Below are 53,678 nucleotides of genomic sequence, written 5' to 3' on the forward strand. Positions count from 1 at the left end.
AGACGCCAGGGATGAGAACGACCCCATGGGGGTGTCCGGAGTCTGTGGCTTGAGGCCTGCCAGGGGGTGGTCTTTTCTTTTCCCATGGCCTGCCAGGTGTGGATTCGGCAGGCTTGTTGAGAATGGTCCGGTGCTGGCTGACAACAGTGGACACCGAGAGGCATTGGGGCCACTGACTGGTGTCTCTTTTGTGGACTCTTGCTTTTTCGACAGAACCGAGCGTGACTGGCAACAATGGATGGAGACAGGCCTGGATGCACTGACCGGCGCTGTTGTCGCCTTGAGGAAGAAAGGGAAGGAAGAGCCACCTCGCGATCCCGAGGACGCAGCCAGGCTCACCCCCAAATCTTCACCACACGGTGCCGACGACACCTCACCACGGTGCACGAGGCAAACCAGAAGCAATGCCGAAATGGCAGCCAATGACACTTGACCCGCAATGAGGTCTGGTTACACCGAGGAGGTTGGTAGGAGATCTGATGGAGATTCACCTTCACCACGCCCAATCACTCGGCGAACTCATCCTGGATGGACGACACACGCCATTTCGCGCATTGGCTTGCCCGTTGAAGCCTTCGGTGGTGAGAAGCGGAAGAGAGGCAAAGCGTCACAAGTAGTTCGGATGTAGGCCTGACCTCGGTATGCCGATCCTGCATATCGGTTTGATTTGTCCCATCACCTCTGCCTGAGCTCATCAAGATGAGTTCGGTCTCAGGGGGGTGTGCTTTGCAGAGCGGTCACCCCTTTGTTTCCACCTCGTTGGCCAATTCAGGTCCATCCACGTAGCAAACCGCTTGGTTTGGCCACATCGCATGGACGATCCGATAGGTAGCCAAGGTTGAAATTGCCTTGCGTCGAGCACCGATCAAGGCCTTGAACTCAGTCTTAAAGTTCAATTCCCTGATCCATTGATGATCAGGACCTCGGCGTTCGATGAAGTACATGCCGAGAATGGCTCTCAGAGTGAAGCCAGAAGGTAGATGCGTTCAGCAGCTGTGCATCTCTGTTTCCTGGATTCAGGACACCCTTCTGCTGATTGGTGTCAGGTGATGCGTTCTGCCCTGTCGAAGCAGGGTTACGACAAAAGTGCTCCGTTGGACGACTGACCTTGGGGCGGCGAGGCCACCTCTACGAGGGCAGTGGCTTCGCTTGCATAAAAAAAGAGCCCCCCAGCTCTGAATAAAGGGGCTCGTGTTTGTTGACTTGCTCAGAGTGGCGACAAATCGACCCGGTGTGAAGTTGGGTCAGAGAGCCCTCATCCAAGGCTGAGAACTGTGGATCACTCCGTGGAACAAACAGTGGACAAAAGAGAATCTCTTAGCCCCCGAAATCCCTGTATTGCCAACGGTTCTCTGATTCTTTGCTTGAGAAACTGTTTCCTCGAAGCAAGCTCAGGTCCCCGTTCCATGGCCTGAGTCGAACTGCGCCTCGCCGAAGACGAGGTGAACGTGATTGGGCAGCAGTTGCTACAGCTCCTTTGTAAGGGTGGCGTCAATCCACGTGTCGTTCGTGCTGTTACAGAACAGGAAATCTGTTCAGCTCCGATGGGTTGATTCAAGCCTTTAAGTGCCTCAAGCGCGTTTGGGTGGTGTGTGCACCGGGCGTGGCTTGAGTTGAGGTGCTTTCCGGGTCATCACGGCTGAAGGTGAATTGTTCGATTCTGTCGCCGCTTGAATGGTCGGAATGATGGATCGGCTACCGATCACGAGGTTCAGGTCCTTATCGCTCTGGCTTGGACTCAAAGCTTCCATTAATTCGTTGTTCTGCCGAACAGTTCGGCTGCGATTGAGTGATCCTTGATGCTTACTCAGTGTGAAGCTCATGGCGCCGAAGGACGCCATCCGTACGGTGTGGGCAGGTCAGTTTTCGCGGTCATGAACAGCTCTCAGAGCAAGGATGATTGGGTGAAGGCACAGCAGCACAAGTTCCAAAAACCGATTGATGTGGATACCTTGATGTGGGTGCGCAATCGCCTGATGCGTTTGGAAGTGGAGGCCCGTTGGGCCGACCGCATCTGTGTGTTTGAAGAGTTCTTCCCCAACGACGCGATCATTCCGCGCATCTGAACCTCAGCCATGCTTTTGACTGTCTTTGGCCAGAAGGGTGGTGTGGCAAAAACCTGCACCAGCATTCATTTGGCTTGTGTCTGGGCCCAGCAGGACCTGTCGGTGTGTGTTGTTGATGCGGATCGCAACCGCTCGGCAACCGCCTACGCAGCCCGGGGGATGCTTCCGTTTGAAGTGGTGCCTGTGGAGGCTGCAGCAAAGGCCACCCGCCATGCCCAAGTGATCATCACCGACGGGCAGGCCAGCAGCCACGAAGATGAACTCAAGAATCTTTCGGCCGGAGCAGATCTTGTTTTGCTGCCCACTACGCCGCAGGCGAGATCGGTTGAGCTCACTGTTGAACTCTCCTCAATCCTCAGGCAGATGGACACCATGCATGCCGCATTGTTGGTGAAGGTGGACAGCCGAAAACAACGGCTTGCGCAGGAAGCACGCCAAATTTTGGAGGGTTTTGATGTGGATGTAATGCAGGCGGAAATCCCCTTGTTGGCGGCGTTTGAAAAAGCAGAAGTGGAGGGTGTTTGTGTGTCGAATGCCGTCGATGACCGTGGCCGTGCCGATCTGAGGCGCATGGGGGGATGGGCGGCCTATTGCCAGGCTGCTGTTCAGATCCGTGATCGCTTGTCGGCAGCAACGCCTGACGCCATTAGTGCTTGATCAAGAAACAGCTCACTTTTGGCGTTGGTCGCCAATCAGACAGATCTTCTGAGCTTCAGCCGCAATCCTTACCTCAGTTGATTAATGGTTGATGGGTCGCAGTTCTTGGTTGAAGAATCCCACCCGTTGCTCAGCAGCATCCACCTGGCAGCCCCAGGCTCAATCCCCTTCCTCTGGACAGGCGACGGTTACTGCATCCGCTGCGGCGGTTCTGCTCAAGACGCCGAGCATCTCCACCAAGGCCGCATGATTGAAGCCGTTGTGATGCTTGCCATTGGTTTGTCGATGGCAGGCGTGGTTCTTGGCAATTTGAACAACGACGAGCCTGTTTAAGTTCAGAAGCAGTTGCTGCTTTTGATGGTCACCTCCTTTGCCTTCATGCTCGGGCAGCTTGAAATCAGCAATCTCACAGCGGCCTTCCTCGCTCTGGTGGCGGTGGTCTTTGTGGGCAGCTTTGCTGTGGTGTCGTTGCAGACCGGTGAGCTGATCAAACCTCCAAAAAATGAGTGACACGTTTGAGCTGAATGGCCGGCAGGTTGTTCTGAAGGCATCCAGCGATCGTGTCGTCGCAGAACGGGTGTTGCGCCACATCCAACTGCGGATGCATGAAGACGAATGGCGGCCCTACACCAGCAAGGCCGATGCCGTTCAAGCTTGGTTTCGTCTCGGCGGGATTCGAGCTCAAGTGCTTGAGGCCTTGAATTTGGTCTGATCGCGCCCTGAAGCTCAGAACGATCCAAGCAACTGGGTCATCGCTGCTGCGGCACCGATGCCACCAAAGAACAGCACCAATGGCAGAAAAACAGGCCAGCGGACGGCTGAATCTGAAGCCATAAAACGGTTTCATCTCCAGACAACGCTATTCGTTCCCTCTTCTCTTTGGCGATGGCGACCTTTTTCGTGCCATGGCTGCATGATGTGAAGCCTCTCCCAGCATCTCTGTTTGGTCGATGCCTGAGCTTTCCAAGGCCGCTAACGCTGATGCCTCCCATGTGGTGGTGATCGGTGGAGGCTGGGCCGGCTGGGGTGCAGCCAAAACCCTCTGTGAAGCCGGTGTTCGCGTCACCCTGGTTGACGGGATGCCGGATCCCACGGGCCGGACGCCGATGCGCACCGCCAGCGGTAAACCCTTGGAAGCGGGCACCCGGGGCTTTTGGAGGGATTACCCCAACATCAATGCGCTGACCGATGAGCTTGGGCTCACCGACGTGTTCACTGCATTCACCACAAGCGCCTTCTGGTCTCCCGCCGGTCTGGAGGCCACGGCCCCGGTGTTCGGTGACGGGTTGCAGTTGCCCAGCCCCCTGGGGCAGGCCTTGGCAACGATCAAGAACTTCAAGCGCCTGCCTGTTGCCGATCGCCTGAGCATTGCCGGCCTTTTGGTGGCGATGCTTGATCTGAACCGCAACGAGGAGACCTTCCGGCGCTACGACGCCATCGATGCGTTGACCCTGTTCCGCCAACTGGGAATCACGGAGCGGATGATCGACGAATTTTTGCGTCCGATTCTTTTGGTGGGTCTGTTCAAGCCACCGGAGGAATTGTCGGCAGCCGTCACCATGGAGCTGCTCTACTACTACGCCCTGGCGCATCAAGATTCCTTTGATGTGCGCTGGATTCGTTCCGGCAGCATCGCCGAGCAGCTGATCGCTCCCATGGCGGAACGCCTGCTGGACTCCGGTTTGCTCACTGTTCTGGGAGGCACGTTGGCCACGCGCCTGAATCTTGATCAGCCAGGCGAAGCGATTCGCTCGGTTGAGGTCTGCTGCAAAGCAACAGGCCGCTCCAGCGTTGTTGATGACGTTGATGCGGTTGTGCTGGCGGTGGGTGCCAAGGGCATGCATGCCCTGATGGCGGAGTCGCCGCGTTGCAGTGATGTGCTGCCGGAGCTGGCCGCTGCCGGCGGTTTGGGGGCGATTGATGTGGTGTCGGTGCGGTTGTGGCTGGATCGCACCATTGCGGTCGCCGATCCCGCCAATGTCTTCTCGCGCTTCGACGCTTTACAGGGTGCGGGCGCCACATTTTTCATGCTCGACCAGCTGCAGGAAGCGGATCTTGATGCGCTCTGGGGCGGCAGCGAGCCCCAGGGATCCGTGGTGGCCAGCGACTTCTACAACGCCACGGCAATCGCAGCCTTGAGTGATCAGGAGATCGTCGACACCCTGCTGAAGGAGCTGTTGCCCCAGGCGGTGCCGGCCTTCCGGCTTGCCCAGGTGCTGGAGTTTGAGGTGCGGCGTTACCCGGGCTCGGTGTCGTTGTTCTCCCCCGGCAGTTTCAGCCAGAGGCCCCCGCTGCAGACGGCACTTCCTTCTGTGGTCTGCGCTGGCGACTGGGTGCGGATGGGCGAACGCGAGCACGGTGCCAAGGGCCTGTGCCAGGAACGGGCCTACGTCTGCGGTCTTGAGGCGGCCAACGCCTTGATGCGCAGTGGGGTGGTGCGAGGGGCGAATGCTGCGACCCGCCCAGAACATCCGGTGCGGCCGATCCGTCCGGAAGAACCCCAGGTGCTTTTGGGCCGGGCCCTCAACAAGCTCGTGATGGATCCCCTGGAGGCGTTCGGGATCCGTTGGCCTTGGCTGGCCTGAGCTCAGAAATTCAGTTGACCTGAAAGCCAGAGTTCCTGCCAAGACCCTGCGGCTGAGGCATTCAGCGCCATCAGGATGGTCATGCTGATGCCACCCAGGGTGAGCCCCACCCCCATCATGATCAGGGCGGTCAGTCCTTCCGCTTCGGTGAGCGGTTGCTTTTCGAGAAAGCGACGCTTGGCCATGGCTGCTGATCCGATGCACCCGTTCTGCATCGGCCTTAGGCCACTTGGCAACAGGCCGTATCACTCATTCACGCAGAGCTGCGGGGGAATGACTCGGCGTTGCTTAGGTTGCTGGCCTGCGCTTGACGCCGCCCCGATGGGTTTCATCATGCAGCCATGACTGGTTTGATCTGTGGCATGACCGCCCTGTGGCTCCACGCTTGGTGGTGTTGCAGAACAACCAATTCGCCTGCGGTCAAACGCAGCTGGCCTTATCCGCGCTCGTGGAAAAACAGCGCCGATCTGTACGAAAGGCCCTGTCGCCGTCACCGTCATCTCAGGGCGCGCACGCAACTCAGCGCACGCAGCCGCCGCAGCATCGCCGGTAGAACACCTGTTTTGGTAGCGCAAGTTACTGAAAACGCTTAAGTTGGCGCGTCTGGATTTTTCTGTTGAACGGCAGCCAATCGGTCGAGGCCAGGAGTGAGAAGCGCCGTCAGCAGCTGATGGGAGTGTCGTTTGTGGCTGCAGCGCTCGGCGTTCTGGCGTTGTTGACGATCCGTCTTGGCACCTGTTGCTCCTGGTTCGGTTCGCACTGACCTTTTCGGTTTGGCAGCTGGAGCTCATTGGTGTTCATTGCCATGGCAAGGCTGCGCCAGCCACCAGATGTGGTGTCCTCAGCCCTTGATTGTGGGTGCAGGGCCGGTATGTTTCATGTGTTCCCCATCACCTGGCTTCAGCCCATGCGGCTGAGGCTTTTTTATTGTCTCTTTGCACGACATTGTATCAAGACAAACCAACTTCCGATTGTCTTAAGTGACATCACTTGGTGGCAACGGCCACATCGATATCACGTTCCTTAAGTTGAAAAGCCACGTGTTCCCTTGATGTCTCCTGCTGAATTGTCGAGCATCAAATGGGAGAAAGATGGCGAAATGTCTGCGCAAGACACCTGGACTCTGGTGAAAAAGCTCACCAAGGTGGAAGAGCAAGACAAGGCATCCAACCTGTTGCATTTGTCGTCGAAACACAGTCACTCCAAGCCCTCCAATCGCCGCTGAATTCGACCCCTTCCTTTTGCAGGCGGTCTGGTTGTTGTTGGAAACGTAGGTGAGGTTGTTCGTTCTGACTCCCACCTTTGAGGGAGGGCGCCGCCTTGAACACTCCCTCATCTGAGGGATGGACCGATGGTGCTGGTGGGTGACTTGAGGTGTCTTCAGCTGATCTAGGATTTCGCGCTCTCTCGATAAGGACCCACAGCGGCCTTGACCAACAAACTCATCGTCGGCAGTGAGGAGTGGTGCTCCCTGCCAGGGCTTGGATTGCCGGCGATTAAGGCACGCGTCGATTCCGGCGCGGCGACGTCGTCGTTGCATGCCTTCAACATCGTCCCCTTCCAGAGGGATGGTGAGCTGTGGATCAGTTTTGAGGTGCATCCGCTCCAGAACGACCGCAGTGTGGTGGTGCGCCATGAGGCGCCGGTGCTGGAGCAACGCAGCGTGCGCAACACCAGCGGCATCTCGGAAAACCGCTATGTGATTCGGGAAGAGTTGGTGCTCGGCGAGCAGCGTTGGCCGATTGAACTCACCCTCACCAACAGGGATGCGATGGGTTACCGGATGCTGCTTGGGCGTGAGGCGATGGTGGGGCGCGTGCTTGTGGATCCTGAGGGGAGCCATCAACTGGGTGATGTTGAACCGGCCCAGCTGGAAGCGATGTATGCGGCCTTGCGCACCGAACGCACGGGGCTCCGCATTGCACTGTTGGCTTCTGATCCAGAGCTCTACAGCAACCGCCGATTGCTTGAGGCGGGTGAGGAGCGCGGTCACCGGATGGAATTTCTCAACGTCAAGCAGTGCTACATGCGGCTCGATCCGCAAAACCCCGAGATGCATTACCGGGGCGGCAATGTGCTCGAGCGAATCGATGCGGTGATTCCTCGCATCCGTCCGAGCGTCACCTTCTACGGATGCGCGATCACGCGTCAGTTTGAGTCGATGGGCATTCGTGTTCTCAATGCCGCTGAGCCGATCAAACGATCCCGCGACAAGCTTCTGGCGTCACAGCTGTTTGTGCGTCATGGGCTGAGCATGCCGGTCACCGGTTTTGCCAGTTCTCCGCTCGACACCAAAGATCTGATCAAGATGGTGGGCGGTGCACCGTTGATCCTCAAGCTTCTGGAGGGGGCTCAGGGACGTGGCGTGGTTTTGGCGGAAACCCAGAAGGCTGCAGAGAGTGTGATCAATGCCATGAAGAGCCTGAACGCCAACCTGCTGGTGCAGGAATTCATCAAGGAAGCTGGCGGCAAGGACCTGCGTTGTTTCGTGATTGGTAACAAGGTGGTGTCGGCCATTGAGCGAACGGCTGCTGTGGGCGACTTCCGCTCCAACATTCACCAGGGCGGTTCTGCTCAGGCGGTGCGCATCCGGCCTGAGGAGCGCAAGCTGGCTGTTGCAGCAACGCGTGCTCTCGGCCTTGATGTGGCCGGGGTGGACATCATCCGCTCAGAGCGGGGGCCCTTGCTGTTGGAGGTGAATTCCAGCCCTGGCCTCGAGGGAATTGAAACGGCGACTGGTAAGGATCTTGCCGGCCAAATGATTCAGGAAGTGGAGCGAAAACTGGGTTGGGTTCGCTCCTGTTCGACTCCCGCTCTGGTCGCTTCTTGATCGGGTTCTTGGGCAGAGACTTTGGTTTTCTGCTCATCCAAAGTTCACTTTTTCCTCTTGGTTGTTTCGATGCTGGCTCTGCTGGTGTTGGTGATTTGGCTGGCTTCAATCTCCTGGCGATTGTCGAGGCGACGTTGAGATCAATGGTTGGGGAGGCTTATTCGTGTCTTTGAACAGTGTTATTTAGGTGCTGCTTGAGCTGGTGCTTTTCTGCGCTGGAGTGGGTGGCTTGAGCCTGGCCTGATCCATTCCTCTGCAGAATCACTGCATTGATGGGGAGTTTGGTGGGAGTCACGGGAACACCTTTCTTGATGCTCTCAGCCGGCGTAAGCCAAGGTTTGCCGCCATCCCGGAGTGTCATGGAAAGACGGAAACCTCAGCGTTGAACCACAGGTAAAGAGAAACCCCCCGCCAAGAGCAGGGGGAGAAGAGCGCAAATGACTTTTGCGTTCAGCTGTCGTTTTTGTAGAGCTTGCAAGCCTCGCTATCAGCCAAAGCCGGATCGGTAGAGCACAGATGCCTCATTAAGCCGTCTTGGTCGTGGGGAGACAGGGTTCCGTCTGCGCCCCACTTCATGCAGGTGTTCAGGGTGCAATCAACAGGCTTCTTGGGACCTTCGGACATGCGTCCCTCCTGATTGGGGCAACTGACCTTGGGATCCTTTTTCTGTCGCGGGATCAAAAACACACAAATCTTGTCAGGGTCTCAACACAAGTCCTGGGTCAGGTCTGGCCGTCCGAACACAACTTGTGCATCGCATTGGTCCCAGCACAAAGCACGCCGCCTCCACAATCGACTGATTCGCCCCAGAAGGCAATGAGCACGACAGCTGATTGCCTGATGCCCCACCGCTTCCGAGAGTGTGTGCATCGAGATCGGAGGAGCCCATGACGGCCGACACTCCACCTGAGCAAATTGAAGAAGCAGCCTGACTTTTCTGGCCCCTGCTCCAACTTTTCAACCCAACCGTGAGCGCCTCGTCTGTGACGACACTGATGTGCGTCTGATCAGTCGACACTCCTCTGCACCGTCCGTCTAGGTGCCCCGCAGGAGTCCCGCTTCACACCTGGTCCAAATGGCCCCAGGGTTGCCACAAGCCAGACGCTTCGACCTTCCTCTTTCAGTCCCATTGCCAAGGAGATCCCCAAAGGCAACACGTACTGACTAGGTCGACTGCCATGCATAAACGAGCGAGTTAGGCCGTCTCTTCCATCTGGGAGGGGCGGCCTCCTCTTTTGTTGAAGTGCAGGTGATCAGTTCCCTAGGACGCTTTGCTGTTTTTGCAGGGGCGTTCACCTCGCTTCAACTTGAGCCACATCGCCTTCTCTAGCGCCGTCAGCTTTGGATCAGTCTCATGCAATGCAGCTTCCGCACGTCGCCTGGCGGCAATGATGAAGCGGTCTGTCTTATCGACTCCGTCGAATCCCATGTCCCTAAAGAGGACGACAGTTGCAACGTAGACATACGAATCGTGCGTGCATCGAATGCCAGTGAGCCCTCACTTCAAGCGATGGCCAGAGCTGACTTGGGCTTCAATCGCTCGACCAAATCTTGGCCGTTGCGAATGATTTCTTTCACGCCGATGCCTGTTCAGTCGTGTCATCGAGGACATCTTGCTGAAGCTGCTGAACGGCGCAGAGGGCTTCATGCGCAGGCCATCCATGGACGTCCATCAACTCTTTAACCAGAGCATCAGGGGCCTGAGTGATCGAGGAGCGAATGGCATTGATGACTTTGTTGTCCCTTGCGAGTGCAGACAGCCGTAGAGCCCTAAGTCGTTGCGTGTTCGGCTGTTTCATAACAGCACTCTGGACTACCGCTGGTTTTGCTCCAGTTGCCAACGACTCGTAAGTACTGGGTTGCCCCGTTCACTGCCCTACCGAAGTGGAGCGGCGCATCTCCTCCAGCCCATTGACTTGAGTGCATTCCATTTTTCCAGCGCCTCTTGTCGCGTCATCAGTTGACTCCCCTGAGGAATCGGGTCGTCAGGTGGTCTCCAATGGAAGCTGCGCATGACGATCGACTCGCCTTGCGAGCCATCCTTGGAAGCGGTGAATTGGTAGTAAAGCTGCTGTGGTTCATTGACAAGCCACGCGCCAACTGACTTGTAGGAGAGTTCTTCAGTGATGAGCTCGCCCCATGGGAGAGGAGCCTGATCGATCGCTCAGACGGTTTTTTTCGTAAGTGAGCTGGCGGAGCCTTTCGATGTGCTGTTCATGCTCTCCGCTGCTCCAGTGCTGTGGGTAGGCAACCCGGGCTTGAAGCTCCGAGATTTGGTTGTTGAGTTCTCTCGCTGGGTCCTCGGACCGAAGGTCCTCTCCACAGTGGACCATCACCTCCCGCTTCTGGTGAGGGAAAAGTGAATCTCTTGAATCACTACTGATACTCCGCTCGGGAGAGGCCGTTGACCGATCAGGAAGGTCGGCCCATCCCTTTGGTGGCGTTTGTTCAATTGATGAGTTGGCGGCAATCGGCCTGGCGAGGCCCGCGTCCCAGGTGTTGGTGTAATTCCCTTGGGACATCAACCCCGGCGTCGCCGGGGTTGAGCGCACAGCTCAGGCACCCGGCTCAGTGGCTGGCGTTGCAAGGGGTGGGCAGGCCCGTGACCCTGGTTCGAGTCCTACCTCAACCAGACGAACCATGCCCAAGATGGATTGTGGCGCCTCTGCACTGGCGCCGCTACTGGATGGCAGCAGCGCCGGGGAGCTGATCCCCGAACTGGTGCGTCACGGCCTGCAGCAGCTGATCGAGCTGGAGGTCGCCGCCGTGCTCGCTGCCGATCGCCATGAACGCAGCGAAGAGCGTCCTGGTTACCGCAACGGCTACCGCCCTCGCGTGCTCACCACCCAGGTGGGCGTCATCGATCTACGGATCCCCAAGCTGCGCAGCGGCAGCGTCCTGCCCTCGATCCTCGAGCCCCGCCGGCGTGTGGATCAGGCCCTCTACGCCGTGGTGATGGAGGCCTATGTCGCCGGCGTCTCCACCCGCAAGGTCGACGCCCTTGTTGCGGCTCTGGGCAGCCAAAGCGGGATCTCCAAATCCCAGGTCAGCCGCATCTGCGCCGACATCGACCTGCAGGAAGCAAGCGCCTAAACCAAGGCCCCAGCAGAGCGGTGGCGCAGCGCCCGGGGGCCGGCAGCTGAAACCGCACGACCGAGATCAACGCCATAGCCAACAAACAATCCGTCATCCAGGCGAACGACTTGACAAGTCAATCGGCTGGATTCACCTTGAAACAACGAGGTGCACATGCGCCTCGCGAATGACAGCCCGTCATTCATCCCTGTTCACCCTCAGATTAGGGCAATCGGGCCTCGGGATTGACACCTCGCAAAGGGACGCGGCCTGTCAAGAGATCAAGCCCCTAATTGTGTTTTCTCATCAGGTCATTCAGTAGCCCGTAACCAGCCGAGCTGCTGAATGGGAGTGCGGCCCGCCAAGGCCATGTGGCACCTGCGGCCGTTCTAGATCGCCAGATAGCGCGGCAACCACTGGTTCCGTTCCCCCTGAGGTCTGGAATGGCATGGAGTAAGCCCATTCAGCCAGCAGGGTCTTGATGAACCGCTCCGCCTTTCCGTTGGTTCTGGGTGTGTAGGGCCGAGTGCGTTTGGGCGTCAGGCTCAGGGCTATGCACGCCTCTCTCCAGGGCTTGGAGCGGAAGGCGCTGCCGTTATCGGAGAGCACACGCTTGCAAGTCATCCCTTGGGTATCGAACCAGGCCACAGCCCGCAGGAGGAATCCGACGGTCGTGGCCTGCTTCTCATCCGGCAGCACTTCGGCGTCGGCAAGGCGAGTGGCATCGTCGATGGCCACATGGGCTTTCTCATAGCCCGCGCCACGGCTGGATCCCAGACGCCGATCACCCGTGATCCGGTGCCCGATGCGTTCAAAACGGGCTAGCTGTTTGGTGTCGACATGAATCATGCGAGACCCAAGGCCTTAAGCACCCTCCCCACGGTGGAGAGGGGTGCCGATAAAACCCGGGCGACGCGACGGAGGGTGCAGCGCTCATGGCGGAGGGCAACAGCGTGCTGCAGTTGCTGTGGATTGAGCGTCCGCCGCTGAGTGCGGCGAACACGACGTCGATCCACCAAAGCCGCTGCACCGCCTGAGCGGTAGCGGGCCAGCCACGTGTAGGCCGTTCGCAGGCTGATCCCAGCCTCCGCTGCGAGAACGGAGAGAGTGCACCGATCGTGAATGTGTCGACGCAACAACCGTTCACGGCCGAGAGGTGTCAGCCGAGCATTCGGGTGGGTATGCATGGGGTGTGGGGTCTGTGGGTCGGAGGTGACACCCGGACCATGACGACCTCACACCCCTTTGTCAGCTGAACAACCTGGTGGGACTACACACCTAATCCCCGGCAGCTGGGCTGGTTTTTCAGAGTCCACTTGAAGATGATGTGTGTGCGCCTTGAGAACCGCACACACATCAATTGACTACCTTTTAAATGACTCTTTTATTTAGTGATATCCATCTCAATCATGAAAAGTGAGTTTATTTCCATAAGTTTGAATAAACTTCCAATACTCGGTGTAGGTTTCTTTGCAGTACTTACTCCAGTACTTGCTCAACAAGTTGATTCGGGTCGGATTAATTATCTGGGCGGAGTAGTTCAAGATATCTGCAATATTGAGACTCAGGATGGAACGCTTGCTTCTTCAGTAGACAAAACTACTTTATCTTCTGATTCCAATCAGGTTAATAGTTTAACTATTGGCCCTATCTCTTGCCTTGGAACTCCTCAAGCTGGAGCGATAACAGTCGTCAGCAATATGAAGTCTGGAGCCTTAATTACCTTGGACGAGCCAAAACTTAACGGGCCAAGTGCAGCAGAACAATCATTTATCAGCGTAAATAATTCTGCTTACGATAACACAATTGTATTGAATTCTAACGAGAGCGGAAGTGTAGATACTTCATCAGTGGATGTGCTGTTTACGAATAATAGTGGTTTTGAAAATGGAGAGTATACAGCATATGTAACTGTAACCTGTTCGCCAGCCCCATGAAATTACAAACTAAACTGTGTCTTCTAGGCGCGCTTGCCTTATCTTCATTAAGCGGACTCAATGCATACGCTCATGGTATGGGACCAATGATTTTAAGAGAAAGATCTGGATCATTGCTAATCAGTAATCAGTCTGATGAATCCATACGCGTTTTCGTTGATGCTTATCCGGTGAATCCAAATGATGGAGTCAGATCACCTGCTGACAAACCCTACAAAGCAAGAAAACAAAGAAAGCTTGTGTATATTCAAAAAAGCTTATTCAGGGTAAGAAAACGCGGATTTAAATCTATTAAATATCGAATTAAGTCCCCAAACTCAACTCCTTTCTACCTATGTTCTCTTTCAACTCAAGGATCATTCTCAACTCGTGTATGCTCTCTATGGGAGGGTTAATTCTTCTTCAATTTTTGATCCCAAAATCTGTTTATTCTCAAGTTTATTTGAATAATAATAATTCAAGGATGACTCGATCTAAGGCTTCACTCGATATGGGTAACGGTATTAGATGTTCATCTGATGGTGGATCTGTTCCAACTCTATCGATGTCTGTTGGTGCACTTCCTGACCGTCTTTATAATGTTTATGATGATCCTTACAGGAACGGGCCTAGTCCTCTTTCAGCTATGGTTAGTGTTAATGTACCTCTTCTTCAAACATCACAGGATTTTCGATGCAACGACCTCTTTGAGCAAGCTCTTGTGAGATCTAAAATTGAGAATCTTCGAGAGATGTATGATGAAGGAATCCTTACAGACAGACAGTTTCATTCTATGTCTCTAAAATTAAACGAGAAATTGTTTACGTCTGCTGAATTCAAAGATGTCAAGAAATCACTTGATTACAGTAGTGAATCTAGCCAAGGACAATTTTCTCTTTCACTGAGGGATGAATCTCCCGCTGTAGATGATCATCCGGGGGATGAATCCCCAGTTGTAGATTATCCTGAAAACAATCTCAATCCTACCTTTGCTGATCGTACAAAGCAACCTGATTTATTATCACAAGAGGTTTTAAAGTCCAATTTTCAAAATGTGAAAGTTAGTCGCCCATACATTCAGCCACTTCCACCATTGCCAAGCTCTTCTGAGCCAATAGACAAGGAACAATATTTACAAAATATTGCATATCAATAATATCTCCGGGATGAATCCATGTACTTTTGTGTTGATTTAAAACATTCAGACTATATTTTTTGTCTAATTCTTATTTTTTTATCGTTTGAATTCAATTAACTATTGCGTGTTTAGCAACAATTGTTTTCTTGAATTGTCAGGCATTATCTTTGTTGTTTATCGGTTTAAACAGTCTAAATGTGCTCAGAATATGATGCTAAAACAATTTTGGATGATCATTCATTGCTTTACTAAATGGAATTTTCTTGGGTTGTAATCTGTACAATTGCATATTGAAGAGTTATTTTAAACAGAATCATTAGAATCTCTGCATCACTATATTTGCATTGTTTGAATTAAAATAATCAATGATTAGCTGGATTTTCTTGCTCTTGCTAGATAACGCTTATATTTTTAGCAAATTGGCTTAATCTGGCTATCGGCTTTGTGATGCTATTAGCTGAAATATTTTTCGAGCATTTATATTCCGATGCGATGAGAAATGGTATTTCAGAAAGTCCGTCAATCGTTGCAATTCTAGGTTTGCCTATCTTTCTGTATATAAGTGGTAGTTAAGTCAGGCAAGGGTTCGTTTCCGAATATAGCAAGGCTTTGGTTCAATATGGTATCTGTTGTATTTGTGGGAGTAAGCTCTTAATGAGCGAAAATTGTGCAGTCTTCAATGCAGTACATTTGGCCTTCGTGATTTCTCAAAAATTGACCGAAAGTATCCCTGTTAACGATTAATCTCCTTTTATGGATTTAATTTATTTCTGCCTATATAAACAGCAGATGTATCTGCTTTCCACCTTGTTCGTTTAAAGTAATAGCTTACGGAAGGCGCAGCAATTTTATAGGTAAATCCTTTGCAGAATCTTCCATATTAGAGCCCCGTATTTTTCTTTTGTTTAGCTTTTAGCTGTTATTGAATATACCGATAAACCAAAAAAGACTTAATGTGTCGACAAATCCGTCTTTGAGTGTAAAGGCTTAATTTATTCAGGCTGTCCGACAGCATGGCTTCTGGTATCAACAGCAGAGGATCTGAAGGATTCACGATCAAAAATCTGTATTGACGACCCTCTCTGAGTCGATTTCATGGGAGTCCATCGACCACCACCTGAACAAGGCTGTAAACAAGAGCGGATGGGCAACACTTGCGACAGCGGATTGATCCGCTGATTCTCTTTAAGATGCTGATACTTAAGCAGTTATTCAATCTCAGCGATGACAATCTTGAAATTCTAATCAATGACAGGCGATCCTTTGAGAGGCAGGCGTCATCGAGGAGCTCTTCGAGATGATCGAGACTTCCCTGTGTTCGCAGGGCCTGCAAGCTGGCGGCGGTTAGAACATCGATCCAATTCTTGTTCCTGTTCCCAGGCAACGCAATACCCGCGAGGAGAACGCAGAGATCAAAGCAGGGAGACTGCCGAATGGTTGGGATGAATACCAGGATCGCTTCAAGATCAACGTGCTGGCGGCAATGTCGAATCTGTAAAAATCACAATGGTGGTTACTTGCCGCAGGTTGAGATCTGGAATGGCGTATTTCAATGCCGCGATTCAGCCACAACAATCAGCCATTCATGGCTGCAAACCAGCTCAAAGAACCGTAAAACGTTCTCTGAATGGTTCATCGGGCCTAAATGCGGCATTGCCAGTCTCGTCGTGCGATAAAATTACTGCTAACCTTGACATTCCTTAAGTAAACTTTTTATATCAACATCAGTGCGCCTAGTGAATTCAATGTTAGGGATTCAACAAGACGGGATTAGAATAGTAATAGTTGTTACTTTTTGGTGTATCCATAAGGTATTAGTCTAGCGTTGGTTGACTTTAGGTTCTATAATAAATTATTTTTCAAAGCTTCATGAACCTCCCAAATTTTTTTGCTTTTTTCCTGCTCGGCTCTTCACAATTTTTTTTAGCACAACCAGTTGCTGTACGAGCTCAAACTGCTGCGGTTGAATTCCTTGGAACTTTAGACAGTACGACCGAATCTTGTAGCTTTTCTGGAGCCGATGCTGGTGTTTTAGGCTTCCAGTCTACTTTAAAATTGGTATCTTCAACTGAGGCAGCACAGATCAGGGCTGTTATACAAACAACAGATGAGACTCCGCTCAGTAAATTTTCCATCAAGGCTGAATCTCCTTCCCTTGCTTATAAATCAGGAGATGATGTGTCAGGAGAATATCAGAATGTTCAGGTAAATAACCTGGGTATTGGGCTTGATGTTGAGGATGTAGATGCCGACTTGGGAGTTGATACTATTACCTTCAATCCTACATCCCTGACTTCAGATTTGTATGTCGGTGTTATATTTGAAACTGAATCTGATTTGTTGGACGGTGATTATCGTGCTGTTTCATCATTGACATGTTTCATTGCGGCTAGCTGACCCAATTGACTGTTGTGATGACTCCTATAACGCCAATTTTTGAGATGCCCGCGTCCCAGGTGTTGGTGTAATTCCCTTGGGACATCAACCCCGGCGACGCCGGGGTTGAGCGCACAGCTCAGGCACCCGGCTCAGTGGCTGGCGTTGCAAGGGGTGGGCAGGCCCGTGACCCTGGTTCGAGTCCTACCTCAACCAGACGAACATGCCCTCGAAACAGTCTGACGCGTCTGCACTGGCGCCGCTACTGGATGGCAGCAGCGCCGGGGAGCTGATTCCCGAACTGGTGCGTCACGGCCTGCAGCAGCTATCTGATGCTTCAGCTGCACACTTCGACTCTCTTAACTGCCGTCATTGACCAGGAGAAGGCATAGCACGGCCGAAAAAGGACAAAAAGAAGCTCCAGCAGATTCTCAAGGTTCATCGCCAGAACATTGAGTGCAGCGCCAATCTGTAATTTATAGCGAGTTTCTCTTGGATCAGACCCAACCCAAGCAGACGTTTGCTCTGACAGATCCTGCCATCGGCGGCGTTACGCTGCGTTGCCGCTGATCATCCAGGTACAGGTGTTTTTCTTTAGCCAATAACTCTCGATCACTCTTGGGGCGTCCGAGCCTTGAACCCCTCAACCGAATGCCATGGCGTCAGCAAAAGCCCCATTGGCACGATTTCGATGGGCCGGCGGTCGATCAGGTGTTGAGAAATCAAACGCAGCCGGCCCTTCTGCGTCAAACAGGCATTGGTGTGTTGACGCATGAGTCGTGAGGTCTCGGTTGGGCGGGTGACACCTCAACAGTTTGCGACCTCACACCTCATTGGCTACTGATCTACATGCTGAGACACAACAACTTGGATCGGAGCAGAGATCAAGGTGGCATCGATGATGATGCCTTGTTTCATTGCTATACCCCGTTGCTTGAGGTGAGCTTTGACGTCACAACGATCTGCTTGCTCAACTCGTGCTGCCCAACTACGTTGTGAAAAGCCAGGATCGTTGTCTCATCAGAGATCCAGCCACCAATCAGATCGATGACGGCAAAGCGACGCATAGTAGGCAAATCAATCAGAATGTCTTCAACTGCTGAATCGCTGAGATTGTATTAGCAGCCCCTTAGGTGAAAGCACAGCACAAGGATCAGGAGCTATCGCGTGCGGAATGGGTTTCCCCCGGTTTGGTGGGCACCGATCAGGGATCCGCATAAGTGAGTGTACGAGCAGCAATGAACTGCTGCTCGTCATCAATCGGGCTGAGGTAGCTCAGCGTTGAGTGGCGACGTTCGCGGTTGTAATAGCCATCGATTCAGAAAGCCAGATCACGCTGTAGTCGCTTGGGTGCGATGCGGTCTACGGCGTCATCGTCGAGGCCCAGTTCGTGTTTGAGGGTGGAGAACAGGCTCTCCACCACCGCGTTATCCCAACAGCAGCCCTTCGCAGACATGCTGCAGGTGATGCCATGGGCCTCCAGAAGCTCGCGGTAAGCGGTGGCTCTGTACTGGCTGCCTTGATCGGTGTGGATCAGCAGCTGGTCAGGTTCCACCTGGCGCTGACCCAGGGCCCGGTTGAGGGCCTCCAGCACCAGCGACGCCTCCATGGAGGTGCCCAGGCTCCAGCCGACGACACGGCGACTGAACAGATCCATCCAGACAGCCAGATAACACCAGCCTGAGGTGGTGCGGATTTAAGTGATCTCGCCGGCCCAGCAGCGGTTGGGCGCTGGTGGGGTGAAGTCCTGCTCAAGTAGGTTCTCAGCCACACCCGTTGCACCGCTCGCTTTGCTGCAGGGCCGGAAGGACCGGCGGGTCTTGGCCCGCAGGCCGGCACGCTGCATCAAGCGGGCGACACGATGACGCCCGATGGACCGGCCAGTCGCACGCAGTTCCTGGTGGATCCGCGGCGAGCCGTAGAAGCCACGGTGCTCCTGGAACACCGCCTGGATTTCAGCGGTGATCGCGGCATTCTCTGCCTGCCGCTGTCCCAGCGGCGCCTGCTGCCTGCGCTTCCAGCCGTCGTAACCGCTGCGGGTCACAGCCAACCGGCGACACAGCCAGGCAATGGGGTGCTGATCAGCCAGTTGATCGATCAAGCGAAACCTCTCGGCGGCAGCTGCTCCTTGGCAAAGTGCGCTGCCGCCAGCCTGAAAAAATCCTTTTCCCTCCTGAGCTCGCGGTTTTCACGGCGGAGCTGCACCAGTTCAGCGCGTTCCTCGCTGGTCAATGGGCCCTGGCCGGAACCACTGAGCTCACCGCGATCGATGCGGGCCTGACGGACCCACTTGGCCAGGCTGCTCACTGGAATGCCGAGGCGCTGGGCCACAGCCGTGCAGGTCAGACCCTCAGCCAGGCAAAGGGCAACAGCTTCCTCCTTTTGCTGCGGCGTGAACCGCCGGCGTGCACAGTTTGTTTGGGTTGGTCATCAATCAACAGTCTGGTGGTCATGGCGTTTCTCCTGTCGACCTGTCCACCAAACCGGGGGAAGCCCACCGCATTGATGGGGAGTGTGGTGGTTGGAGCTGGTGTGAATCCTGCGGATCAGCGCTGGGGTTTCTGCCCGCTGCTGCCAACTAGAAATCAGTTGCAGGAAAAGGTCTGAAGGTTTTGTCCCTGATTTGTCCCTGGGATTTTGTGCAACTGGGATCAATGGTGTGCAACTCCCAGGGAGCTGAACTCGCTTGAATCCTGCTCTACAGGAGATGGTCCAAGACCACCTGCCCGTAGGCATCCAAGTCGGGCACGTCAACCCCATGAACCTTGGCCCGGTCGTCCCAGCGCCGCAGGGCCATGGCATCGTCCATTCCCTCCAAGGCCAACAGCCGCATTGCTTCTGAACGACTCAGTTCTCCGCCTTGCACGGCAAAGCTGCGTTTCGATGCATCCGACAGCCCCGCGTAATACGTCTCATCCAGGGAGCACAGCAGCCGTTTGGCCGAGACATGCCGCTGTACGGGGGCAACAACCTGCGTGGGGAAGAACACCGAGAGTGCTCGGGCTGCGACGGCCTCATGGGCACAGTCTTGATCGAGGAAATCCCTTTGCTCATCGTGTTCATCGATCATCAGATGGCCGATGTCGTGAAGCAGTGATGCCACCACCAGATGGGGTTGCTGCGACTCCTGGTGGGCCAGATGCGCTGTCTGCAGAGCATGTTCCAGCTGCGTCACCGATGGGTCGTAGCTGGAATGCCCATGGGTGTTGAGATAGGCGAAGAGCAGGTCAACGCGCTCTTCGCGACTCCCCGCTTGCATGGATTTCATCCATTCCATGGCGTGGTCGGCCAGTGCAGTCATGAGACGTCCTCTCCGAGAAAGTGGTTGATCAAGCTGACGCGTCCTTCCTCCAGCGCCTGCTTTTTGTGGTCGTAGTACTCCGATCGCAAATCGCCTTCGGAGCTGGCGTTGTAGGTGACGTACAGCGCGCGGCGGGAACGATCGGAGCGGTTGGTGCCGCTGCGGTGCGGTGCAAAGGAGTTGAAGAACACCGCGTCTCCAGCCGCCACAGGCATCGGCGTCCATTCGAGTTGAGCTGCCCGCTCAATCGGGAGGCATCCATCAGCATTCACATCGATCACCCCGTTGTGATGGGCCCCTTTGGCGAATTCCAAGCAGCCATTGTTTGTATCCGCTGAATCCAAGGCCAGCAGCATCGTGATGTGCAGCGAGCCAAACGGGTAGGCCGGGGCATCCTGATGGGGGGCGTACCCGGCGGCACCGGGGTGCTTGTAGTTGATCTTCTCCTTGAACAGCACCGGCGGCTCGCCAAACAAGGCTTCGAGCACATCGTGCACCCGCCCTTGGGTCAGGAACTGATGCAGTGGAGGGTGATCCTTGGCGAAGTCTTCGGTTCGCGCTTTGACCCGACCACGGTCCGTGCTTTCGAAGTAGTGGCGCCCCAATGTCGATGCGCTGGAGATGTCGTCAATCCAAGCCAGCAGCTCAGCCATGGCGTCGCTGGCCACCAAGCCAGGCACATGCACGACGCCGTCCTGTTGATGACGCCCTTTGAATTCAAGGAGATCCTTCGGATCCCAGTGCGTTGTGGTTGTGGTGTTGCTCATCTGATCGGCATCAGGGTGGACTCAACAAGTGCTTTGAGATTGCGGGCCGCCGTCATGGCGATGTCTTCGCGGATGGATTGAACGGCTGACCCGATGTGCGGTGTAAGCACGGTGCGATCGCGCTGATCGAGCAAGCCCTGGGGAATGGAAGAGGGGTGGTCCTCGCGGGCCCAGTCCTCCATCTCAAAAACATCGGCTCCGTAGCCCCCCAGCTGGCCTGATTGCAGCGCGCGCACAACAGCCTGTTCATCCACCACCGAGCCACGGCATGGATTCACCAGCACTGCTCCTGGCTTGCACCGGGCCAACACATCCGCATTGATTAGATGCAGCGTGTCGTTCGTGAGCGGCACCATCAGCACCAGGTGATCACTGCGTTCAATCACGTCGTTGAACTCCACATGCTGCAGTTCAAGACGTTGCTCGGATGGGCGATCAAGACGAACGGGATCGCTGTACAGCAGCGTTGCGCCGAAGCCCCGCATGCGCTCGGCGAATTCAATGCCGAGTTGCCCCATCCCCACGATGCCAACCGTGCTGTTGATCACTCCCTTGGAGTAGAAATTGGGCCGCCATCCAGGGAACTGGCCTGTGCGCACGAAGGCATCCCCTGCCGGGATGGATCGCGCCAGGCTGATCAGCATCGCAACGGTGAGTTCTGCTGTTGGTGCCGCCAACAAATTGGGGATGAATTGATAGCGAATGCCCCGGGCATCACAGGCGGAGAGATCGAAGTTGTCGAACCCACGCAGGGCGCCGGCAATCGAGCGCAGCCGCGGGCAGTGATCCAGAAAGTCGGCATCGACGCAATCCGGCATGAACATCAGCAGGCCGTCGGCGTCTGCTGCTGCTTCCAACAGGGCGGGACGGCTCCAGGGCTCCCGGCTGCGATTGGCGGTGACCCGTGCGAATTCGGAGAGGAAGTCGATCACCTCCTCCTGCACATGGTTCGTGACCACGAGATGGGGCCGCTGTTGATGGCTCATGAGGGTTGTCATTGCACCATCCAATGCCGCAGGGCATTGCTCATCGAATCGAGCGCTGTGACCACCACAAGCACCACCAGCAGAAGAGCCGAAACCTGCTGGTATTCCATGATCCGCAGGGCACTGATGATTTCCAAACCGATGCCGCCGGCGCCCACGGCGCCCACCACCATCGAAGCCCGGAAGTTGTATTCCCAGCGGTAGAAGGTGACATCGGCCATGGCTGGAAACACCTGAGGAAGGATGCTGTGAACGATCACCTGCAGTTCAGACGCCCCCGATGAGCGGGCGGCTTCGATCGGCTCCTGATCGCAGAGTTCGATCGCCTCGGCGTAGAACTTGCCGAGCATGCCCACGGAGTGAAGGCCAAGCGCCAGGGTTCCGGGCAGTGCTCCGAAGCCAACAGCAGCCACAAGAATCATGCCGAGAATCAACTCGGGAACGGCTCGGGTCACGTTGAGCACTGCCGTGGCGATCACGTAGAGCGCCGGGCTGGGGCTGGTGTTACGGGCGGCAAAGAAACAAAGAAGGAGCGAGAAGAACACCGCGATGGAGGTGCCTGCGATGCTCATCGCCATCGAGTCGATCAAAGGCTTGATCCAGAACGGCCACCGAGCGAAATCCGGTGGAAACATCTCTGGTAGCAAGTTGAGTATCGCCGGCACCCCAGTGGCGATCCGATTCGGATCAAACAGACCAACAACGGCCAAGGAACCAACAACCGCCGTGAGAATCACCAGCACACGGAGGAATTGCTGCCGCCATCGCAGCTCATGGCGCCGAAGAATGGCGCGATGGGTATCAACGGAAGCACTCATAACGGAAGACCAAGAAGGTCCCGATGGTGGGAACCACCGGGACAGAGGAACGGCTTCAGTTGACGAACTTGCCGAGGTCGAGGCCCAGCAGATCACCCGCCTTGCGGATGCCGTCGTAGTCCTGATCAGTGATCACGGCGAATCCATCGGCCTTGAACGGCTTCAGGACGCTGTCGTCGTTCAGTTCAATGAAGGTGGTGCTGATGGTGTCCTTCAGCTCGGGCTTCAACGACGAGCGCATCGTCCAGGGGTACTGCGGGATCGGCGCTGATTTGGCGATCAAGGTCACCTTGGTGGCGTCGATCTTGCCCTTCTCCTTCAGGGATTCGAAAATCGGGCACGCCACGCCACCGGCCTGAGCATTGCCGTTCTGAACGGCCAGGGCCACGGCGTCATGGGCGCCGAGGAACACACCTTCGTAGTCCTCACCCTTGGTGAGGCCATTTTCTTTGAGGGTCAGTTCCGGGAACAGACGGCTGGAGGTTGAGGCTGGATCTCCAAAGGCAAAGGTTTTGCCTTTGATCGCCTCAAAGTCGGTCACACCGGCTTCGGTGTTACCAATCAGGCAGGACTGGTAGGTCTTGGTGCCCCCCTTGATCCGAGCGGCGAACGGCTCGATCTCGCTCTTGGTTTTGGCCAAAACGTAGGACAGCGGTCCGAAATAGGCCAGGTCGAGGCGATCGTTGCGAGCAGCTTCGATCATGGAGGAGTAATCGGTGGTGACCACCAGTTCGATCTCCTTGCCGAGCTTCTGGTTGAGGTAATCCTTCAGCCCTTGGTTGTCCTGAATCACCGTTGCGGCATTTTCATCCGGGATCAGGGCAACAATCAGCTTGTCGGGATCACTGGAGTCAGCAGACTTGCCAGTTGTTGTTTGGCTGGAGCAACCAGTCAGAACAATCGCAGCAGAGGCAAAAGCAACGGCTGAAAAACGCGCAGCTTGGGACAACATGGGGATGAAATGAAGAGCAAGCCTGAAGTCGAGACGGCGGGTCTTTAGGTGACCGCTGCCTCGAGCTTGTGGCGATACAGGGCGTGAATCTCGCTATCTTCCAAGGTCACGGAGTGTTGGTCGCAAATGATGCGACCAGCGGCCATGCCAATGATTCGATCAGCAAACTGGCGTGCGAATTCCACCTGGTGAAGGCTCACCAGAACAGCAATTCGGTCGCGCTGGCAGATGTCTTTCAACAGTGAAAGAATCTGCACTGAACTTTCTGGATCCAGGCTGGCGATCGGCTCGTCCGCGAGAATCAGACGGGGTTCTTGCACAAGGGCCCGCGCGATGCCGACGCGTTGCTGTTGGCCTCCGCTGAGGTCTTTAACGCGGGCCAGTGCTTTATCGATCAAACCCACGCGCTCGAGGGCTGAGAGGGCTTTTTGGCGATCGCTCTCCGGCAGTGGAAGCAGTGAACGCAGGAAGGAGTGGTATCCCAAGCGACCCATCAGCACGTTGTCGAGCACGGACAAGCGGTCAATCAGCTGGTGCTGCTGGAACACCATGCCCGTGTCCCGACGGTGGGCGCGGAGCTGCCGCTTCGTGCTTGCGCTGATCTCTCCGTGGTGGCGTGATCGGATGCTTCCCGAACAGGGTTGAACCAGGCCATTCAGGGAGCGCAGCAGCGTTGATTTTCCAGCCCCGGAGGAGCCCAGAAGAACAACAAATTCCCCGTCTTGGAGTGAAAAACTGATATCACGGACGGCGAAGTTATCTTCCTCAAACGACACAGACAGTTGCTGGATGCTTAACAGCTCGTCCATTGCTCTTCTCTGCCAAGCATTCGCAGGTTCAACCTAAACCCAGTGAAGCTGTGCCGATTAACAAATGAATAAGGATTGATAGAGGCTTGCTTATCGCCCGCTAATTTAAAAATTTCTTGGCCTGATCTTATTGCATTCATAATCTCTGGGTTCATTGGTTGCATCGCTTCTGAATGTGGCGATGTCGCGCTGGTGGCATTTGGTCAGATGGGTACGGAAAGCCGAATCGCGGTTGAAAATGTGTTGCTGATGGACCCCCTCGGTGTTGCTGAGTACGTCGATCGTTGATTTTTATCGATAACTTTTAAACATCGTTGGCCTGCCTTTTGCAGGTGCAGTTCGATCCGGCGTCATGCAACGGGGACCCGGACACTGTGGAGACGTTCATGTCACCTCTCGACCTCGTCAAGCGCGCAACCCTTCGCAAGCAACGCCTCACTGAGGCTCAACTGGCCCATTTGCGTGCCACCGCTTATCGCGGTGTCGACACTTCAGCCCACCTCTCTCCGACCATTGCCCGTGCTTCTGCGGCTTGTACCTATCGGGGAGTTGCTTACACCAGCTGAACTGGTGCCACTGATCGACAAGCAAGCGCCCCCTTGAGGGGCGCTTTTTTGCGCGCTTCAAGCTTTCTCGATGGTTCATTTCAACACAGTTCTCACCCCTGCAGGAGCCTTACAACGGAACAACGATTGAAGGAGCTTTCATGAGTCGATCGAGGTCGTTCAACCGCTTTCATCGCTATCTGGCAAGGCAGAAACGCCGTGGTCTGCTCTCTGTTCTGCCGCAGTTCCAGATGGACTTCCAGGTCTACGGATCGCCCATCGATCACAGCCGCGGCATGCTCAACAGGCTGAAAGGCCGTGAAGTGGAGCTTGAGTTGCTTGACGCCGAAACCTGACCGAGTAGCCCTCTCCCTGAGCCCAGCCCATCTCCCTCGTGGTGTCGCGCCTACGGCGTTGACTACGTAGCCAATAACGGCTCACATGCCAATTCTCCGTAGCCCTCGCTACAGGCTTATAAGACTTTCATGGAGGAATCCTTGATCCCAAAGGTCTCCGAAAAATGGTACGCAGTGGCACGGGAGACCCCCTATGAAGGAGATCTGTGGAGACTTCTCTAACGGCAGAGTGAGTCATCGCGGCAGCACGGGAGAGCGACCCGTTGGCTGGCAGATCATCCAGTCCTCATTGACGGCAACTTGATGGGGATTGGTTTCTGCGCTTTAGGTGGTGTTCCGATAACGAAATATATTCAGAGCATTGCCTCTATCGAGGATTCGGCCAGGCATTATGAATGCGCGGAGCTAATCGCTCTAAGCACCGCTAGGCATGAGAATGAGAAACCACCTCCCCCTCAGTGGGAGGTTTTCTTGTATGAGCCTTTTGCTTGCTGCGGGAGCTCATACAGCTCGATCAAATGCGAGGTCAAGCGCCTGAGGAAGTCTTTCTCGGCTGTTTTTGAAGCCAGTGCATGGACGTTGTCGCCAAGGCGATCCTTGTATGTATAGACCTCTAACCCTTTGGCGCTGATGTCAGCGGCGATACTTCGACCGTTTCTGAGGATGAATCGCATGACAGCCTCCATGGATCAAGGGCAAAGATCTCGCGCACGCCAAACTTGTGCAAAGCACGATGGTGTATCCAATACGAGACGAATAATCTATTGAACTCAACCTCCATGTTGCGGTTAAGCAGAATTTAGAGCCAAGGAAGCATATGATTAATGGCTGATTTCGTGGCTATTATTTTTTAGTTATGGTTCTAGGTTTTTCTCCTTTGACACGAAGATTCATCTTTTCCAGAAGAGGTGATAGGCGTGGTCCGCGCTCCTTGCTGAGGAGAATCTTTCAGTTCCTCTTTCAATAGGGAGCCCAGCCCATCTCCCTCTGCTGCGTTGGTGTTTGATCTTGCCTCTGGAGTTGGGTCAAGGGTGTTCGTTGTTCTTGCCACTGATCAGAGCCAGGTGCGAGGGTCTGGATCCATTTGGTGAGATTCGTGGAGTTAACTCTTCCCTGCCCTCTTGACGCTGGGTGGGAGGTCGTTCGCACGGTGGATTTACCGAAGCGAGGGGTAGATGGATCTCCTCTGGGCGGTTTCTCCGCAGCCGCATACCAGCCTGAGCTGGATCGACTTTGGTTGCTTAGTGATGCTCCTCGCGGTCATCTCATTCCATGGACTGGGTTGTCCCAGTTGCTCAACGGCCAAACCACGTCGCTGAATCCAGGGTCAAGACTGCTGATTAGGGATGAGTTTGGCCACCCACTGCCTGAGGGGTTCGATGGTGAGGGGCTGGTTCTGATCGGCAGCAGTGCCTGGATCGCGAGTGAGGGGCGCCGCACGCCGGATCGCGTCGCACGACTGATCCGCATCAACATCAACACGGGCCGGCAGCAACAAGTGCTGCAGCTACCATCGACCTGGAGGGAGCTTTCAGGACGCGGTCTGGCGATAAATCAAGGGCCGGAATCCCTCACGGCGTTGGCTCCTGCTGAGCTTTTGTTCGCCGCAGAACGGCCTCTGCTGCAGACCAAAGATCCACTGTTGGTACCAATAGCTCGAGTCAATCAAGGCACGGAGGTGCGACCTGAAAGCACCTTGCAGATTCAATTACTAAAAAATGGGGCTGGTCTAACCGAACTGCTGGCTCTACCAGCGCAACGAAAACTTTTAGCACTCGTTCGTGGATTTCAACCACCACTGACATGGTCTGCTCAGCTGCTGCTATTTCCGTATCCCAGCGGTACTGACTCGACTCCACCGCTGCAACCATTGCACGGTTGGAATTTGCTCACAGCTGGTCTTCCGGCAGACAATTGGGAGGCCCTGGCCATTGGCCCAAAACTGCGTGACGGTCGCACCACGATGATTTTGGGGAGTGACGACAATTTCAACCCACGCCAGTCAAGCTGGCTTGCAGTTATGGCTCCTCGCCGTTCCGAAGCTTGCTCTGACTAGCTTGCACCTCTCGGGCTCATCCCATTCTCTTGACATCAACGGTGAAGAAAGAACGCCAAGGCGTACCCGATCACTAAGCCCTTGCCAAAGGTGATCCAGAGCATCTGATACTTGCTCAAACCAAAGCGCAGCCGAATCCGCTTGATACATGTCTTGTGCCAGATCAAGATCGAACTGGGCATCTGATGGGCTGATTCCTGCTCGCAAAGGATGAACCGCCTACGTTGCGCCGATTCAAGGTCAGTCAGATCTTTTGCTCCTTTCAGTTTGTTGGCTTTCTTGCTCATCTTGCTAAGTCTGCGAACAGATTTAAGCTACTCAAGTAGTTTAGATCACATCCTTTCTTCTTGGATGTCTTGGTAAGTGGATATTCAAAGGATTTCCTGGCGATCCAGTTCCACCATTTATCGGGGAGTGGTTGAATTGCTCAGGTCCACTAATTCTGGGCCATGGGTGCCTTCCTTGAAATGTCCTATGGTGGCTGAAAATAATCACTTGCCTTCATGGGGCAATGAGTTGCTCAAGCTCCTCTCTATTGCCTGTCCCTCTCTAAGAGCTGAAGCGATTAGGACTAGCCCGATCGAGAAAAAACTGATCGATTTGAAGTTGAGTAAGTAAAAATTCATCTTAAAACTATATGGCTTTTATTCGATAGTTCCTGCGACTTATGCTTTCTTCGGCCAGCATCAAGAGCCCAGCCCGTCTCCATGACGCCTCCAGTGGCTGGTTTTGAGCTTCCACGCCACGATGGGGCTGGGGCCTCGGCTGAGAACGGAGCCAACCCCAAATTCCAGAGCTGTGAAGGCCCTGCATGAGGAGATGACTTCACTGCATCAAGTCCGTTGCCCACTGTGAACTGATCCATGTCCTCTTTGGGGATTCGGTATCGAGGGAACCATCTGATGGAACACATGCTGCCGAATCTTTGACAGGGCGATCCGCTTGCGAGACAGACAGATCACCCGAGCCGGACCCCCTCGTCATAGGTCGTCTCATTGACGTCATAACCGTCCGCCTTTCTTTTCACCTGTCTCCTGCGTCACACAAAAAAGTTCCTGACAAGGCGATCCGAGGTGCAGGCAGATCGCCCGAGCTAAGACCGCCACCCTCTCGTGGGTCCCGCTCACGAAAGTCATAACCGTTTGTCATTCCTAAATCGTGTCTTGCGCGACACATTGATGAATCTCGTCTGCGTCGGCTGGTTGGAGGTGCCGTCATGCCACCGCAAACCATGGGAGTTCCCTCTCTGGAGTGGTGGCTGGGCGCCGCTTCTCGAGCGGATTGATATGTGCATGACAAGTGGATCTCTCATGCCTTGAGTCAGCATGATCAAGGCTTAATCAGATGTTTGCTTCGTCTTGGTTGCAGGGTCTTTGTGTTCGCCTATATGAGGTTTACGGACATCGAGGCCATCGATGACGGAGAAAAATTCCACTTGCCCGGTCACGGATCTGAGCAATGAGTGGTCAGCGTTTGGTGCGACGCGCTGGTTGTATTCGAAGGCTTTGGCTGAGGCAAAACTGAAGCTTATGTATTCCATAGACCCTGCGGACAGGGAGACGTCAGCAAACGGGCAATCACAGATATCCGATAGTAATAGCGACGAGCCTTTGGATGTGACATCCTTCGGCAAAATCAAGGTCTAGCCATGCGTCACGCGTCGTATAGCGTTGAATTGATGTCTTCACTCTCCAAGCGACGCTCGGATCATCGTCGTGCGCGACGACTCGTCGCTCTGTCGCTTTCAACCTTCGGGACAGTTCTTCTTTTCGGTTTGATAAGCCACGGTCTTGATGTGTTGGGTACGGAGTTGACAACGAGCTGGCCGCAGGGTTAGGGCCTGGTTAAAACTGAGTTTTTGGACGTTTATCTCCTTCAATATAAAGCCGAAGAGGGCTGTCATCAACGCTTTTTGTGTAGCGCCTCCCTGGTGTCCTCGGTCACCACGGCGGCCGAATCCAGCTGGTTAGGTTTGCGCCGAACACCAGCTCATCGATTGAGTTATGGCGTCGTCTGCTCATGCCAACAAAAGCCCCTACACCAAAGACCAACTTGAGCGATTCCTCAAGCAATGGGATGAGGCGGCCATGAAGCGACCTCCATACGTCCCTCCCCGTCGCAGGGGCGGGGCACTGAGTGAGTAATCAGAACTCTTCCTCCTCAGTATTGTTTTTCAATAGGAAATTTATTAACTGTGGCTTGGTTGTGATGAAATTAGCTTCTATAGGGTTTCTTTTGCCGGATCAAAGGAGAAATGCCATATCTAGGTATCTGAGGACATCTATCGTTTGTGTTAAGACAAAAGTTCTGTAATCCGCATGAGCCATGTACTGCATCCATCGCGAGGAAGCTCCTGATCGTTGGATTCAGGACTTCTGCTTCAAGACAGAGCTAAGAGCTTTTGTTCGATCGAGAGTGATGTCTAAGGTGAACAATTGCAATTACAGGGTTGTCGACCAGGGATCCAGCAACGTGATTGCTGTTGTTCGTCAAGGAAAAGGCCTGGTTATGTGACCGCTGCTGATGAAAAGCGTTAAGGAGCATAAGTTCCAGCTTCGTGACTTACGAATCACCCTTGCAAGTCGAGCAACACTGTTGTTTTGAGCACGCTAATCCTTGATCGGTCTCGATAACCTTGATCAATCGTTGGCCTGGCGTTTGCAGGTGCAGTCAAATCCGGGGTCATGCAACGGGGAACCAGGCACGATCGAGACGTTTATCGATGGGTTGCCTACAAGAGCTGAACCGGTGTTACACATCGGCAAGCAAGCGACACGTCGAGGGGCTTTTTCTTGGATGAACATCGTGGTTGCCCAGCCCATCTCCTTTGGCATGCCACCCATGTGGCGCTGGGTCGTGGTTGGCTCCTAGAGCAGCTCAGTGATTCTGCGACGAGCCACCTTGGTATCTGAGGGCTGAACGTACCAGCCAAGAACTTGCTCAATCACCTCGCTGCGACTTTTCAGCGACCACTGCTTGAGCTTGCGGTCAATCATGGCTGCCGTCTCGTCTGAAAGTTGGACCGTTACGGTCTTGTTGCCCTTGTTCTTTCCCATCAGAGCCATAGAGCTCTTTCAAGGATGGCAACAATTCAGAGCCTTGGAACGATGTGGGTGACGAGGTCAGCCTTGACCCAGTTGGTGATATGGGTGTCCACATAGGTCACCTGGAAGAACAATGGGACCTTTGGGCTTTTGGCGCTGCCAATAACGTGAATCACGTCAGCCATATGCCAGGTCTCGTCTGTGTTCTTGATGATCACGGACATTCCCGCTTTGACGTGGTGAAAGATCGGATCTGGGTTGGGTGGGGCAATTGGTCTCACCGGGCCAGTGGGCATATCCCTTCGGGTCGTACCTTTTTATTCAAAGCCGATCCAGGTCGCTGAGCCAACCAAGAGATCTTCAACGGCTCTTTAAGGGCTGGTCTCGGCTTGACCCGGCATAAGCCTTGCGAGGCGGTGTCGCTTCAGAGTTCATCTAGATCCACTTCATGTGACAGAAGCCTGAAGGGGTGCGGATAAGCCTTCTTAACGATCCTCCTCAGCAGAGGTGCGGCAATTTCCATCAGGAGCAGCAAAAGAGCTTCCACAACAACAGTGTGGCCTCAGCCAGCTTGTGGAACTCAACCGATTTTTTCCATGTCGGTCCCTAGAGCTTGTGCTTCTGCTTGCGCTGCTGGTCGTGTCACAACGTCTGTCCTGGTGATCCATCAGGCAGGTGACACCTACAGGGCGCAAGACCGACCAGTGCTCATAGGTCGAGCTTGAACGGAAAGACGGGAAACGCTTTGTTGAGCGGATGTTGAGACGCGCGAGATTAATGCTTCGATGCTTAATGGATGTTTAAGGGGATGAAGGATGTGGGACATCGGCTTATCTGTTTTCCTGGCGCTGTCCGGTGTGAGTGTTGTCGACAGTCCCCGTGACTGCCGCGATCAACCGGGCCTGATGGGTGGCTACATCACGGGAACGAATCTGATTGAGCTCTGTCATGCCAACGTTCATCGTGCTGATCAGGACCTCGAACGGGTGCTGCGTCACGAGATGGTGCATGCCATTCAGGAAAATTTCGATCTTCGGGAGTCGCTGATTCCAGAGCCACTGCTCACTTGGTTGGTCCGCTGGACCATGGATGACCGTGAGGTGATGACGGTGCTGCTTTACGACGAGCATGAGACGGTCCAGGAATTCGAGGCCCGGCTTCTCGCCAACCTCCCCAACTGGGTTGTGGGCTCTTTGCTTTGGATCAGTGAGCATCGGCACCGTGCGGTTCATGCTGGTCTTCAGCTTCCTCAGCCCTGGGAGGTGCTCCCTGTGGAGGCGATCCTGTGGAGGGATCAGTACGCCCTGGCCCGTCGTTGAATTGGTTAGACCTTTGACATCGGTCGCTTGGGGTGACATCCAATCATTCGATGCATTGAGTTGTCACCCCTGCTTCTCCAGCAAGTGCTTGGCTTATTGCATTGCTCTCTAAAACCAGCCTTCAGAGCCGAATGCTGGGCCTGGCGTTCATGCACCGCTGTGGTGTAGTTGTTGATACATAGTTTGAGTTACGCATTCGATGTTCAGTTGGCATAAAAGCGCCACAAAGCGGTTCAGGAAGTCGATTGGCCTGAGCAAATACCAGTTCCTCTGGCTCACCTTCGGCAATGGCCTACTGATTGGTTATGTCCTGGCTTTTCTGGCTCACCGTTAACGCTTGATCAGAGGGGATCGGCATGACGCCGTTGTGCTGCAGGTGAAGTGCGACCGCCCCTGGGCCCCACACGATGCCCGCTGCCAGCAGCCAAGACCAGAACGGTGATCTCAAGAGTGGGTCTTGCAAGGGATCCAGCCCAGATCACTGCTATCTACGGCCTGAAGGTCAAGGCTTGATTTCAGCGTGGTTAAGAAACCCCCAGTAGGTATATACCCCCTGGCACCATGCCGTGGTAGAGGTTAATGATTGGTTAACAGGAGGTTGTCATGAATCCGCTGAAGCAATTCCTCAAGCTGCATCGCCTTGAGCTCCAGGCTCGAGCGTGCGTTGATCGCTCTTGCGCGCAGAAGCTGATCAGAAAAGCCGAGAAGGCCAAGCAGAAGCTTGCCGGTGGCCACTGCCGCTAAGGCCTTGCTCCTTAAGAAGAAGTTCTGATTTCGCAGCGCCTGTCCAAATTAAAATGTATCCAGTGACACAGTTTTGTGCAGGTGAGCCCCGCTGATCAGGCTCGAAAAGAAATTCGGGACATGATTGATGCGATCTCGTCGGTCGTCGTCCGCGAGCATGCTGTGGATGAGAGTTTTGTGATCAGTGAAATCAAGGCATACATTTCCGGTCGTGATTTTGCAGCACAGAATGACGGTGATTTGAAAGTGATTCAAGACACGCGCAAGCAAAAACTGGGTGCTGGCAACCTTGGCGCCGTTCTGAATGGGCTCCGATCCAAAGTGCAATGGATCAGTTCGATTCGTTTTGCTTCTTTCCCGCCTGAGGGGGCGAACTAGCCAGGCAGGGTTTGTCCTCGCTGCATCGCTCCTTCCATGCGCTGGGGTTCTGGGCCTCCACGCTGATCCCCCCTTGCTGTTGATCAGAACAACAGGTTGGGCGATCTCAAAGTAGGCTTCGCCACGTTGTTTTGGCGTTCCTCACTCAGTTCCTGAATGGAGTTGCTTGCTTTTCTGCTGGCTGTCCTGGCGACTGCTTTTGTTCTCTCCAAGGCGATAGGCAGGCGCATAGCTCGAAGGCGCAAGAAGGCTAGGCCCATCAGGGTGTCTGGCTTTCGAGGTTCGCGATCCGCTGAGCTCCGAGCACAAGCTTCTGAGGTATCACCGTCTTCAGCATTGATGGGTTTGGAGGACCCGCCAGCACCGCCTCACGCACCTCTGGTGGAGGCTGTTGATTCTGAACTTGACTGGTCGTTAGGAGGCGAGGGCGCGGGCAAAACCCCTTCTGAGGTCTTGGCGCAAATGTTTCCACAAGTGCATGGCGTTGAGAAGCAAGATTGGACAGCTTTGAAGAATTCTCCAGAGAACAAAAACAATCTTGATTTGATGCTGGCTTGTTGTAAGGCTGAGATCGAGTCATCTCAGAGCAAGCACATTTTCCCTACGCCCGACTGCTTTAAGCGGGTTGCAAGCCTTTTGCGCAAGCAGAAGGACTATGCCCGCGAATTAGGAATTGTTGAGCTCTATTGGTTGCTGTGTGATTCTGTTTTTGAGGAGGTGAAGCGACGGGATGGCCTCCGTGCCCAGCTGATGGCCCAGCATTCGGCTCTAAAAGCTGGTTTCAAAAAACGCTACGATAAGGCCCAGCTTTTGCTGCAGTTGAAGAGAGAAGATGCTTCATTACCTCAATAGCTGTAAAGATGCAATAGCTTTCTGCTCGAAATGGGCTGTGCTGAAGTCGTGTAACCGAATCATTGATTGTCGTTTGGCATCGCTTGGCTTGTGCAACGGCTTTTGCTCTTATGCCTTCTTTTACGTGTCATTAACCAGGGCATGCCACGGTTTCAAGATTGATTTCAGGGTGATTTGCCCTGTTCGCCAATGGCGTCAAACCTGAGCGATCAAGCCCTTCAGGATTCTTTCGCGATGCGATTGGCGAGCATTCGCCGCAGCCGTTACTGGATGAACGTCACGGATATCGGCGAGGCGCTCCATGATTTGCGCCCGGCGGTGATTGACTTGATTGAACTTTTGGAGGAAATGCAGCATCAAAAGCCAGAGGATGTTCCCTACGACCCCGGCCGAGATCCTGATGTTGCCCTGCTGGACGACACCATTCCTCTGCTTAACCGCTTGGCCATCTTGCTGAAACAGCAAGACGACAGTCACTCCGCTGCTTGATGCCCAGGCGCGGGCTGAGAGCTAATCCATCAGCCAGTCAAAGTCATCGTCGCTGTTCCAACCTCTGCTCTGTACTGGCCTTCGTTTCCTTGGCTGGGCCTCTTCAGTGATCATTGGCGGTGGAGCAAGCAAGGCCGGCAAAACAGGCAAGGCTTGCTTGTTCACTTGATAGGGAATCACCTGCAACCGTACGGGGGTTGCTGCTTGTGCGGGCAGCACGGACCACAGCATCAACGCCAGCACGACCCTTCGCACGACTGCCTGTTTTGATCGTTTCCCATCTTCCGTCGTATTGCCCTGGGCTCGACAGTCATGAAATTCTTTGTCGCGTGTGTTCCGTGACACGTTCATTTCTCTGTGTCTCGTCTCACCATTGATTCTGGTGGAGTTGTGAAATGAGTCTTAAAGCCTTCCTGGGTGGATTGCGATTTTCGATTGCAATCAGTTTGCTGGGTTGGACGATCTGGTTGTTTGTGGAACATCAGCGTCTCCATGGCCGAGGTTGCTTAACCGAATCCGCATGGACCACCCAGAATGATGAGATTTACGATCGCGAGTTGAAGGTGGAGTGATGTTCAAACACTTTTCGTTTTCCAGTCCGGTTTGGCTGATTCCTGCTGTGTTCGTCTCCATTGTGTGCGTCATTCAGACCATGCACGTTGTTGAGCACGGGCGCTACTGCAAAACCAGTGATGAATGGCGCCAGATCTATGACCAGAAGGCTTCAACCATGCAGGCGGCCGAATCTGAGGATTAGGCGTTCAGGGTTTCTGGAATGGTGTGTTCCAAGGCACGTGTATTTCGTGCGGATTGAACTAAAGGTGGTTGATGTTTTGTGGCCCAATGCCTTCAGCTTCACCCCCGCTTGAACATCCTTCCAGCGCCCCTGCTGATCTGCATGTTAAGCAGTTGGTTCGTGAAGCTTTAGGCGAACTGGCTGATTCACCACTGGATGGTGAGGATTACAACCGCGTTGTTGATGCCTTCGTGCGTCGGGGTCTGATCTAGATCCGTGGCAGTGATCGTTGCACCACCACTCAACCGCTGATCGCTTATTTCACGCAAAGCCGATGACGTTGCGCCGCCGTTCTGTTCTTTCTCTGCTCGGACTTGGCACGGCCGGCATGGTGACAGCACGCGTGTTCTCTGAGGGCTCTCTAGTTCCATTGGCGGAACGTGGAGGACTGCGGAGTCGACCATTTGACCCCGTTCCCGTTCCGCTCCCCGTCGAGGGCGATGGTTTAAGGGCGTCCGAGCAGCGCAACGTTTATCGCGACATCTCCCTTGAAGATCGGCTCACGCTGCCAGAGGGATTTCGCGCTGACTTGCTGGCGGCCTGGGGCGATCCCCTAGGAGGCAGCCGTTTCGGCTTCAACAACGACCATCTGGGTTTCGTTCAGCACGGGCCTGATCACGCCTCGATGACGGTCAATTTCGAATACATCAGTGCCTTGCCTTGGGCTGAGGGTTTCGAGGATGTGATCGGTCAAGCCATTCCGTTGTCACGCCTGGTGGAGCAGTTGGCACCGGCCGATGGGGAGATCGACTGCACACCACTCATGGCTGGGGATCCCCTTCTGGGCCTGATTCGGGGTGTGGCCGATCAGGCCATGACCGATCTGGGCTTCGGGGTGATGAGTTTGCGACGTGACCCCCAGGGGCATTGGATTCGTGCTGACGCCGACAGTGATCGGCGCATCACCGGGATCACGGGGTTGAGCGATCCCTCTAAGCGGTTGGTCAGCACCGGACCCGCTGCGGTGGTGTTCAGGGCCGAACAGCGCCTCGGTTACGACGATGGCCTCGGTGATGGCATCGTTGGCAGCTTCGCCAACTGCGGTGGTGGCACCACCCCCTGGGGCACGGTGCTGAGCGCCGAAGAAAACATCCAGTCGCAGGTGCCGGAAGCGGTGTTTGCCGATGGCAGCTCTGTGCCTCCATCGGCATGCCCCTTTCTCTGCCGTGAAGGGAAGCTGGCCGGTCTGGGCAATGTTTACGGCCTGGCGGGCAACAAATACGGCTGGATGGTTGAGGTTGATCCGCAGCGCCCAGGCCATGCGGTTCGTAAACACACAGCCCTTGGACGCTTCCGCCATGAGGCCGTCGCGGTAAGGGCCGAGGCAGGTCGGCCGCTGCAGGTGTATTCGGGTTGCGATCGGCGTGGCGGGCACCTTTACAGATTTGTCAGCAGCGACAAACTCACCGACGTGGCCGACAAAGCGAATTCAAGGCTGCTGGAGGCCGGTGAGCTTCAAGTGGCCCGCTTCCATGCCGATGGCTCCGGCGAGTGGTTGTCCTTGACGCCGGATGCTGTGGTGGATCCCTTCCGGCCGAGCCGTTTCAGCGAAGCGAACCTCACCTGCCCCGTGGAGCTGCCCCACCGCGACCGCGGCCGCGCCGGTGCAGAGCTGTTTCGCGACGACGCCTCCGTTGCGGCCTATGCCCAGCAGTTCCGAACGCTGGCCGATCTGTATCGCGGAGAGGGTGAAGCCCTCCAGGGAGCCATCCTGATCGACGCGCATCTGGCCGCCAGCGCCATCGGTGCCACCCCAACGGCTCGACCGGAAGACACCAAGATTGATCCGATCAGCGGGGACCTGCTGATCGCTTTCACGTCGGGTTCTCCCGGCGGAAAGGGTGGTGCCGATCCGGCTGTGTTCCGTGGTCCGCAGGGCCAGAGCAGCTGGGGCCATGGCTGGGTGATGCGGCTGACGGAGCGTGGGGAGCGTGGCTTCCGCTGGACCATGGCTGTGACTGGCGGTGAGCCCTGGGCTGGCGGCCTTGGGCTGACCAATCCCGACAACCTGGCCCTGGATCAACAGGGCAATCTCTGGATCGTGACCGATCGCTCGATGAAGTCTGCCGCAGGCGATGTTTTCGGCAACAACAGCTGCTGGTGGGTGCCGCGGGATGGGGGCTCAGCCCTTTGCTTCGCCACCGGGCCCATGGAATGCGAACTGACTGGGGTTTGTCTGGATCAAGAGGAAAGCAGCCTTTTCCTGGCGGTGCAGCACCCCGGTGAAGTCCATGGTGCTCGGGTCTCCGGCGGCATTGAGTTCCAGTCGCACCAGCTCGTGGATCGTGAGGGCGCATCCTTCCAGCAGTTGCGTCAGGTGCCGCTGGGTTCCAATTGGCCGGCTCAGGCCCCCGGCCGGCCGCCCCGTCCCGGTGTGGTCGCCATCCATCGGGTCAATGGCGAACCCCTTCTGCCGGGTTGAGCCGGCTTGGTGAGCATGCACCGTTTCAGGCCTTGATCACCCAGTTGCTCTGCACTCAATCTGTTTGAGCTCTTGCTCAGAAGCCCAGGTGCTCCACAGCACATGAAGCTGATGAAGTCGCTGCAACGCTGAGCTGCCTTGAATGAAGCGTGCAGGTGCCGTTGTTGACGTCCCGTCGCGTCCTCATTGCTGCTGGTTTGTTCGCCGTGATCTGCCTGGGCCTGCAGGCCTGGCGTTCTTGGGTCCTGTTGGCCAGCTACGACCAGGGCATTTTTCAGCAGGTGCTTTGGAACAGCCTGCACGGCCATTGGTTTGAGAGCACCCTCTCCTCGCAACTCTCCACCAACGTGGAGCATGCCGGAGAGCTGCCTTCGGTGGATTACGAACGGCTTGGCCAGCACTTCACACCAACCCTGCTGATCTTCGCTCCATTGCTGGGGCTGCTCGGGGGAGCCGCCCTCCCGTTGGCTCAGGTGGGCCTCATCACTGCTGCGGGTCTTGTGCTGCATCGCCTTGCCAGTGGTTGTTTGCCGGAACGCACTGCCAACTGGATCGCCTACGGCTATTTCGGCGGCAACGCCTTAATCGGTCCCACCCTCGGCAACTTCACGGATCTCTGTCAGCTGCCTTTGGCCGTGTTTGTGCTGGTGCTGGGCCTGGTGGAACGGCGCACCGGGCTGATCCTGTTGGCCGCCGGCCTGATGCCCCTGATCAGAGAAGACACGGGGGTGCTTCTGGTGGCAGTTGGCTTCTGGTTGTTGGTTCGCGATCGCCAACGCTGGCCCCTGGCTTTGGCATTGATCAGCTGGGGAGGGGGATGGGTGTTGCTGTGCACCAACGTTCTGATGCCGCTGTTCTCAGACGACAACGCCAAGCGCTTCATGGTGGAGAACTTCGGTCAGTACCTCAGCGATGGGAACAGTGGAGGAGGCAGCAGCCTTGCGGTTCTCCAACGAATGTTGTCTCAGCCATTCCTGCTGTTTCAGCAACTGGTGGACCCCCCCGGAGGGACCATTCGCTACCTCCTTGGCCACAGCCTGCCGTTTCTGTTCCTACCCCTGATCAGCCTCGATGCCTGGCTGCTGGCGGGCCCAAGCCTGCTGGGTCTGTTTCTGGCGCAAGGCGCGAACAATCCCCTCGCGATCACCATTCGCTACACCCTGCTGGTGGTGCCTGGCTTCGCCCTTGGCACCCTGTTCTGGTGGCAGCGGCGCCCCCACCTACAGCTGGGGCCTCGCCTCAGGCTGGCTTGGGGCGCAGCCATCAGCCTCTCTCTGCTGCTCACGTTGACCAGCAATCCCCATCGCAGCCTCTCCTTTCTTGTTCCTGCCAGCGTGCAGCCATGGGTGCACAGCAGCCCGGCTGAGCAATGGAGCCATGGTGCAGCGGCTCGGCGTGCTTTGGCTGTGATTCCTCCGCAGGCCAGCGTTGCCGCGAACACGCCTCTGGTGCCTCTGCTTGCCCGCCGCGAGGTGTTGGTGCGCTTTCCCTTCAACACCGACTATCTGCACCGCAAGGGCCGGCCTCAAAGCGTGGACTGGGTTGCTGTGGACCTCGATTTGCTTCAGCGTTACGGCCGGGCGTTCGCAGGAGATTGGCGCCAGCTCCGCAACAGCAAGCGCTGGATTGAGCAGCATCGCCAGGCCTATCGCGTTCAATCTCTGGAGGATGGCGTTGTGGTGCTTCAAAAAGAAGGCCCGATTCACGCTCCACTGGAATTGGCTCTGGACCAGACCTTGCAGCAACCGCTTCCAGCCAATCCGCGCCTGCGGCGCTCCTGAACCACGGCTCCGCCTCAAAAAGGGATGAATGTCAAGCCGATTGAGTTCCACTTCACTGCCAACAGTTCGCTGATATCCGATCACTGCACAGTGACGCGGTGACGTCTCACTCATTAAAAATCAAGAGATGTGATTCTAAGAATTCATCCACGGTTGTTGACGTTAACCAAGTGGCCTCAGTGGGTTTGAATCTTGGTATTCACAGGTGTCAGAGATGCCTCACTGGCGGCTTGAGCATTGTTCCGATGTCACGCTTTGTTCAGCGAATGCCCGCTCCGACGCCAGTTTCCAAGGGTTCGGTACAACCAGCGCAAAGATCAAGATGGCCCAAGGAAACAGGCCTATGGGTTTTTCAGTCATCGATATTCAGGCACCACCTTGAAATTGTGAGTCAGGTGGTTTAAGTGAGATTTGTGGATGGCTTTAGGAACAATTAAGCCATGATGGGCGTGTATTCCAAAGCACATCCTTTGGTGAGTGGAACCTGCTGGAGGTAGGGTTCTCCCATCAAGAATTCTTGATGAATTGATGGGTCTGTTCGAGCGCTATCTCTCCATCTGGATTGGCATGGCGATCGTGGTTGGGGTTGGCCTTGGTGCTTGGTTCCCTGCTGCGGCGGTAAGCATTGCGGTCCTGGAGGCTGCGGGGATCAACCTGCCGATCGCGGTGCTGATCTGGGGAATGATTTTCCCGATGATGCTGGCGGTCGACTTCTCCTCCATCGGAGCGATTCGCCATCAGCCGCGGGGGCTGTTGGTGACGGCAGTTGTGAACTGGCTGATCAAGCCCTTCACCATGACGGCTCTTGCCTGGCTGTTCATCCGTGGCGTGTTTTCCGCCTGGATCCCGGCAGCCATCGGCCAGGAGTATGTGGCCGGGATGATTCTTCTTGGCGTCGCTCCCTGCACGGCGATGGTGTTCGTGTGGAGTCGTCTCAGCGACGGTGATCCCAACTACACCCTGGTGCAGGTCGCGTTGAACGACCTGATCATGGTCTTCGCCTTTGCCCCGATTGCTGCGCTCCTGCTGGGGGTTTCGGATGTGTTGGTGCCTTGGGACACGATGCTCACGGCAGTGGGGCTGTTCGTTGTTGTTCCCCTGGTGGCCGGATGGTTCACGCGGCTGAGCCTGCGCAGTGTTCGCCGGATTGAGCGGTTGGAGACTCGGCTCAAGCCCCTGTCGATTGGCGCGTTGATCGCCACCGTGTTGCTGCTGTTCATGGTGCAGGCCCAGGCGATCCTGGCCAATCCGCTGGCCATCGCTTTGATTGCCATCCCTTTAATCCTTCAGACCTATCTGATCTTCTGGATCACGGCGTTTTGGATGCGCTCAGCAGGGCAGCCACGATCGATTGCGGCACCCGGGGCGATGATCGGCGCGTCCAACTTTTTTGAGTTGGCAGTTGCGGTGGCCATCAGCCTGTTCGGTTTGAACTCCGGGGCTGCCTTGGCCACGGTTGTGGGCGTGCTGGTGGAGGTTCCGGTGATGCTGTCGCTGGTGGCGATGGCCAACCGGAACCGACGCCTGTTCCCCGCCTGAGAGGCGCAGCACGATGCCCGCTCCGCTGCTGGTGTTTGTTCAGTTCTTCGTGTTGGGGTTGACCTCGTTCGGTGGCCCCGTGGCGCACCTCGGTTACTTCCACGAGAGGTTTGTGCAGCGGGAGCGTTGGATCACCGCTGAGGCCTACGCCGATCTCGTTGGGCTCTGTCAGCTGTTGCCGGGCCCTTCGAGTTCCCAGGTGGGCATGGGCCTGGGGCTGATCCGGGCCGGTTGGCTTGGCGGCCTGGCGGCCTGGGCAGGGTTCACCTTGCCTTCGGCTGTGTTGATGGTGCTGGCGGCGTTGCTGCTTTCAGCCCATCCCCGTTGGATCGATGGGGGCTGGGTGCATGGCTTGATGGTGGCGGCTGTGGCCGTCGTGGCCCAGGCCGTTCTGGGCCTGCAGCGCAAGCTGGCTCCCGATCGGCAGCGGGCCAGCCTGATGGTGGCTGCTGCTGTGCTGGTGCTGTTGGTGCCTCGCGTTTGGGCCCAGCTGTTGGCCCTGTTGCTTGGCGGATTGGTGGGTTGGTGCGCTCTGACGCCACCTGAGCTGGAGCCATCGGCACCTGAACGTCTCGTGGTTCCGGTGCGGCGCTCGGTGGCGGTGGTTTTGCTCGGTTCCGCTGTGCTGCTCTTCGTGTCTCTGCCCTGGTTGTCTGCTGAGGCCAGGCCGCTGCTGGTGCAGCAGCTCACTGGTTTCCTGCGCACCGGTGCTTTGGTGTTCGGCGGTGGCCATGTGGTGCTCCCCTTGCTGGAGCAAGCCTTGGTGCCGAGCGGGTGGATCGACCTGCAGCAGTTTCTGGCGGGGTATGGCGCAGCCCAGGCGGTGCCAGGGCCGATGTTCAGTTTCGCGGCCTTTCTTGGCTTTGATCTGCAGCCTGGGCTTCAGGGCATCGCCGGTTCTGTGATGGCGCTTGTTGCCCTCTTTTTCCCTTCGTTCTTGTTGATTGGCGGGCTCTTGCCCTTCTGGAGTGACCTGGGCCGTTTGGCTCCGATGCGTCGAGCCTTGATGGGCATCAATGCATCGGTGGTGGGCATCCTGCTGGCGGCGTTGTTTCAGCCCGTCTGGCAGACAGGCATCCGCGGAGGTGCTGAGTTCAGCCTGGCGTTGGTGGCGTTTGTGCTGTTGGTGGGTTGGCGGCAACCGGCGTGGCGGGTGGTGCTGTTCTGCGCGGGAGTGGGTGGTTTGACCCTGGCCTGATCCTGTTCTTTGCCGAATCACCGCTTGAAGGGGAGCGTGCTGGCTGGCTTTGATGTTGTGCAACTGAGCTTTCAATCCACTGAGGTGATCTCAGGCGTTGAGCGTCTTCAATTTGTCTTCGAGGGTCTGTCGCAGCCGCTGGCTCACCAATGAGCAAAGGTCGTCCACCAATGGATCGTCGGCATGAAAGATGAGCCGTTGGCCTTGGCGTTCGCTTCGTACCAGACCGGCCTGACTCAGTTGGCTCAATTGCCTGCTGATGTGTGACTGAGAAAAGCCGGTCTTGTTGATCAACGTCTGAACGTCACTGGGTGATGAGCGCAGTTCGCAGATCAGCTGCAGACGGGCGGGTTCACTCAGCAGCCTGAAAAATCGGCTGATTTCAGCGAGCTGGTCAGGGGTCGGCGTGGATGCAGGCAATCGCGGAAGAATTTTTCCAATTATGGCCCGATGCGGTTATGCGTGTATGGTCATAAAAGAGTTTGGCTTGGGGATGGGGGTATCGATTGCTTTCGATGCAGCGGGTGCGAGTTCTCTGCTGTTCCGGCAGTTGTGGGATTCAGGCACCGGAACGTTCACGTACCTCCTGGCCGATCCGCTGTCGTCAGAAGCGGTGTTGATCGATCCGGTGTTCGAGCGCCACAGCCGTGATCTGGCGCTGATCAACGAACTGGGCCTTCGTCTGGTGGCCTCCATCGACACCCACGTTCATGCCGACCACGTCACCGGAAGTTGGTGCCTGCATGCAGCCACCGGTTGCTCTATTGCTCTGGCAGCCGTAGCTGGTGCTGATTTCGTCAGCCAACCTCTTGCCCATGGCGACAGCATTGTGTTCGGGAGGCGTTCGCTCTCCGTTCGCGCCACCCCGGGGCATACCGATGGCTGTCTCACCTATGTGCTGGATGACGCCTCGATGGCCTTCACCGGCGATGCCTTGTTGATCCGCGGCTGTGGACGTTGTGATTTCCAGCAGGGCAGTGCCGAGGCTCTGTGGAACTCGATCAACAAGCAGATTCTCTCGCTGCCGCAGCACTGTTTGCTGTACCCGGGGCACGACTACGAGGGCCGCTCCGTCACAAGTGTGGCGGAGGAAGCCCGCTTCAATCCGCGGTTTGGTGGTGCAGCGCGCGAGCAGGATTTCATCGGCACCATGGACAACCTTCAGTTGCCCCACCCGCGCCGCATCGATGTGGCCTTGCCCGGAAATCTGCGCAGTGGACGTCCGCTGGAGGAGTCCGAATCCAGGAGCGACTGGGCACCCTTGCAGCGCAGTTATGCCGGACTTGATGAGATCACCCCTGACTGGGTCGCCGGCCATCTCGATGTGATCACCCTGTTGGATGTGCGCTCCAACGAGGAGTGGCTGGGGCCTGATGGGCGTGTGGCTGGAAGCCTTCACCTTCCACTGCCCGACTTAATGCAGAGCCTGGAGACGCTTCCGTGTGATCGACCCGTGGTGGTGACTTGTTATGCCGGGAGCCGCTCCGCTCTGGCCACCCAGCAGTTGCAGCGAAACGGGTTGAAGCAAGTCGCCAATCTGCGTGGCGGCTTGCAGCGCTGGGCGGCTGATGGCTACCCGCTGGAGCTGCCTAAGTAGCCGTTTGTTCCTTCTACGACCTTTTCATCGCCGTATCGCTTGTCCATGTCGCAACATCTCTCTCCCTCAGATCTTCAGACCCGTCTCAATGCAGTGACGGTGGTCGATGTTCGCCAGCCGATGGAAGTGGCTGGTGGTCGCATTCCCGGCAGCCGGTGCATTCCCCTTGATCGCCTGGAGCGGGCTGAACTGCCCGATGGGGATCTCGTCTTTGTCTGTGCCAGCGGCAATCGCAGTGCACAGGCGATGGCTGTGGTTCAGCAGCGGTTCCCCGCGCGCCCTGTAATGGACCTTGCTGGTGGCCTCGAGCGATGGCAAAGCGAGGGGTTGCCCGTTGAACGGCAGGCCGGAGCTCCCATGCCACTGATGCGTCAGGTGCAGATCGCCGCTGGGTCTTTGGTGCTGCTGGGGTTGATCGGCAGCCATTTTTGGTCCGCCGCCTGGATTGGTTTGAGCTGGTTTGTTGGAGCGGGCCTTGTTTTCGCTGGAGTCAGCGGGTTTTGTGGCATGGCTCGCCTGCTGGCTTGGATGCCCTGGAATCGGGTGCGGCTGTGACTGATCTGCTGCTGCTTGCCGTTGGTGCCTTGATTGGAGCGTTGCTGGCCTTGCTGGGTGCCGGTGGCTCGATCCTGCTGTTGCCACTGCTGGTCAGTGGCTTGTCCCTGCCGATGCGCGAGGCCGTGCCCCTGTCGCTGATTGTTGTGCTGTTGCTGGCGTTAACGAATCTTGTGCCGGCGTTGCGGCAACGGCGCGTGTCATGGCGCTTCGCGGCGTGGATGGGGGCTCCAGCCCTTCTGGGCAGCTGGATTGGCGCCGCTTGGGTCAAAGACGGTCTGATCGGCCCGAACCAACAGTTGCTCCTTTTTGCTTTTGCGGCTGCCGTTGCTGCCGTCTTGATGGCGCGGCCGGTTTCGGCAAGTTCTGCATCCACAGAGCCAGCGCGTTGGTGGTGGCTTCCGCCCCAAGGCTTGGGCGTTGGCTTGCTCACCGGGATTGCCGGCGTTGGCGGGGGCTTTGCTGTTGTTCCTGCGCTGGTCCTTTTGGGCCGGTTGTCGATGTCCCTGGCCTCCGGTACCAGCCTTTTGGTGATCGCCGCCAGCTCCCTGATGGCGTTGCTGGCTCACGGGGGATGGAGCGTGGAGGGTCTTCGGCTGCTGTTTCCTGTGTTGATTGGCGGTGGTTTCGGTGTCCTGCTTGGACAACGTTTGGTTCCCCATTTGCCAGAACAACGCTTGCGCCAGGGATTTGCTGCGTTGCTGCTGGTGTCAGCGGTCTCGAGCGGCGTTGAAGCCTTGCAGGCCAGAGACGCCCATGCTGATCAGCCCTCTGTCTTGATTGAACCACCCACGCATCGTTGATGTGTTCGATGACAATGGCTGAGATTTTGTTTGCAACATCACCACTTGGCGCCGGTCTCTGCTGCTGACCAACGATGGAATTTCTGGCCGCTGCTGCCGCTTGGGTTCCAGTTACAGGAACAGGCCTGAGGGGCTAGTCCCTGAGTTGTCCCTCATTTTTTGTGCAATTGGGCTGAATGATGTGCAACTGAGCCGTCTATCGACTGAGGTGATCTCAGCTCCGCGGATCACCAAGTCTTGTTTCGGATGACCGACGACCGGTGGCATTGGATGGCCACGCCGTTCCAACAATCGGTCGCTCTGCCTCAGAAGGCAATGAGCAGGACAGCTGATTGCCGAGTGCTCCACGGCTGCCGAGAGTGTGTGCATCGAGATCGGAGGAGCCCATGACGGCCGACACTCCACCTGAGCAAATCGCAGAAGCAGCCTGACTTTTTTGACCCCTGCTCCAACTTTTCAACTCAACCGTGAGCGCCTCGTCTGTGACGACACTGATGTGCGTCTGACCAGTCGACACTCCTCTGCACCGTTCGTCTAGGTGCCCCGTAGGAGTCCCGCTTCACACCTGGTCCAAATGGCCCCAGGGTTGCCACAAGCCAGACGCTTCGACCTTTTTCTTTCAGTCCCATTGCCATGGAGATCCCCAAAGGCAACACGTACTGACTAGGTCGACTGCCATGCATAAACGAGCGAGTTAGGCCGTCTCTTCCATCTGGGAGGGGCGGCCTCCTCTTTTGTTGAAGTGCAGGTGATCAGTTCCCTAGGACGCTTTGCTGTTTTTGCAGGGGCGTTCACCTCGCTTCAACTTGAGCCACATCGCCTTCTCTAGCGCCGTCAGCTTTGGATCAGTCTCATGCAATGCAGCTTCCGCACGTCGCCTGGCGGCAATGATGAAGCGGTCTGTCTTATCGACTCCGTCGAATCCCATGTCCCTAAAGAGGACGACAGTTGCAACGTAGACATACGAATCGTGCGTGCATCGAATGCCAGTGAGCCCTCACTTCAAGCGATGGCCAGAGCTGACTTGGGCTTCAATCGCTCGACCAAATCTTGGCCGTTGCGAATGATTTCTTTCACGCCGATGCCTGTTCAGTCGTGTCATCGAGGACATCTTGCTGAAGCTGCTGAACGGCGCAGAGGGCTTCATGCGCAGGCCATCCATGGACGTCCATCAACTCTTTAACCAGAGCATCAGGGGCCTGAGTGATCGAGGAGCGAATGGCATTGATGACTTTGTTGTCCCTTGCGAGTGCAGACAGCCGTAGAGCCCTAAGTCGTTGCGTGTTCGGCTGTTTCATAACAGCACTCTGGACTACCGCTGGTTTTGCTCCAGTTGCCAACGACTCGTAAGTACTGGGTTGCCCCGTTCACTGCCCTACCGAAGTGGAGCGGCGCATCTCCTCCAGCCCATTGACTTGAGTGCATTCCATTTTTCCAGCGCCTCTTGTCGCGTCATCAGTTGACTCCCCTGAGGAATCGGGTCGTCAGGTGGTCTCCAATGGAAGCTGCGCATGACGATCGACTCGCCTTGCGAGCCATCCTTGGAAGCGGTGAATTGGTAGTAAAGCTGCTGTGGTTCATTGACAAGCCACGCGCCAACTGACTTGTAGGAGAGTTCTTCAGTGATGAGCTCGCCCCATGGGAGAGGAGCCTGATCGATCGCTCAGACGGTTTTTTTCGTAAGTGAGCTGGCGGAGCCTTTCGATGTGCTGTTCATGCTCTCCGCTGCTCCAGTGCTGTGGGTAGGCAACCCGGGCTTGAAGCTCCGAGATCTCGTTATTGAGTTCTCTCGCTGGGTCCTCGGACCATGGGTCTTCCCCACTGTGGACTATCGCAACCCCCTACTGGCAGGGGGGGAGTGAATCTCCCTAATAACTCCCGGTGGGTCCTCCCGGGCCATCCTTCATTTGACGCGGCTACTGCCTTTGACTCACGGCAGCTGCAGTTGCGGCCGTGAGCTTCTAGTAGCCAAAGGTCAGTTCTGCTTGACCTCTTCGGCGTATTCACGCTCGAGGTGATCAAAGCGGGCCAAGCACTCTTCTGCGTCAGCCCAGCGCCCAAAGCGGCTGAACCAACGGCTGCGTAGCCCTTCCCACCTCATGCCCCAATGCAGTGACTCTGCGTAGGTCCGGCCTGTTCCACCGCTGTATGTGAGCCGACTTCGCGTTGATCGTTCAGCCATTGGAGCCTCCTCCATGAAGGAGACCCGTGGTGTGGGTATCCATGCTTACCTTCTAGTGGGGTTGGCCTGTCAGCTGCGGGTGACCAGCCTCGATCCGCAGGTGCGTTGTCTACTTCTGGGCGTAGTCGATCAAAAGTTGCTTTTGGAAGTTGAGCTGACGCAGCTTTTCGATGTTCTGCTCATTCTCTTCTTTGCTCCAATGACGTGGATTGGCGATTCGGGCCTCAAGCTCCGATATTGCGTCGTTGAGATTTGTCGTTGAGTCCTCGGTCCAAGGTTCACCTCCACAGTGGACCATCGGGTGATAACCATGGCTGAGGTGAGTAAATATCCTTTATTGCTACTGATGCCATCTCGTTCGGCTGTTATCAGTATGTGGGTGTCGTGCTCGTGCAGACCTCCTCTAGGTCGGTGGTCAAACTGAGGCGACGGGATGAGGGAACAGTTGGGTTTGCGCAACCTGCCCTCATCGCACCACGGTTAAGCAGCCAAAGTTGCAATGCTGCTTAGCATGCAGCACGAAGGGCAGAGCATGACGAACAGCACTCCGAACCTCATCGCTTGGCTGGCTGAATACAGAAAGTATTTAAACCTCGTCGCCGATGGTGCCAACGATGAGGCTGCACTTCTAAGGCAAGAAATTGAGGAGGGTCTCAATTGGGTTGAGCTGAGTTGGGCTGACCTTGAATTTGCAAATGATTCTGATTAGTAGACCAACGTCGACGAAAGAAGGTGTCACGTTGTCGTTATTCAGAGTGATATCAATGCTGGCGATATTCGCAGCTGAATGCGCAGGTTGATCAAAGCCCTGGTCTCCAACCGACGAACCCATTCTCGAGAAATACTCATTGATCTGCCGATCTCGGCAAGGGTGTGTCCCTCAAAGAAGCGCATACGAATAATTTGGGCATCTTGCTTATTTAGTCGACCAAGTGCGGCTTGGACTGCTTCCTCCATGTCAGTCACCTCCGGCTCTTCGCCAGGGGCTGCGATCCGATCCAGAAGGCTTCTACCTCCTTCTGTTGTTGCTGCATCGAGTGAGCAGCAGCGGGTGCGCTGGTCGTCGGCAAGGGTCTTCGTTATTTCCTCCACTGTTATGGCCAAATGATCAGAGATCTGTTGCAGCGTCGGCTGGTCTCCATGCTGCAAGGTCAGCCGCGAACTCACTTGTTTGATTTTTGAGAGCAGCTCCCTCCGGTTTGAGGGAATTCGGATCGTTCTGCTCTGCTGGCTGATCGCTCGGTTGAGCCCCTGACGGATCCACCAGTAGGCGTAGGTCGAAAACTTATACCCCCTTGTTGCATCAAATTTTTCAGCGGCTCGGCTCAGGCCAAGTGAACCCTCCTGGACCATGTCCTGTAACTCAAGGCCATTCCCCATCTTTTTCTTACAAACGGAGACAACCAAGCGGAGATTGCCTGCCATCAAACGTTCCTTAGCCCGTCTCCCGCGCCGCCGAACTTGTGCGGGAGCGGCTTCAGGTCCGCCAACGTATTGGAGCCATGCCTGGATTTGACGGGAGCAGTAGATCTCCTCTTGATCCGTTAGTAGGGGGACCCGTCCGATCTCCTGCAAGTAGTCGCCGAAAGAGTCCATAAGGCGACCTTTGTTTCAACGATCGTTGCAGGTTTTTCTGCGAGGTGGTGAAACCCCCCAGATTTCTCCGCACATTTGCTTGCATCAACATCTCTGCCACCTGTGCCGTAGTCACGGCGACGTATGCTGCGAAATATCCGATCGAGCAAGCTTGGTTAGCTAAAGCTTGACCTTTTTTTGCCTTTGAAGGCCCGCTTGTTACGCCATACGGCGAGATAGCCGCCGAGCCCCTAAGCCAACCAGTAATAGAAAAGGACTCACCTTTTGTTGTTCTTGCTCAGATCTGCATCCTGACTAGCGTTACAAGCTTCGGATTGAGCCAATGCCGGATCAGTCGCGCAAAGGCGTTTCATCAGTTCATCTTGATCGTGCTCGGACAATGGGCCGTCAGGAGACCATTTCAAGCAAGTTCTCCCAGTACACGTTTGGGGAATGAAGGAAGTGGCCACAAGGCTCTCCTGCTTTGATTCTGTCAATCTCCCATCCGGCACAGGCACCTCAATACCCCTGCTTGAGGACAAAAGAAAAACCCTGGAGAGTGACAGCTCCAGGGTGGTTCTCGAGGCAAAGACGAAAACCCTGTCGTCTCAGGTCCAGGGCTCTCGCTCGATGACCGAAGGAGGTGCTGACGCCCCTTCGATCTGTTTAGTTGACTCCTGTTTGGCTTTTTCCAATACCCCCGCATAGGGGTATTGGGCACCTGAAATACCTGAGAGGCTCAACTCATGCGGAAGGGCCGAGAGACCACAACGCGAGAACTGATTAGGAGGTCTCTGTAATGGCCAGAAGTGATGTGCATCCCCTATTGATGTGGTGGGATGAGGAACGTCGCAAAGTCGAGAACAAAGCTCTGGAAAGGCTCGACGCTCAGATGACTGGCCTTGAGTCACCTCAACACAAGCGTTTCCTTCGTGCTGAGGCAGAAGAGGAAGTACAGGGCAAAGTCGTATGAATCAGATGAGGCCGACCAAGCTCACCAGTACTTGATGCTTGGCAGGATCGCTAGAGCAATCCCAAGGGTGTGATGTCTCGCCTGTGGCGCTGGATCAGGTGAAGTACGGGAAGCCGATCGGCGGCTGGGAACTTGTCGTTCGTAGACCGTCTGAAAATTTTCTCGGTTATGACAATCCATCTTTCAGGCGGCGCGCCAATCGGTTCGGTCATCTTTGAAGGGATGCACGCTCCTTTTCGTGCTCTCGCCTGTCCATTGCACGCAATATCAACGGGCTCAGAGGAATCTCCTTTGGATTCAGCTCAAAGCCGCCGCGCACGTCGCGCTTGAAGATTCACTAGCGGAGCAATCTCAGGCAGCCTCTGTAGATCCAGCTCCATCGTCGGGGAAGGCCCAAGGCTCTTCCGCTTCTTTTGCTCTGCGCTTCTGCTAAACCTCAAAGCTGTCCTCCTCTTGCTGCTCAAGGAGCGGTTGATCGGCTGGATGGATGCCCATGTCGGCACCCTATGGGATTTCTTCGGTCTTAGAAAAAGTCTCAACTCGCCTCAGGAGCCCAGCTCATCTCCTTCTGCTACTTGAAAGGCCTAGAAGCCGAAGAAATTAAGGACTGCTTCTAAGGCTCCAAGCCCTAATAGGAAGTTGCCCGCGAGCAAAGCAAAGTCTCTTTTGGAGTTAGCCACAGTTGCAACGGTTGCTCCAACGAATGCCAATAGCAGAAACCTAAAGAAAATCGGAAGACCCAGCATTGAGTTCCATGTAGTTCCCGAATGAGTTATGTAAACCACTGCGACGCAGTGGATTATCCGCTCGATACCAACTTTGAGTAGCTTAATTTCTCTCAAAAGAGGTAATGCTTATGACGAGGGCTGCCCCCGTGCGGTGACTTCCTTGAGTTTTCCGCTCTGCTCAGTCAACAAAAAAGGGGTAGACCCCCTAAGTCCGCCCCTTCGTATTTGTTCGACGCAGAGAAGGGCACCACTGTCCTCTCCTCAACACTGACTGGGTAGGTGCCGATATGTAAGCCCCTGAACACCAATTAGGCATTAAGACTCTTGAGGGGGAAAGCCAAGTATTTGATGATTTCGATGGCGCAAGCGCCACTACCAGCGCTTCGGGAGATGTAGTTCGCGGGTCCCCCTAGCTGTGTTTTCTCACCAGGTCATTCAGTAGCCCGTAACCAGCCGAGCTGCTGAATGGGAGTGCGGCCCGCCAAGGCCATGTGGCACCTGCGGCCGTTATAGATCGCCAGATAGCGCGGCAACCACCGGTTCCGTTCCCCTGAGGTCTGGAATGGCATGGAGTAAGCCCATTCAGCCAGCAGGGTCTTGATGAACCGCTCCGCCTTGCCGTTGGTTCTGGGTGTGTAGGGCCGAGTGCGTTTGTGCGTCAGGCTCAGGGCTATGCACGCCTCTCTCCAGGGCTTGGAGCGGTAGGCGCTGCCGTTATCGGAGAGCACACGCTTGCACGTAATCCCTTGGGTATCGAACCAGGCCACAGCCCGCAGGAGGAATCCGACGGTCGTGGCCTGCTTCTCATCCGGCAGCACTTCGGCGTAGGCAAGGCGAGTGGCATCGTCGATGGCCACATGGGCTTTCTCATAGCCCGCGCCACGGCTGGATCCCAGACGCCGATCACCCGTGATCCGGTGCCCGATGCGTTCAAAACGGGCTAGCTGTTTGGTGTCGACATGAATCATGCGAGACCCAAGGCCTTAAGCACCCTCCCCACGGTGGAGAGGGGTGCCGATAAAACCCGGGCGACGCGACGGAGGGTGCAGCGCTCATGGCGGAGGGCAACAGCGTGCTGCAGTTGCTGTGGATTGAGCGTCCGCCGCTGAGTGCGGCGAACACGACGTCGATCCACCAAAGCCGCTGCACCGCCTGAGCGGTAGCGGGCCAGCCACGTGTAGGCCGTTCGCAGGCTGATCCCAGCCTCCGCTGCGAGAACGGAGAGAGTGCACCGATCGTGAATGTGTCGACGCAACAACCGTTCACGGCCGAGAGGTGTCAGCCGAGCATTCGGGTGGGTATGCATGGGGTGTGGGGTCTGTGGGTCGGAGGTGACACCCGGACCATGACGACCTCACACCCCTTTGTCAGCTGAACAACCTGGTGGGACTACACACTTAGCCCGCGTCTCCCTAAACTATCAAGCCTCAGGGGACTAGTCGACTTGCTTCTGCCAGGTGGTTCTCCAGAGCTTGCAGCTCTTCTTTAGGTGTTCATTCTGCTGCGGCTGCCTCTGTCAGAAGGATCGGGCAATGAGACGCTCACTGCCGCAATGATGATCGCCGTTGCATTGGGCTTGAACCGCGCATAGCTCTTTAGGTGAACCTCGATGGTGCGCCCCATTGCTTCGGAGATGTTGGCGATTGGCGCGTTCGAGGTATGCATCCCTTGGCGTAGCGATACCGGAATGAATACGAGGTGAGATGGCGGCAACCGGCGTGGCGGGTGGTGCTGTTCTGCGCCGGAGTGGGTGGTTTGAGCCTGGCTTGATCCATTCCTCTGCAGAATTACTGCATTGATGGGGGGCTTGGTGGCTGGAGCTGGTGTGAATCCTGCTGATCAGTGTTGGGGTTTCTGGCCGCTGCTGCCACTTAGCTATTTGTCGTGGCAAGAGGTCTGAGGGGCTTGTCCCTAAGTTGTCCCTCGTTTTTTGTGCAACTGGGATCAATGTTGTGCAACTCCCAGGGGGATTGCCCTGATTGCGGACCTTGCCTAAGGGTTCAGATGCTCGGGGAGAAGAGCTCCTTTCAGCTGGGTGTCGCTGAGGTCGCACCCGCTTAGATCTGCTTCTCGCAAATCGCAGTCGCTAAGGTCAGCTCCATACAGGCAGCTTTCACTCAAATCTGCCCCCCTGAGATTGGCACCTTGGAGCTGAGCAAAGCTCAGGTCTGCCAGGTGCAAGTTGGCTTCACCGAGGTCAGTGAATTGATCGAGACCTGAGCGGAAATCTGCATCTACCAACCTTGCCCCCTGCCAAATGCTTCCGGCGGCAAGAACACCGCGAAGGCAGCATCGATGCATAAAAGCTCCGCTGAAGTTGGCTTTTTGGAGCCTGGCACTGGATAGGTCGGAATCATGCCATTTCGAGTATTGCGCTGAGGCGCCTGATAAGTCTGCTCCCCATAGAAGTGCTTGCTGGAACGAACACTCCTGGAGATTGGCTTCAGAAAATATTGCATGCCCGAATCGCGACTCCTTGAAGTTCCCATTGCGTAAATCGCAACCATGCAGGTCGAGCTCCAGCCCATTCACACCATGGAAATTCAGGTTGGGGAAGGACGTTTGTCCTCCCTTCAACTGCCGCATGAGTTCCTCAGCGGTGGTGGGGGGGGGTGGTCCGCCACCATCAGAGCGAAGCGCTCAGGGCATCCAGCTGTTGTCGGCGAGATTCCTTCAGCAACTTGTCTCCCTGAGCCAAGAGCCGATAAACAGAGCGATCGATCACTTCATAGAAAACAAGTGATCCCTCTGGGCATCGCCTCACAACCCCGGCGATCGTGAGCAGCTTGAGATGTTTCGACACCAGGGCTTGGCTCAGCCCCGTGGTGTCCACAACCGCGGTGACATTGCGTTTTCCTCCCCGCAGGGCCTCAAGAACGGCCAGGCGGTTGGGCTCTGAGAACACCTTGAAGTATTCGGCTAGGTGTTCCACGTCGGAGAAGGTCAGAGCTGTCGTATGAGATTAGCGCGTGAACGCCAGATCCTCATGTATGGTTATAACGATTCTGTTATAACGCTTTCACATGGTTTTGGTTGGCTTGAGGGGGCTGCCCGCTCCCTGCCTTGTCTGGGCGGGGCTTTTGCTTTGAAAGCGATGAGCACAGTGATGACCAAGGGCTCTGCTCTTCATCTGCGGGAAGACTTGCTGACTCCTCGCTTCTACACAACGGAAGTCGCCAAGGCGGCGCGTACCGATCTAACGCTTCAGCGCTCTGCCTTTGAGGCGATGCTTGCTGAGATGGAGGCGGATTACAACCGCAATCATTTCGATCGCAAGGCTCCACTGGGTCGTCTTCGGCAGCTGGACCCTGAGCAGAAGGTTGCTTATGAAAGTTATCTGGTGCGCTCCTGCGTTTCGGAGTTTTCCGGATTTCTGCTGTTCAAAGAACTGTCCCGCCAGTTAAAGCTCGCGGGGCGCAACGACCTCAGTCGCCTTTTCTCCTTGATGGCGCGTGATGAAGCCAGGCATG

Annotated in this window: 61 protein-coding genes and 3 pseudogenes (1 of these 64 only partly in view); 33 read left to right on the top strand and 31 right to left on the bottom strand. The window is 55.7% G+C overall.

All coding sequences use genetic code 11. The annotated features are described in order from the left end of the window. Positions 1-737: 737 nt before the first annotated feature. Positions 738-944 (bottom strand): hypothetical protein, encoded by a 207-nt coding sequence (locus SynA1544_RS05495; protein WP_186515113.1) that lies wholly within the window; start codon positions 942-944, stop codon positions 738-740. Positions 945-1,571: 627 nt separating this feature from the next. Next, positions 1,572-1,841: a hypothetical protein gene (locus SynA1544_RS05500; RefSeq protein WP_186515624.1), complete on the bottom strand. Its 270-nt coding sequence runs from the start codon at positions 1,839-1,841 to the stop codon at positions 1,572-1,574. A gap of 33 nt (positions 1,842-1,874) precedes the next feature. Between SynA1544_RS05500 and SynA1544_RS05505 the strand changes: the two genes are divergently transcribed. The 6 genes from SynA1544_RS05505 (at position 1,875) to SynA1544_RS05530 (ending at position 5,308) form a co-directional block, all read left to right on the top strand. Then, complete coding sequence (locus SynA1544_RS05505; protein WP_255477736.1) at positions 1,875-2,066, top strand: hypothetical protein; 192 nt, start codon at positions 1,875-1,877, stop codon at positions 2,064-2,066. Positions 2,067-2,075: 9 nt separating this feature from the next. Continuing rightward, positions 2,076-2,723: a ParA family protein gene (locus tag SynA1544_RS05510; RefSeq protein WP_186515114.1), complete on the top strand. Its 648-nt coding sequence runs from the start codon at positions 2,076-2,078 to the stop codon at positions 2,721-2,723. A 105-nt stretch (positions 2,724-2,828) separates the two neighbouring features. Further along, positions 2,829-3,056, top strand: a complete 228-nt coding sequence (locus tag SynA1544_RS05515; protein ID WP_186515115.1) for a hypothetical protein — start codon at positions 2,829-2,831, stop codon at positions 3,054-3,056. 24 nt (positions 3,057-3,080) lie between these two features. Next, the gene (locus tag SynA1544_RS05520; RefSeq protein WP_186515116.1) at positions 3,081-3,233 is read left to right on the top strand and encodes a hypothetical protein; all 153 of its coding nucleotides are present in this window, start codon (positions 3,081-3,083) and stop codon (positions 3,231-3,233) included. Continuing rightward, complete coding sequence (locus SynA1544_RS05525) at positions 3,226-3,435, top strand: hypothetical protein (RefSeq protein WP_186515117.1); 210 nt, start codon at positions 3,226-3,228, stop codon at positions 3,433-3,435. Before SynA1544_RS05520 ends, SynA1544_RS05525 begins: the two co-directional genes overlap by 8 nt. 238 nt (positions 3,436-3,673) lie before the next feature. Next, positions 3,674-5,308, top strand: coding sequence for an FAD-dependent oxidoreductase (locus SynA1544_RS05530; protein ID WP_186515118.1), 1,635 nt, complete (start codon positions 3,674-3,676; stop codon positions 5,306-5,308). 2 nt (positions 5,309-5,310) lie between these two features. Here the strand turns inward: SynA1544_RS05530 and SynA1544_RS05535 are convergent, their stop codons facing one another. Next, positions 5,311-5,493, bottom strand: a complete 183-nt coding sequence (locus SynA1544_RS05535; protein ID WP_006850362.1) for a hypothetical protein — start codon at positions 5,491-5,493, stop codon at positions 5,311-5,313. A gap of 431 nt (positions 5,494-5,924) precedes the next feature. Here SynA1544_RS05535 and SynA1544_RS05540 point away from each other — a divergent pair, with 431 nt between their 5' ends. The 4 genes and pseudogenes from SynA1544_RS05540 (at position 5,925) to rimK (ending at position 8,138) form a co-directional block, all read left to right on the top strand. Next, positions 5,925-6,071, top strand: coding sequence for a hypothetical protein (locus SynA1544_RS05540; RefSeq protein WP_186508820.1), 147 nt, complete (start codon positions 5,925-5,927; stop codon positions 6,069-6,071). A gap of 288 nt (positions 6,072-6,359) precedes the next feature. Beyond that, complete coding sequence (locus SynA1544_RS05545) at positions 6,360-6,533, top strand: hypothetical protein (protein WP_170951293.1); 174 nt, start codon at positions 6,360-6,362, stop codon at positions 6,531-6,533. A 204-nt stretch (positions 6,534-6,737) separates the two neighbouring features. After that, positions 6,738-7,130 (top strand): annotated as a pseudogene (locus tag SynA1544_RS15015) (ATP-dependent zinc protease); the annotation flags it as partial. A gap of 57 nt (positions 7,131-7,187) precedes the next feature. Continuing rightward, complete coding sequence (gene rimK, locus SynA1544_RS05550) at positions 7,188-8,138, top strand: 30S ribosomal protein S6--L-glutamate ligase (RefSeq protein WP_370586635.1); 951 nt, start codon at positions 7,188-7,190, stop codon at positions 8,136-8,138. A 1,876-nt stretch (positions 8,139-10,014) separates the two neighbouring features. On the opposite strand, the gene SynA1544_RS05555 is transcribed toward rimK, so the two are convergent. Continuing rightward, positions 10,015-10,299, bottom strand: a complete 285-nt coding sequence (locus SynA1544_RS05555; RefSeq protein WP_186515471.1) for a DUF1651 domain-containing protein — start codon at positions 10,297-10,299, stop codon at positions 10,015-10,017. Positions 10,300-10,778: 479 nt separating this feature from the next. Here SynA1544_RS05555 and SynA1544_RS05560 point away from each other — a divergent pair. After that, positions 10,779-11,216 (top strand): annotated as a pseudogene (locus SynA1544_RS05560) (transposase); the annotation flags it as partial. A 312-nt stretch (positions 11,217-11,528) separates the two neighbouring features. Here the strand turns inward: SynA1544_RS05560 and SynA1544_RS14660 are convergent. Next, positions 11,529-12,062: a DDE-type integrase/transposase/recombinase gene (locus SynA1544_RS14660; RefSeq protein WP_255477737.1), complete on the bottom strand. Its 534-nt coding sequence runs from the start codon at positions 12,060-12,062 to the stop codon at positions 11,529-11,531. Further along, positions 12,059-12,400 carry a leucine zipper domain-containing protein gene (locus SynA1544_RS14665; protein WP_255477738.1) on the bottom strand — a complete coding sequence of 114 codons (342 nt, stop codon included), beginning with the start codon at positions 12,398-12,400 and terminating at the stop codon, positions 12,059-12,061. Before SynA1544_RS14665 ends, SynA1544_RS14660 begins: the two co-directional genes overlap by 4 nt. Before the next feature lie 222 nt (positions 12,401-12,622). Between SynA1544_RS14665 and SynA1544_RS05570 the strand changes: the two genes are divergently transcribed. The 5 genes from SynA1544_RS05570 to SynA1544_RS05590 all read left to right on the top strand — a co-directional run bounded on the left by SynA1544_RS05570 (position 12,623) and on the right by SynA1544_RS05590 (position 17,019). Beyond that, positions 12,623-13,150, top strand: coding sequence for a hypothetical protein (locus SynA1544_RS05570; RefSeq protein ID WP_186515121.1), 528 nt, complete (start codon positions 12,623-12,625; stop codon positions 13,148-13,150). A 490-nt stretch (positions 13,151-13,640) separates the two neighbouring features. Next, positions 13,641-14,285 carry a hypothetical protein gene (locus tag SynA1544_RS05575; protein ID WP_186515122.1) on the top strand — a complete coding sequence of 215 codons (645 nt, stop codon included), beginning with the start codon at positions 13,641-13,643 and terminating at the stop codon, positions 14,283-14,285. A gap of 1,136 nt (positions 14,286-15,421) precedes the next feature. After that, complete coding sequence (locus tag SynA1544_RS15020) at positions 15,422-15,568, top strand: transposase (RefSeq protein ID WP_186515123.1); 147 nt, start codon at positions 15,422-15,424, stop codon at positions 15,566-15,568. A 568-nt stretch (positions 15,569-16,136) separates the two neighbouring features. Further along, a complete protein-coding gene (locus SynA1544_RS05585) occupies positions 16,137-16,664 on the top strand; it encodes a hypothetical protein (RefSeq protein WP_186515124.1) in 528 nt (175 codons plus the stop codon). Between the two features lie 202 nt (positions 16,665-16,866). Next, positions 16,867-17,019 carry a hypothetical protein gene (locus SynA1544_RS05590; RefSeq protein WP_186515125.1) on the top strand — a complete coding sequence of 51 codons (153 nt, stop codon included), beginning with the start codon at positions 16,867-16,869 and terminating at the stop codon, positions 17,017-17,019. 27 nt (positions 17,020-17,046) lie between these two features. On the opposite strand, the pseudogene SynA1544_RS15025 reads toward SynA1544_RS05590, so the two are convergent. The 10 genes and pseudogenes from SynA1544_RS15025 to phnC all read right to left on the bottom strand — a co-directional run. Continuing rightward, a pseudogene (locus tag SynA1544_RS15025) lies at positions 17,047-17,305 on the bottom strand (transposase); the annotation flags it as partial. A 656-nt stretch (positions 17,306-17,961) separates the two neighbouring features. Continuing rightward, a complete protein-coding gene (locus SynA1544_RS05595) occupies positions 17,962-18,300 on the bottom strand; it encodes a DDE-type integrase/transposase/recombinase (protein WP_186515126.1) in 339 nt (112 codons plus the stop codon). A 39-nt stretch (positions 18,301-18,339) separates the two neighbouring features. Further along, positions 18,340-18,744 carry an IS3 family transposase gene (locus tag SynA1544_RS05600; RefSeq protein ID WP_186515127.1) on the bottom strand — a complete coding sequence of 135 codons (405 nt, stop codon included), beginning with the start codon at positions 18,742-18,744 and terminating at the stop codon, positions 18,340-18,342. Beyond that, the gene (locus SynA1544_RS05605; protein ID WP_370594109.1) at positions 18,741-19,001 is read right to left on the bottom strand and encodes a transposase; all 261 of its coding nucleotides are present in this window, start codon (positions 18,999-19,001) and stop codon (positions 18,741-18,743) included. Before SynA1544_RS05605 ends, SynA1544_RS05600 begins: the two co-directional genes overlap by 4 nt. Before the next feature lie 340 nt (positions 19,002-19,341). Next, on the bottom strand, positions 19,342-19,944 hold the full coding sequence (locus SynA1544_RS05610; protein WP_222930165.1) for an HD domain-containing protein: 603 nt from the start codon (positions 19,942-19,944) through the stop codon (positions 19,342-19,344). Further along, a complete protein-coding gene (locus SynA1544_RS05615; protein ID WP_186515128.1) occupies positions 19,941-20,711 on the bottom strand; it encodes a phytanoyl-CoA dioxygenase family protein in 771 nt (256 codons plus the stop codon). The genes SynA1544_RS05610 and SynA1544_RS05615 overlap by 4 nt, the downstream gene beginning before the upstream one ends. Beyond that, entirely contained in the window at positions 20,708-21,709 is a 1,002-nt protein-coding gene (locus SynA1544_RS05620; protein WP_186515129.1) for a phosphonate dehydrogenase, read from the bottom strand. The genes SynA1544_RS05615 and SynA1544_RS05620 overlap by 4 nt, the downstream gene beginning before the upstream one ends. Beyond that, positions 21,706-22,515, bottom strand: a complete 810-nt coding sequence (gene phnE, locus SynA1544_RS05625; protein ID WP_186515130.1) for a phosphonate ABC transporter, permease protein PhnE — start codon at positions 22,513-22,515, stop codon at positions 21,706-21,708. Before phnE ends, SynA1544_RS05620 begins: the two co-directional genes overlap by 4 nt. A gap of 55 nt (positions 22,516-22,570) precedes the next feature. Next, positions 22,571-23,467 (bottom strand): phosphate/phosphite/phosphonate ABC transporter substrate-binding protein, encoded by an 897-nt coding sequence (gene phnD, locus SynA1544_RS05630; RefSeq protein ID WP_186515131.1) that lies wholly within the window; start codon positions 23,465-23,467, stop codon positions 22,571-22,573. A gap of 44 nt (positions 23,468-23,511) precedes the next feature. Next, positions 23,512-24,276, bottom strand: a complete 765-nt coding sequence (phnC, locus tag SynA1544_RS05635) for a phosphonate ABC transporter ATP-binding protein (protein WP_186515132.1) — start codon at positions 24,274-24,276, stop codon at positions 23,512-23,514. 386 nt (positions 24,277-24,662) lie between these two features. On the opposite strand from phnC, the gene SynA1544_RS05640 reads away from it, so the two are divergent. Beyond that, positions 24,663-24,842 carry a hypothetical protein gene (locus SynA1544_RS05640; RefSeq protein ID WP_255477739.1) on the top strand — a complete coding sequence of 60 codons (180 nt, stop codon included), beginning with the start codon at positions 24,663-24,665 and terminating at the stop codon, positions 24,840-24,842. A gap of 140 nt (positions 24,843-24,982) precedes the next feature. After that, positions 24,983-25,177 carry a hypothetical protein gene (locus tag SynA1544_RS05645; RefSeq protein WP_186515134.1) on the top strand — a complete coding sequence of 65 codons (195 nt, stop codon included), beginning with the start codon at positions 24,983-24,985 and terminating at the stop codon, positions 25,175-25,177. Between the two features lie 455 nt (positions 25,178-25,632). Here SynA1544_RS05645 and SynA1544_RS05650 read toward each other — a convergent pair whose 3' ends face one another. After that, positions 25,633-25,863: a hypothetical protein gene (locus tag SynA1544_RS05650; RefSeq protein ID WP_186515135.1), complete on the bottom strand. Its 231-nt coding sequence runs from the start codon at positions 25,861-25,863 to the stop codon at positions 25,633-25,635. A gap of 464 nt (positions 25,864-26,327) precedes the next feature. Here SynA1544_RS05650 and SynA1544_RS05655 point away from each other — a divergent pair, with 464 nt between their 5' ends. Then, a complete protein-coding gene (locus SynA1544_RS05655; RefSeq protein WP_255477740.1) occupies positions 26,328-27,233 on the top strand; it encodes an esterase-like activity of phytase family protein in 906 nt (301 codons plus the stop codon). Positions 27,234-27,268: 35 nt separating this feature from the next. Here the strand turns inward: SynA1544_RS05655 and SynA1544_RS05660 are convergent, their stop codons facing one another. From SynA1544_RS05660 to SynA1544_RS05670, 3 genes are all read right to left on the bottom strand, one after another. Beyond that, on the bottom strand, positions 27,269-27,520 hold the full coding sequence (locus SynA1544_RS05660; protein WP_186515625.1) for a hypothetical protein: 252 nt from the start codon (positions 27,518-27,520) through the stop codon (positions 27,269-27,271). A gap of 2,580 nt (positions 27,521-30,100) precedes the next feature. After that, the gene (locus tag SynA1544_RS05665) at positions 30,101-30,289 is read right to left on the bottom strand and encodes a hypothetical protein (protein ID WP_186515137.1); all 189 of its coding nucleotides are present in this window, start codon (positions 30,287-30,289) and stop codon (positions 30,101-30,103) included. A gap of 35 nt (positions 30,290-30,324) precedes the next feature. Next, positions 30,325-30,573, bottom strand: a complete 249-nt coding sequence (locus SynA1544_RS05670; protein WP_186515138.1) for a DUF3104 domain-containing protein — start codon at positions 30,571-30,573, stop codon at positions 30,325-30,327. Between the two features lie 519 nt (positions 30,574-31,092). Here SynA1544_RS05670 and SynA1544_RS05675 point away from each other — a divergent pair. After that, positions 31,093-31,596 (top strand): hypothetical protein, encoded by a 504-nt coding sequence (locus SynA1544_RS05675; protein WP_186515139.1) that lies wholly within the window; start codon positions 31,093-31,095, stop codon positions 31,594-31,596. 576 nt (positions 31,597-32,172) lie between these two features. Here SynA1544_RS05675 and SynA1544_RS05680 read toward each other — a convergent pair. Then, positions 32,173-32,331: a hypothetical protein gene (locus tag SynA1544_RS05680; RefSeq protein ID WP_186515140.1), complete on the bottom strand. Its 159-nt coding sequence runs from the start codon at positions 32,329-32,331 to the stop codon at positions 32,173-32,175. Between the two features lie 90 nt (positions 32,332-32,421). Between SynA1544_RS05680 and SynA1544_RS05685 the strand changes: the two genes are divergently transcribed. The 3 genes from SynA1544_RS05685 (at position 32,422) to SynA1544_RS05695 (ending at position 34,059) form a co-directional block, all read left to right on the top strand. Further along, complete coding sequence (locus SynA1544_RS05685) at positions 32,422-32,718, top strand: hypothetical protein (RefSeq protein WP_186515141.1); 297 nt, start codon at positions 32,422-32,424, stop codon at positions 32,716-32,718. A gap of 381 nt (positions 32,719-33,099) precedes the next feature. Then, positions 33,100-33,570, top strand: coding sequence for a hypothetical protein (locus SynA1544_RS05690; protein WP_186515142.1), 471 nt, complete (start codon positions 33,100-33,102; stop codon positions 33,568-33,570). Positions 33,571-33,759: 189 nt separating this feature from the next. Beyond that, positions 33,760-34,059, top strand: a complete 300-nt coding sequence (locus tag SynA1544_RS05695) for a hypothetical protein (protein ID WP_186515143.1) — start codon at positions 33,760-33,762, stop codon at positions 34,057-34,059. A 21-nt stretch (positions 34,060-34,080) separates the two neighbouring features. On the opposite strand, the gene SynA1544_RS05700 is transcribed toward SynA1544_RS05695, so the two are convergent. Beyond that, entirely contained in the window at positions 34,081-34,410 is a 330-nt protein-coding gene (locus tag SynA1544_RS05700) for a hypothetical protein (protein ID WP_186515144.1), read from the bottom strand. A 719-nt stretch (positions 34,411-35,129) separates the two neighbouring features. Between SynA1544_RS05700 and SynA1544_RS05705 the strand changes: the two genes are divergently transcribed. From SynA1544_RS05705 to chrA, 4 genes are all read left to right on the top strand, one after another. Then, positions 35,130-37,277, top strand: coding sequence for a PhoX family phosphatase (locus tag SynA1544_RS05705; protein WP_186515145.1), 2,148 nt, complete (start codon positions 35,130-35,132; stop codon positions 37,275-37,277). A gap of 155 nt (positions 37,278-37,432) precedes the next feature. Further along, positions 37,433-39,058 (top strand): DUF2079 domain-containing protein, encoded by a 1,626-nt coding sequence (locus SynA1544_RS05710; protein WP_255477741.1) that lies wholly within the window; start codon positions 37,433-37,435, stop codon positions 39,056-39,058. Between the two features lie 528 nt (positions 39,059-39,586). Beyond that, positions 39,587-40,597 carry an ACR3 family arsenite efflux transporter gene (gene arsB, locus SynA1544_RS05715; protein ID WP_186515147.1) on the top strand — a complete coding sequence of 337 codons (1,011 nt, stop codon included), beginning with the start codon at positions 39,587-39,589 and terminating at the stop codon, positions 40,595-40,597. A gap of 13 nt (positions 40,598-40,610) precedes the next feature. Continuing rightward, positions 40,611-41,795 (top strand): chromate efflux transporter, encoded by a 1,185-nt coding sequence (chrA, locus tag SynA1544_RS05720; protein WP_186515148.1) that lies wholly within the window; start codon positions 40,611-40,613, stop codon positions 41,793-41,795. A 90-nt stretch (positions 41,796-41,885) separates the two neighbouring features. On the opposite strand, the gene SynA1544_RS05725 is transcribed toward chrA, so the two are convergent. Further along, positions 41,886-42,215, bottom strand: a complete 330-nt coding sequence (locus tag SynA1544_RS05725) for a metalloregulator ArsR/SmtB family transcription factor (RefSeq protein ID WP_186515149.1) — start codon at positions 42,213-42,215, stop codon at positions 41,886-41,888. Positions 42,216-42,288: 73 nt separating this feature from the next. Here SynA1544_RS05725 and SynA1544_RS05730 point away from each other — a divergent pair, with 73 nt between their 5' ends. The 3 genes from SynA1544_RS05730 to SynA1544_RS05740 are packed head-to-tail and all read left to right on the top strand — an operon-like array spanning position 42,289 to position 44,750. Then, on the top strand, positions 42,289-43,392 hold the full coding sequence (locus tag SynA1544_RS05730; RefSeq protein WP_186515150.1) for a rhodanese-like domain-containing protein: 1,104 nt from the start codon (positions 42,289-42,291) through the stop codon (positions 43,390-43,392). Between the two features lie 45 nt (positions 43,393-43,437). Beyond that, a complete protein-coding gene (locus tag SynA1544_RS05735) occupies positions 43,438-43,947 on the top strand; it encodes a rhodanese-like domain-containing protein (RefSeq protein WP_186515151.1) in 510 nt (169 codons plus the stop codon). Continuing rightward, positions 43,944-44,750, top strand: coding sequence for a sulfite exporter TauE/SafE family protein (locus SynA1544_RS05740; RefSeq protein WP_186515152.1), 807 nt, complete (start codon positions 43,944-43,946; stop codon positions 44,748-44,750). The genes SynA1544_RS05735 and SynA1544_RS05740 overlap by 4 nt, the downstream gene beginning before the upstream one ends. Positions 44,751-46,125: 1,375 nt before the next feature. On the opposite strand, the gene SynA1544_RS05745 is transcribed toward SynA1544_RS05740, so the two are convergent. Beyond that, positions 46,126-46,410 (bottom strand): DUF1651 domain-containing protein, encoded by a 285-nt coding sequence (locus tag SynA1544_RS05745; protein WP_186515471.1) that lies wholly within the window; start codon positions 46,408-46,410, stop codon positions 46,126-46,128. A 315-nt stretch (positions 46,411-46,725) separates the two neighbouring features. Further along, the gene (locus SynA1544_RS05750; RefSeq protein ID WP_186515153.1) at positions 46,726-46,947 is read right to left on the bottom strand and encodes a hypothetical protein; all 222 of its coding nucleotides are present in this window, start codon (positions 46,945-46,947) and stop codon (positions 46,726-46,728) included. On the opposite strand from SynA1544_RS05750, the gene SynA1544_RS05755 reads away from it, so the two are divergent. Continuing rightward, positions 46,946-47,194, top strand: a complete 249-nt coding sequence (locus SynA1544_RS05755) for a hypothetical protein (RefSeq protein WP_186515154.1) — start codon at positions 46,946-46,948, stop codon at positions 47,192-47,194. The genes SynA1544_RS05750 and SynA1544_RS05755 overlap by 2 nt on opposite strands. Positions 47,195-47,464: 270 nt before the next feature. Continuing rightward, entirely contained in the window at positions 47,465-47,641 is a 177-nt protein-coding gene (locus SynA1544_RS05760; protein WP_255477742.1) for a hypothetical protein, read from the top strand. A 41-nt stretch (positions 47,642-47,682) separates the two neighbouring features. Here SynA1544_RS05760 and SynA1544_RS05765 read toward each other — a convergent pair whose 3' ends face one another. The 6 genes from SynA1544_RS05765 to SynA1544_RS05785 form a co-directional block, all read right to left on the bottom strand. After that, positions 47,683-48,528: a sigma-70 family RNA polymerase sigma factor gene (locus SynA1544_RS05765; RefSeq protein WP_255477743.1), complete on the bottom strand. Its 846-nt coding sequence runs from the start codon at positions 48,526-48,528 to the stop codon at positions 47,683-47,685. Between the two features lie 2,111 nt (positions 48,529-50,639). Further along, a complete protein-coding gene (locus tag SynA1544_RS14670; protein ID WP_255477744.1) occupies positions 50,640-51,176 on the bottom strand; it encodes a DDE-type integrase/transposase/recombinase in 537 nt (178 codons plus the stop codon). Next, the gene (locus SynA1544_RS14675) at positions 51,173-51,514 is read right to left on the bottom strand and encodes a leucine zipper domain-containing protein (protein ID WP_255477738.1); all 342 of its coding nucleotides are present in this window, start codon (positions 51,512-51,514) and stop codon (positions 51,173-51,175) included. The genes SynA1544_RS14670 and SynA1544_RS14675 overlap by 4 nt, the downstream gene beginning before the upstream one ends. 179 nt (positions 51,515-51,693) lie before the next feature. Further along, positions 51,694-51,873, bottom strand: a complete 180-nt coding sequence (locus tag SynA1544_RS05775) for a hypothetical protein (RefSeq protein WP_186515157.1) — start codon at positions 51,871-51,873, stop codon at positions 51,694-51,696. Between the two features lie 327 nt (positions 51,874-52,200). Continuing rightward, a complete protein-coding gene (locus tag SynA1544_RS05780; RefSeq protein ID WP_186515158.1) occupies positions 52,201-52,794 on the bottom strand; it encodes a pentapeptide repeat-containing protein in 594 nt (197 codons plus the stop codon). Positions 52,795-52,834: 40 nt separating this feature from the next. After that, complete coding sequence (locus tag SynA1544_RS05785; RefSeq protein WP_038555531.1) at positions 52,835-53,140, bottom strand: helix-turn-helix transcriptional regulator; 306 nt, start codon at positions 53,138-53,140, stop codon at positions 52,835-52,837. A 162-nt stretch (positions 53,141-53,302) separates the two neighbouring features. On the opposite strand from SynA1544_RS05785, the gene acsF reads away from it, so the two are divergent. Further along, positions 53,303-53,678 carry the start of a magnesium-protoporphyrin IX monomethyl ester (oxidative) cyclase gene (gene acsF, locus SynA1544_RS05790; RefSeq protein WP_186515473.1) on the top strand. The gene runs 644 nt beyond the window's last position, so 376 of the gene's 1,020 nt are visible here — the first part of the coding sequence; its start codon is at positions 53,303-53,305; its stop codon lies beyond the right edge, outside the window.

It is taken from the genome of Synechococcus sp. A15-44 (genome assembly GCF_014280115.1).
Classification (GTDB): domain Bacteria; phylum Cyanobacteriota; class Cyanobacteriia; order PCC-6307; family Cyanobiaceae; genus Parasynechococcus.

Excerpts from the sequence above, each read along its gene's own strand:
- SynA1544_RS05495 (WP_186515113.1), bottom strand. The coding sequence starts at position 944 with ATGTACTTCATCGAACGCCGAGGTCCTGATCATCAATGGATCAGGGAA.
- SynA1544_RS05500 (WP_186515624.1), bottom strand. The coding sequence starts at position 1,841 with ATGGCGTCCTTCGGCGCCATGAGCTTCACACTGAGTAAGCATCAAGGA.
- SynA1544_RS05505 (WP_255477736.1), top strand. The coding sequence starts at position 1,875 with ATGAACAGCTCTCAGAGCAAGGATGATTGGGTGAAGGCACAGCAGCAC.
- SynA1544_RS05510 (WP_186515114.1), top strand. The coding sequence starts at position 2,076 with ATGCTTTTGACTGTCTTTGGCCAGAAGGGTGGTGTGGCAAAAACCTGC.
- SynA1544_RS05520 (WP_186515116.1), top strand. The coding sequence starts at position 3,081 with ATGGTCACCTCCTTTGCCTTCATGCTCGGGCAGCTTGAAATCAGCAAT.
- SynA1544_RS05525 (WP_186515117.1), top strand. The coding sequence starts at position 3,226 with ATGAGTGACACGTTTGAGCTGAATGGCCGGCAGGTTGTTCTGAAGGCA.
- SynA1544_RS05530 (WP_186515118.1), top strand. The coding sequence starts at position 3,674 with ATGCCTGAGCTTTCCAAGGCCGCTAACGCTGATGCCTCCCATGTGGTG.
- SynA1544_RS05535 (WP_006850362.1), bottom strand. The coding sequence starts at position 5,493 with ATGGCCAAGCGTCGCTTTCTCGAAAAGCAACCGCTCACCGAAGCGGAA.
- SynA1544_RS05545 (WP_170951293.1), top strand. The coding sequence starts at position 6,360 with ATGTCTCCTGCTGAATTGTCGAGCATCAAATGGGAGAAAGATGGCGAA.
- rimK (WP_370586635.1), top strand. The coding sequence starts at position 7,188 with ATGTATGCGGCCTTGCGCACCGAACGCACGGGGCTCCGCATTGCACTG.
- SynA1544_RS14660 (WP_255477737.1), bottom strand. The coding sequence starts at position 12,062 with ATGATTCATGTCGACACCAAACAGCTAGCCCGTTTTGAACGCATCGGG.
- SynA1544_RS14665 (WP_255477738.1), bottom strand. The coding sequence starts at position 12,400 with ATGCATACCCACCCGAATGCTCGGCTGACACCTCTCGGCCGTGAACGG.
- SynA1544_RS05570 (WP_186515121.1), top strand. The coding sequence starts at position 12,623 with ATGAAAAGTGAGTTTATTTCCATAAGTTTGAATAAACTTCCAATACTC.
- SynA1544_RS05575 (WP_186515122.1), top strand. The coding sequence starts at position 13,641 with ATGGGTAACGGTATTAGATGTTCATCTGATGGTGGATCTGTTCCAACT.
- SynA1544_RS05585 (WP_186515124.1), top strand. The coding sequence starts at position 16,137 with ATGAACCTCCCAAATTTTTTTGCTTTTTTCCTGCTCGGCTCTTCACAA.
- SynA1544_RS05590 (WP_186515125.1), top strand. The coding sequence starts at position 16,867 with ATGCCCTCGAAACAGTCTGACGCGTCTGCACTGGCGCCGCTACTGGAT.
- SynA1544_RS05595 (WP_186515126.1), bottom strand. The coding sequence starts at position 18,300 with ATGGATCTGTTCAGTCGCCGTGTCGTCGGCTGGAGCCTGGGCACCTCC.
- SynA1544_RS05610 (WP_222930165.1), bottom strand. The coding sequence starts at position 19,944 with ATGACTGCACTGGCCGACCACGCCATGGAATGGATGAAATCCATGCAA.
- SynA1544_RS05615 (WP_186515128.1), bottom strand. The coding sequence starts at position 20,711 with ATGAGCAACACCACAACCACAACGCACTGGGATCCGAAGGATCTCCTT.
- SynA1544_RS05620 (WP_186515129.1), bottom strand. The coding sequence starts at position 21,709 with ATGACAACCCTCATGAGCCATCAACAGCGGCCCCATCTCGTGGTCACG.
- phnE (WP_186515130.1), bottom strand. The coding sequence starts at position 22,515 with ATGAGTGCTTCCGTTGATACCCATCGCGCCATTCTTCGGCGCCATGAG.
- phnD (WP_186515131.1), bottom strand. The coding sequence starts at position 23,467 with ATGTTGTCCCAAGCTGCGCGTTTTTCAGCCGTTGCTTTTGCCTCTGCT.
- phnC (WP_186515132.1), bottom strand. The coding sequence starts at position 24,276 with ATGGACGAGCTGTTAAGCATCCAGCAACTGTCTGTGTCGTTTGAGGAA.
- SynA1544_RS05640 (WP_255477739.1), top strand. The coding sequence starts at position 24,663 with ATGTCACCTCTCGACCTCGTCAAGCGCGCAACCCTTCGCAAGCAACGC.
- SynA1544_RS05645 (WP_186515134.1), top strand. The coding sequence starts at position 24,983 with ATGAGTCGATCGAGGTCGTTCAACCGCTTTCATCGCTATCTGGCAAGG.
- SynA1544_RS05650 (WP_186515135.1), bottom strand. The coding sequence starts at position 25,863 with ATGGAGGCTGTCATGCGATTCATCCTCAGAAACGGTCGAAGTATCGCC.
- SynA1544_RS05660 (WP_186515625.1), bottom strand. The coding sequence starts at position 27,520 with ATGAGCAAGAAAGCCAACAAACTGAAAGGAGCAAAAGATCTGACTGAC.
- SynA1544_RS05665 (WP_186515137.1), bottom strand. The coding sequence starts at position 30,289 with ATGGGAAAGAACAAGGGCAACAAGACCGTAACGGTCCAACTTTCAGAC.
- SynA1544_RS05670 (WP_186515138.1), bottom strand. The coding sequence starts at position 30,573 with ATGCCCACTGGCCCGGTGAGACCAATTGCCCCACCCAACCCAGATCCG.
- SynA1544_RS05675 (WP_186515139.1), top strand. The coding sequence starts at position 31,093 with ATGTGGGACATCGGCTTATCTGTTTTCCTGGCGCTGTCCGGTGTGAGT.
- SynA1544_RS05695 (WP_186515143.1), top strand. The coding sequence starts at position 33,760 with ATGGCGTCAAACCTGAGCGATCAAGCCCTTCAGGATTCTTTCGCGATG.
- SynA1544_RS05700 (WP_186515144.1), bottom strand. The coding sequence starts at position 34,410 with ATGAACGTGTCACGGAACACACGCGACAAAGAATTTCATGACTGTCGA.
- SynA1544_RS05705 (WP_186515145.1), top strand. The coding sequence starts at position 35,130 with ATGACGTTGCGCCGCCGTTCTGTTCTTTCTCTGCTCGGACTTGGCACG.
- arsB (WP_186515147.1), top strand. The coding sequence starts at position 39,587 with ATGGGTCTGTTCGAGCGCTATCTCTCCATCTGGATTGGCATGGCGATC.
- chrA (WP_186515148.1), top strand. The coding sequence starts at position 40,611 with ATGCCCGCTCCGCTGCTGGTGTTTGTTCAGTTCTTCGTGTTGGGGTTG.
- SynA1544_RS05730 (WP_186515150.1), top strand. The coding sequence starts at position 42,289 with ATGGGGGTATCGATTGCTTTCGATGCAGCGGGTGCGAGTTCTCTGCTG.
- SynA1544_RS05735 (WP_186515151.1), top strand. The coding sequence starts at position 43,438 with ATGTCGCAACATCTCTCTCCCTCAGATCTTCAGACCCGTCTCAATGCA.
- SynA1544_RS05755 (WP_186515154.1), top strand. The coding sequence starts at position 46,946 with ATGAAGGAGACCCGTGGTGTGGGTATCCATGCTTACCTTCTAGTGGGG.
- SynA1544_RS05750 (WP_186515153.1), bottom strand. The coding sequence starts at position 46,947 with ATGGAGGAGGCTCCAATGGCTGAACGATCAACGCGAAGTCGGCTCACA.
- SynA1544_RS05760 (WP_255477742.1), top strand. The coding sequence starts at position 47,465 with ATGACGAACAGCACTCCGAACCTCATCGCTTGGCTGGCTGAATACAGA.
- SynA1544_RS05765 (WP_255477743.1), bottom strand. The coding sequence starts at position 48,528 with ATGGACTCTTTCGGCGACTACTTGCAGGAGATCGGACGGGTCCCCCTA.
- SynA1544_RS14670 (WP_255477744.1), bottom strand. The coding sequence starts at position 51,176 with ATGATTCATGTCGACACCAAACAGCTAGCCCGTTTTGAACGCATCGGG.
- SynA1544_RS14675 (WP_255477738.1), bottom strand. The coding sequence starts at position 51,514 with ATGCATACCCACCCGAATGCTCGGCTGACACCTCTCGGCCGTGAACGG.
- SynA1544_RS05775 (WP_186515157.1), bottom strand. The coding sequence starts at position 51,873 with ATGCATACCTCGAACGCGCCAATCGCCAACATCTCCGAAGCAATGGGG.
- SynA1544_RS05780 (WP_186515158.1), bottom strand. The coding sequence starts at position 52,794 with ATGCGGCAGTTGAAGGGAGGACAAACGTCCTTCCCCAACCTGAATTTC.